This window comes from Phyllobacterium phragmitis, assembly GCF_002980495.1.
GTDB classification, from domain to species: Bacteria; Pseudomonadota; Alphaproteobacteria; order Rhizobiales; family Rhizobiaceae; genus Paramesorhizobium; species Paramesorhizobium phragmitis.
Genome location: NZ_PVBR01000031.1, coordinates 1 through 48,416 on the forward strand (window position 1 = coordinate 1; position 48,416 = coordinate 48,416).

General features: G+C 64.2%; 16 protein-coding genes and 1 pseudogene. 2 read left to right on the forward strand and 15 right to left on the reverse strand.

Features of this window, described 5'->3' with window-relative positions:
- Positions 1–310 (forward strand): invasion associated locus B family protein (locus tag C5748_RS25105; protein ID WP_199194898.1); only part of this gene is annotated, 310 nt, incomplete at its 5' end.
- A gap of 18 nt (positions 311–328) precedes the next feature.
- Here C5748_RS25105 and C5748_RS29080 read toward each other — a convergent pair.
- From C5748_RS29080 to C5748_RS25135, 6 genes and pseudogenes are all read right to left on the reverse strand, one after another.
- Positions 329–655, reverse strand: a pseudogene (locus C5748_RS29080) (TraB/TrbI/VirB10 family type IV secretion system protein); the annotation flags it as partial.
- Between the two features lie 94 nt (positions 656–749).
- Positions 750–1,499 (reverse strand): amino acid ABC transporter ATP-binding protein, encoded by a 750-nt coding sequence (locus tag C5748_RS25115; RefSeq protein WP_158259930.1) that lies wholly within the window; start codon positions 1,497–1,499, stop codon positions 750–752.
- 57 nt (positions 1,500–1,556) lie between these two features.
- On the reverse strand, positions 1,557–2,189 hold the full coding sequence (locus C5748_RS25120; RefSeq protein WP_146119621.1) for a protein-tyrosine phosphatase family protein: 633 nt from the start codon (positions 2,187–2,189) through the stop codon (positions 1,557–1,559).
- A 74-nt stretch (positions 2,190–2,263) separates the two neighbouring features.
- Positions 2,264–3,310 carry a type 2 periplasmic-binding domain-containing protein gene (locus C5748_RS25125; RefSeq protein WP_105745471.1) on the reverse strand — a complete coding sequence of 349 codons (1,047 nt, stop codon included), beginning with the start codon at positions 3,308–3,310 and terminating at the stop codon, positions 2,264–2,266.
- A gap of 150 nt (positions 3,311–3,460) precedes the next feature.
- Positions 3,461–4,543 (reverse strand): amino acid ABC transporter permease, encoded by a 1,083-nt coding sequence (locus C5748_RS25130; protein WP_105745472.1) that lies wholly within the window; start codon positions 4,541–4,543, stop codon positions 3,461–3,463.
- 4 nt (positions 4,544–4,547) lie between these two features.
- Complete coding sequence (locus C5748_RS25135) at positions 4,548–5,642, reverse strand: amino acid ABC transporter permease (RefSeq protein ID WP_158259926.1); 1,095 nt, start codon at positions 5,640–5,642, stop codon at positions 4,548–4,550.
- Positions 5,643–5,816: 174 nt separating this feature from the next.
- Here C5748_RS25135 and C5748_RS25140 point away from each other — a divergent pair, with 174 nt between their 5' ends.
- Positions 5,817–6,425 (forward strand): GntR family transcriptional regulator, encoded by a 609-nt coding sequence (locus tag C5748_RS25140; RefSeq protein ID WP_105745476.1) that lies wholly within the window; start codon positions 5,817–5,819, stop codon positions 6,423–6,425.
- Between the two features lie 13 nt (positions 6,426–6,438).
- On the opposite strand, the gene C5748_RS25145 is transcribed toward C5748_RS25140, so the two are convergent.
- The 9 genes from C5748_RS25145 to C5748_RS25180 form a co-directional block, all read right to left on the reverse strand.
- The gene (locus C5748_RS25145; protein ID WP_105745478.1) at positions 6,439–8,631 is read right to left on the reverse strand and encodes a type I secretion system permease/ATPase; all 2,193 of its coding nucleotides are present in this window, start codon (positions 8,629–8,631) and stop codon (positions 6,439–6,441) included.
- A gap of 1 nt (position 8,632) precedes the next feature.
- Positions 8,633–10,063, reverse strand: a complete 1,431-nt coding sequence (locus C5748_RS25150; protein WP_105745480.1) for an HlyD family type I secretion periplasmic adaptor subunit — start codon at positions 10,061–10,063, stop codon at positions 8,633–8,635.
- Position 10,064: 1 nt separating this feature from the next.
- On the reverse strand, positions 10,065–12,320 hold the full coding sequence (locus tag C5748_RS25155) for a peptidase domain-containing ABC transporter (RefSeq protein ID WP_158259927.1): 2,256 nt from the start codon (positions 12,318–12,320) through the stop codon (positions 10,065–10,067).
- 215 nt (positions 12,321–12,535) lie between these two features.
- Positions 12,536–28,888 carry a calcium-binding protein gene (locus C5748_RS25160; RefSeq protein WP_105745484.1) on the reverse strand — a complete coding sequence of 5,451 codons (16,353 nt, stop codon included), beginning with the start codon at positions 28,886–28,888 and terminating at the stop codon, positions 12,536–12,538.
- Positions 28,836–29,252 carry a hypothetical protein gene (locus C5748_RS25165; RefSeq protein ID WP_105745486.1) on the reverse strand — a complete coding sequence of 139 codons (417 nt, stop codon included), beginning with the start codon at positions 29,250–29,252 and terminating at the stop codon, positions 28,836–28,838. Before C5748_RS25165 ends, C5748_RS25160 begins: the two co-directional genes overlap by 53 nt.
- 81 nt (positions 29,253–29,333) lie before the next feature.
- Positions 29,334–30,365, reverse strand: coding sequence for a transporter substrate-binding domain-containing protein (locus C5748_RS25170; RefSeq protein ID WP_158259928.1), 1,032 nt, complete (start codon positions 30,363–30,365; stop codon positions 29,334–29,336).
- Between the two features lie 181 nt (positions 30,366–30,546).
- Positions 30,547–31,638, reverse strand: a complete 1,092-nt coding sequence (locus C5748_RS28350) for an ABC transporter transmembrane domain-containing protein (protein WP_158259929.1) — start codon at positions 31,636–31,638, stop codon at positions 30,547–30,549.
- A 116-nt stretch (positions 31,639–31,754) separates the two neighbouring features.
- On the reverse strand, positions 31,755–48,026 hold the full coding sequence (locus C5748_RS25175) for a calcium-binding protein (protein WP_105745490.1): 16,272 nt from the start codon (positions 48,024–48,026) through the stop codon (positions 31,755–31,757).
- Complete coding sequence (locus tag C5748_RS25180) at positions 48,023–48,412, reverse strand: invasion associated locus B family protein (protein ID WP_280953504.1); 390 nt, start codon at positions 48,410–48,412, stop codon at positions 48,023–48,025. The genes C5748_RS25175 and C5748_RS25180 overlap by 4 nt, the downstream gene beginning before the upstream one ends.
- Positions 48,413–48,416: the final 4 nt, after the last annotated feature.

The window sequence follows — 48,416 nt, forward strand, 5'->3', positions numbered from 1 at the left end:
CGAACTGAGCGCACCTGCCGGCAACACCGTCACCGGCACGCTCATTATGCCCTTCGGCCTCGCGCTCGATGCCGGCGTGACCTTCCAGATCGACGACAAGCCTGCGATGCAGCCTGTCCGGTTCAGAACCTGCTTGCCGGGCGGCTGCCTGGTCAATGTCAGCTTCGACGACGCGACGCTCGTGGCGCTGCGTGCGGGCGCGGCGCTTAAACTCACGGCAACCGCCGATGGCGGCGCCGCCATGCCATTCACGATCTCGCTTCAGGGCTTCGGCACCGCCCTCGACCGGGTGGCTGCGCTGTCGCGTTGAGATCGGTTGGAACTCTCGCTATCCTTTCCAGGGCGAGAGTACGAGATCGCGGCCTACAATGATCCTGACCGGGGAGCCGGGGCGAATGGTGAGGGTGGGCTGGATGTTAGCCGACCGCTGGACCACCTGCTGACCCGCCTGATTGATGCTGTCCGCAGCCCCGGTGCGTAACGCCTCAAGCAACGAGTTTTCATCGCTTGATGACCCCATCTGGGTCCCTACGGAGAGAAGCGTCGAGAGCGCCGCGGCCTTGAACAATTCGCCCCAATGATAGTCGACCTGGTCCTCGAGGCCGGAGAACCCGGCTGCGTCCGCCCCAGACAAGCGCTCGAGCACGATGGCGTTCCGGACAAGACCAAATCTGATGGGGGAATCAATTCGCCGCACCACACTTGCGGGTAACTGGAAGGCGGTGTTCCGCGTGGCCGGCGCGCGTACCTCAGTGGCCGAGGATCTGTCTGAGGAACAGCTTGGTGCGCTCGTGCTGCGGGTTGTTGAAGAATTCCTTCGGCTCGTTCTGCTCAACGATCTGGCCCTGGTCCATGAAGATCACCCGGTTGGCCACCGCCTGCGCGAAGCCCATCTCGTGGGTGACGCAGAGCATCGTCATGCCCTCCTCGGCCAGTTCCACCATGGTGTCGAGCACCTCCTTGATCATCTCCGGATCAAGCGCCGAGGTCGGTTCGTCGAACAGCATGATGCGCGGGCGCATGCACAGCGATCGCGCGATCGCCACGCGCTGCTGCTGGCCGCCCGAAAGCTGGCCGGGGTACTTGTTCGCCTGCTCCGGGATCTTCACCTTTTCGAGGAAATGCATCGCCGTTTCCTCGGCCTCCCTGCGCGGCATCTTGCGCACCCAGATCGGCGCCAGCGTGCAGTTCTCGAGGATCGTCAGGTGCGGGAACAGGTTGAAGTGCTGGAACACCATGCCGACCTCGGAACGGATCTTGTCGATGTTCTTCAGATCCGAGCTGAGTTCGGTATCGTCCACCAGGATGGTGCCGGACTGATGCTCCTCCAGCCGGTTGATGCAGCGGATCAGCGTCGATTTGCCTGAGCCCGAGGGTCCCGCAATCACGACCCGCTCCCCCCGGTAGATGGAAAGGTTGATATCCCGCAGCACGTGGAACGCGCCGAACCACTTGTTCATGTGCGAAATCTGGATCGCGATCTTGTCGGACACCTGCATCGGACCCGGCGAAGGCTGAATCCGGGTGGCGTGCTTGGTCATGGCGGTCTCCAGCGCTCAGTCCGGGAAAACGTGGCGCGCCATCGCCGTAGCGCGGGCGCCGCTCAGGGCCGCGTGCTTGTCGGCCAGCCATGCCAGTTGCACATCGCTCTCGATCGACTCGGGGAATTGCTCGCGCACCGCGAGGATCGCCTCGCTCAGCGGCAGACCCTGCTCCAGCAACAGCCCCGCCGCGATCATCCCCGATCGCCCGGCGCCATAGTGGCAGGACAACGCCAGCGTTCCGCCGGACTGCAGGATATCATCGATCCGGCCGGCGACTGTCTCCCAGCCGGCAGCGAACCTGTCGCCGGGCACCTGATAATCTGCGATCGGCAGGTGCAGCACGCTGATATCCCTGTCGGCGCAAAGATCCTGCAGGACCTCCATCGCCCCCGGGGGCAATTCCTCGGGCTCGACCAGAACGATCAGCACATCACAGCGTTCGAGCGCGGGATGGACGAGTGTCGCGCGCATGCGTTCAGGATCGATATAGGCATCACCGGTCACTGCGAAGGCCAGCCCGGGAAAGCCCATCGTCACGATCCCCCCCCCTTTCGGGACAGCGATCTGCGCACGAATGCTGGTTTCGAGATCCATGAGTTGCTCGCGCAATTCCGGTGAATACTTCTGCGACTCCCTAGTACGCATCTATTGCTAACCTTTTTTGGGGATTTGGAGAATTGCCGCGTGGACTTCCAGTGTCCGCGCGGCAGCGGATCCGCTCAGCGGATCGGGTAGGCATACATCAAGCCGCCATCGCTGGTCGCGGCATTGACGGTTTCCGCGCGCACCAGCTTGAACGCGGTGTCGGGGCCGAGGTTGCGGTCGAACACCTCGGAATAGGAACCGACCTGCCGGATCACCTGATAGGCCCAGTCGGCGGGCAGACCCAGCTTTGCGGCCATGTCGACGGTGGCGCCATCTTCGGCGAACAGGCGCTGAACCGCCTGCGGCTGGCTGTCCAGATCGCCGACGATATCATCGACATTGGCAGAGGTGATCCCGTATTCGTCGGCGTTCAGCATGACCTGGAACGCCCAGAAGACACTGCTCTCCAGGTCCTGATCGGGCTGGGTCACAAGCGTCAGCGGCTCGTTCGAGATCACTTCCGGCAGAATTACATACTCCTCTGGGGTCCCCGCAAGCTGCCGGTCGGAGCTCAGAGCAGTCACGTCCGAGGCATAGACATCGCATTTGCCCGAAAAGAAGGCTTCGAGCCGCGCAGTCTTGTCGGCGATGTTCTCCACCCGGTAGTTCATGCCACGGTCGGAAAACCAGTCAGCCAGCGTGAGCAGCGTGGTAGAGCCGTCCTCGGCGCAGACGGTGGCGCCTTCAAGCTCCCGCGCGCTCTGCACGCCCAGCGATTTCGGCACCATGAAACCCTGGCCATCGTAGAAGGTGGTGACGACGAAAGCCATCCCGGGATCGGCATCGCGGGTCCCGGTGACGGTGATCGAGCGCGACGCCATATGCCCACCTTTGGCCACCAGGGTCTTCATGGAATCGGAGAAGCCGACACCGCGAATATCGGCCTTCCCGGCATCCCCGAGAATGGCGGCGGCGGCCATGCGGCAGAAGTCGGTGTTGAAGCCCTGGAAGACGCCATTGCTGTCGGGGGCGGAAAAGCCCGGCGATTGCGGGTTCACGAGACAGACGAGTTTATCGTTCGATTTGATTTCGTCCATGACCTGCCCGGCCTGAACGGATGTGGTGCTCATCGTGGCGGCGACTGCCGCGGAGAGGATGAGCGAAGCAACCAGGGATTTCATCGTGAATGTCCTTTTGTCTGACGAGGTCTGAGGTTGCGGTATCAGCGATCTCTCGCATAGCACATGTATACAGGTATATTTAAACAGTTTTGCGACAACGATCCCACTTTTCCGGCCTCGGGAACATTTTTCCCCACCTTTGCCTGTATTTCAGGCAGCGACGCGGCCGGAACGGTGGCGAGGGAGGGCACGGCCGGTGGCCGACAGGAAGGCGCAGGAGACGAAAAACCACAGCCCGACGATGAAATACGCCTCCAGCGTGTATTCGCGCCAACCGGGGTCAGAGGACGCCATGCGCGCGGTCGCGGTCAGGTCGTGGATGCCCAGCACCACCACCAGCGACGTATCCTTGTAGGCGCCGATGGTGCTGTTGACGATCGACGGCAGCGCGCTACGGATCGCCTGCGGCAGCAGCACCCGGATCATCAGCGCCGGATACGCCAGCCCCAGGGCCCGCGCGGCCTCGGCCTGCCCTGTGGGAAGCGCGCGCAATCCGCCCCGCACGTCTTCGGCAAAATACGCCGCGTGGAACAGGATCAGCGCCACCAGCGTCGCCCCCACGGGCGAGATGCGGGTACCCGGCGGCAGCATCATTGGCAACACGAAGACGCCGACAAAGAGAAAGGTCAGCATCGGCACGCCCCGCGCGATCTCGATATACGACGTCGCGAAGCGCGACAGCACCCGGTAGCCCGTCTGTTCCCGCGCCAGCGCCAGCAGCACCCCCAGCGGGAAGGCCAGCGCGATCGCCACGACAGATAGGATCAGCAGCACCGGCAGCCCATTCCAGCGCACACTGTCGACCGGCGGCAGGCCGCCAACACCACCCGCCATCAGCACGAAGGTGACGATCAGCGCCACCACCCAGATCAGAACCGCCTGGCGCACCGACAGCCGCAGCCCGCGCCCGGTCATCTGCAGGCCGGTCTGCACCGTCAGCGCGCAGAGCATCGCCGAGGCCGTGGCCGGCCGCCAGATCTGGTCGTGCGGATAGGTGCCGAACAGGATGAACTGCAGCTTTTCGACGATGAATGGCCAGCAGATCCCGGTTTTCCGGCCACATATCTCCACCGGCTGCCATGGCCAGACGGCGCCGATCAGCAACCAGTTCAGCGCCATCCAGGCCATTGGTACGCCAATCGCCAGCGCCATCAGCGTCCAAAGTGCGGCGAGCGGGGTTCCGAATGCGTCTGTCAGGAACCTGCGTGTCCGGGAGATCAAGGCAACGGGCATCTGGCTATCGTCCTTCGGTGCGGCGCAACCGGTCGTTGATCCGGTTCAGCGCTGTGGTGACAAGAAGACAGATCGCCAGGTAGATCGCCATGGTCAGCGCCATCATCTCAAGCGGGCGAAAGGTCTGGTTGATGATCGTCCCGGCGACCGACATCAGGTCCGAATACCCCACGGCGATCGCGATAGAGGTGTTCTTGATCAGGTTGGCGTATTGATTGTTCATCGAGGGGATGACGATCCGGATCGCTTGCGGCAGCACGACAAACCGCATCACCTGCCGGGGCGACAGCCCCAGTGCGAGCGCCGATTCGATCTGGCCGCGCGAGACCGACTCGATTCCACCGCGAACCACCTCACCGATCTGCGCCCCATGGTAGAGCCCCAACGTGGCCGCGATCACCATGAACTGTAGCGAGACCCTGCCGCCGCCCTGATAATCGAACCCCGCCAGTTGCGGCGTCGACCAGACCAGCGGAACCTGGAACAACACCGCCACACCCACCGGCAAACCAACGACAAGCGCCAGGGCAAAGGGCCAGAAGGCGGGCGCGTTGCCGTTCGCCTCGCGCATCCGGGTCAGTGTGCGGTGTTGCAGGACGCTCAGGGCCAACCCCAGCAGGACCGCCGCGATCAGCATCCACTGACGCCCGTTCCAGACCGGCAGCGGAAAGTAGATCGAGCGATTGGAAAGATGCACCGGCCCGAGCGAAATCGCCTGACGCACATGCGGTAGGCCATTGACGGCGGCAACGAACAGAACCAGCAGGATCAGCAGCTTGGGAAGGTTCCGGAACAGCTCGACATACCACAGCGCCAGCCTGCGCCCGACCGGGCTGGGCCCGACGCTCATCAGGCCGATCAGGAGCCCCACCAGCGTGGCGAGAATCAGGCTGACCACGGACAGAAACAATGTGTTGAGCACGCCGGCAAGGATCACCCGGGCGTAGGAATCCTCCGGTGCATAAGCAATCAGCGCCTCGCTGACATCGAAGCCCGCGGTCTGGCTCAGAAAGCCGAAGCCCGGCCTGATCCCGGCCCTTTCCATATTGGCCAGAACGTTCAGGACCAGCAGCGCCGCGAGTGCGGCCACGATCGCCACCGCGGCGATATCCCATAACGGGAGCTTCCGCGGCAGCGGAGGGGGAGGACTTGGCGAGATCATGAAAAGCCTTTAGTGTTCCGAGCTAATTGCACCTGTATACAGGAATATCATAACTCTAGAAAGGCCGCCGGAGCACAAAATCGAAACAAGGCGGAAGAAAAGCGAAGACCCATGCACAAAGCGACCCAGGCCGAGACCACGCTCGATGCGATCCGCAGGACAATCTGCATCAACGGCTACGAGGGCGATACCGTTCTCTACGAAACCGAACTGGCGACCCAGTTCGGCATGTCCCGCACGCCGATCCGGCAGATCCTGCAGCGCCTCGCCTACGAGCGGCTCGTGTTCACGAAATCCGGCGTCGGAACGGTGGTGACCCCGCTGGTGCCCGAGGACAAGGCGCGGGATCTGACGACGCTGAGCGGGCTTGTCGGGGCAATCCTCTTGCACGATCTGCCGGCACTGAGCGTCTCGCAGCATTCCGACGTGGTTGCTCTGCACGGGTTCGCCCGGGCACTGGAGCCGCAGGACGCGGAGACTCACTATGAACTGCTGTCGCGCCTGCATGCTTGCCTGACCGGCCTTATCCCCGACCCGATCCTGCGCGACGCGTTTTCCGCCGGGCTCTGGCGCGCGATCCGCTGGTACATGCGCGATCTCTCGTGCGCGCCGGAACGGACGGCGACGTTCCTGCGCGACCTGACCGTCGACACCGCGCAATATCAGGAGCGCTCGGCTTCCGACCTGTTTCAGCGCCTGCGCCAGCATATCGCCCCCTGAAGCCGCGGCCCGCTCAGCCATTCTGCATCCGCCATAGCTGCGCATAGCGCCCGCCCTGCCCTAGCAGCGCCGCATGCGGGCCCTGCTCCACAATCTCGCCCTTTTCCAGAACGATGATCCGGTCGCACTGGCGCATGGCGTTCAGCCGGTGGGCGATCATGATCGCCGTGCGCCCTTCGAGGATCTGTGGCAGGTTCTGCAGGATCGCCGCCTCGGATTCATAATCGAGCGCCGACGTCGCCTCGTCGAAAATCACGATGGCCGGATCGGCCAGCAGCGCGCGGGCAATGGCGATCCGCTGCCGCTGCCCGCCCGAGAGAGCGCCGCCGCGCTCGCCCACCTGGGCCTCGTACCCGCCGGGAAGCGCGGTGATGAACCCATGCGCCCCAGCCCGCCGCGCCACCTCCTCGATCCGCGCCTGCCCTGCGCCGGGATCGCCGAGGGCGATGTTCTCGCGCACCGATCCGTTGAACAGAAAGCTCTCTTGCAGCACGACCCCCATCTGCCGGCGCAGCATCGCTGGATCCGCCAGCGCGAGGTCCACCCCGTCGACCAGCACCTGCCCGCTTTGCGGCACATAGAGCCGCTGGATCAGCTTGGTGATCGTGCTCTTGCCCGACCCGCTGAGCCCGGTGACGCCGATCTTCTCGCCCGGCCGGACATGCAGGCTGAGCCGGCGCAGAACCTCGGCGCCATCCACGCTGTAGCGAAAGGTCACCTTGCGCAGCTCGACCTCGCCCACGATCTTTCCCAGCGAACTGCGCCCCGGCGCCGCCAGCGGTTCGGCGGGATGGTTCAGGATATCGCCGATCCGGCGGATCGACACGCCGACGTGCTGGAAATCCTGCCAGATCTGCGCCATCCGCAGGATCGGCATGGTGACATGGCCCGCCAGCATGTTGAACGCCACCAACTGACCGATGCTCAGATCCCCGGCCATCACCATCCGCACCCCGAACCACAGCAGCAACGCGCTCAGCACCCGCTGCACCAGCCCGATCGCCCCGCCGCCCCAGTTGCCCATCATGGAGGTACGAAACGAGGCGCGCAGATAGGCGGCCAGCCGGTCTTCCCACTCGCGCCGGAACCGGTCGCCCACCGCCAGAGATTTCACCGTCTCGATTCCTGTCACCGCCTCGGTCAGGAAGGCGGTATTGTCGGCATTCCGCTCAAAGCTCGTCTCGACCCGTCGTCGCAGCGCCGGAGCGATCACCGTCCAGATCAGCAGATAGACCGCCAGCGACGCCACCACCAGCCAGGTCAGCTGCGCCGCATAGCGGAACATCACCGCAAGAAACACCCCGACGAAGGCCAGATCCAGCACCAGCATCAGCGCCGATCCGGTGAGAAAATTGCGGATCCCGTCCAGTTCGCGCACCCGGGCGATGATGTCTCCGGTCTGCCGGGTCCGGAAATATGACAACGGAAGCGAGACGAGATGGCGATAGACCCGCGCCGACAGCTCTGAATTCACGCCGCTGGCGAGGTGGCTGAACACCAGATTGCGGAAATAACTCATCAGCGGATCGAAGACCGCGATCGCCAGCATGCCGATCACCAGCACATCGAGGCTCTGAAGCTGGCGGCTTACCAGCACGCGATCGATCACCAGTTGCGACAGAACCGGCGACACCAGCGCGAACAGCTGCAGACAAAGCGCCGCGATGATCACCCGCCGGAACCGCGCCGCGTGTTTCAGGATCGAGGGCAGGAACCACGCAAACCCGAAGCCGCCATCCGCGGCCAGCGTCCCGGGCGCCCGCGCCAGCAGGATCGCCTGCGGGGCAAAGCGCCGTTTCACCTCCTGCGGCGGAACATGCGCCTCCTCTCCGGTGAGCGGATCGCGGATTGTCAGCCCACCGGCCCCCGCAGAGACCACCACCGTGAAGGCACCGGCATCGCCCTTAGCACCGGTATCCCGCGCGCGCAGCAGCATCGGCGTGGGCAGCCGGTCCAGCCGCTCCGCCCGCAGCGCCATCACATCGGCGCGCAGGCCGATCCGTCGCGCCGCGCGCAGGATGTCGATGGTCTCGAAGGCGCCCGTCGTCTTGCCGTGGAAATGCCAGATCTGCATCGCGTCGCAGGGCAGGTCCAGCAGGGCCGCCGCAGCCACCAGCCCCTGCAGGCCGCTGTCCAGCCGCGGGGTTGCGGGCGTGCCATCGTTCTCGCGGGCGATATCAAAGAGATATTCGGCGGTAAGGCTCATCTCATCGCTCCCGCAGCGCCATCGACTGGTACTCCTGCAGCGGGCTCAGCAGATAGTCGATCACCCGGCGCTCGTCGGTCCGGATCTCGGCGGTCAGCTCCATACCGGCCGAAAGAGGAATCGCGCCATCATCGGTGCTGAAGCTCAGCCGGTCCAGCCGCACCCGCGCCGGGTAGACGAGGCCGAGCGTCTCGTCGGAAACCGAATCCCTGGAGACCTGCAGCACCTCGCCGGTGATCGTGCCGTACTTGGTGTAGGGGAAGCTCTCTACCTTCACCTGCACCGGCTGGCCACGACGGACGAACCCCGCATCCCGGTTCAGGATGTTGACCTCCGCCTCCAGATCGTCGGTTTCCGGCACCACCATCATCAGCGCCTGTCCGGCCTGCACCACGCCGCCGATGGTATGCACCGCAAGCTGCTGCACGACGCCATCGACCGGCGCTGCAATGGTCTGCATCCGGGCGGTCTCCTGCGCCTTGATCAGCTCCTGCCCGAGCGCGCCGAGATCGGCGCGGCTCTGTTCCAGACGCTGCAGCACGCTTTGGCGCCATTCGGCCTCCTGGCGGGCATTCTCGGAAACCAGCGTTTCCTGCTGCACCTGCAGCACCGCCAGCGTGTCCGTCTGCTCGGCAAGAGTGCGGCGCTGTTCGACCACCTGCTTCTGAAGGGTCAGCAGATCCATCCGCGCGTAGATGCCCTTTTCCGCCAGTGGCTTCATCGAGTCGTGGCGATCCTGCGCGATCCGAAGTAACGTCTCGGATTCCGCTACGGAATGCGCCGAGGCCAGTTGCTGTGCCGCGATTTGCCGGAGTTGCGACAGATAGGTCTCGCGCGCGGCGGTGCGGGCGAGCCATTCCCCCTCCAGATAGGTCAGTGCCTGCGCCTTCTGATCCGCTGCCAGATCGCCCCGCGCGGCAAACTCCGCAACCGGATCGTCCGACAGCAGGGCCTCAAAGCGGGCAACGCTGGCGGCGTTGCTCTCCACCTGCCGTCTCAGCCGGTCGAGATCGGCGCGCGCGGAGGTCGGGTTCAGTTCAACCAGCACCTCACCGGCCCGCACCGTCTGGCCATCGCGCACGCGAATATCCGTCACCACCCCGCCCGCCGCCGCCTGCACCGTCTTGGAATATTGCCCGACGATGACACGCCCCGGCGCGGTCGCGATCACATCCAGCCGGCCGCGCACTGACCAGATCAGCGCCCCGGCGCAGAGCAGCATGATCGCCAGCCCCAGTAGCCGCCCGACCCGCGAGGGCGGGCGTTCGAGGATCTCCAGATAGGCTGGCAGAAACTCCAGCTCCAGCCGCCGCCGCGAGGGGCCCTTCGCCTCCCCACGCTGCCCGCGCCAGGCGGCCAACAGTGCGCGCAGATGCCTGCGGCGCCCCCTCTGCTCGCCATGCGCCGCCTGCCCTGTCGCCCTGCGCGCCATCTCAGCCCTCCGCCCTTCCAATTGCCGCCGACATGCGTCCCAGCGTCAGCGTCTGTCGTGGCGCGGCGCTGGACGTGTCCCGCGCGCGCCCGGTTTCGCCGGTCTGCAACCGACAGAGCCGTGCATAGGCCCCGCCATGTGCCAGCAGCGCGCGGGGGCTGCCCGCCTCCACGATCCGCCCATTGTCCAGAACGAAGATCCGGTCGCAGTCCCGCACCGTCGACAGCCGGTGCGCGATCATGATCACCGTGCGCCCGGCCCGGATTCGCTCCAGCCCCTGTTTCACCCGCTCCTGGGACTCGTCGTCGAGCGCGCTTGTGGCCTCGTCGAGGATCAGCACTGCGGGATCGTTCAGCACCGCGCGGGCAATGGCGATCCGCTGCCGCTGCCCGCCCGAAAGCGACGCCCCCCCTTCCGCCAACACGGTGTCGTAGCCGTCCTTCAGCTCCAGTATGAACTCATGCGCACCGGCCAGCCGCGCCGCCCCGATCACCTGGTCCAGCAGCGCCGCCGGGTCGCGGAGGGCGATGTTTTCCCGCACCGAGCGGTTGAACAGGTAATTCTCCTGCAGCACCACGCTCATGCGCTTGCGCAGCGCCACCGCGTCGACGCCGGCCAGATCTATTCCATCAAGCCGGATGCGCCCCGCCGAGGGCAGGTAGAGCTTCTGTATCAGCCGCGCCACGGTGCTCTTGCCCGACCCCGAGGCCCCGACGAAGGCCACCATGGACCCGGCCGGGATATCGAGGCTGAAATCCTCCAGCACCGGCGGCCGATGCGGCGCATAGGCAAAGCGCACCGCCTCGAAGGTGATACCCCCGCCGAGCTTTTCCGGCAGGCCGGGCTGGGTATCCGAACGCTCGGCGGGGGTATCCAGCACATCCCCCAGCCGGTCGATCGACACCCGCGCCTGCACGTAATCGCGCCACAGCTCTGCCAGCCGGGTGATCGGCTCGCTGACATGGGCGGCCATCATGTTGAAGGCGATCAACTGGCCGATCGACAGCTCCAGCCCGATCACCATGCGGGCGCCGACCCACAGCACCAACACAAGGGTAATGCGCTGGATCGCGGCGACGAGGCTGCCTGAAACCTGCATCAGCCTTTGCACGAGAAAGTTCGAGGTGACGAAATTCTGCGTCTGCGACTCCCAGCGTCGGATCAACTGCGGTTCCAGCGCCAGCGCCTTGACGGTCTCGACGCCGGTCAGGGTCTCGGTGAGGAAGGCATTGTTGATCGCGCCGTCGCGAAACATCTCTTCGATCCGGCGTTGCAAACGCGGCGTCGTGAGATAGGCCAGCGTGAAATAGCAGGGCACCGAAGCCGCCACGATCGCCGTCAACAGCGGCGAATACAGGTACATCACTGCGAAGAAGATCAGCGTGAAGCCAAGGTCGATCAGCAGTGTGTTGGCCGCCCCGGAGAGGAATTCGCGGATCGTGTCCAGCTCGCGCAGCCGCATCACCGTCATGCCGGTGCTGCGCGACTGAAAGTAGGAGATCGGCAGATCCATCAGCCTGTCGAACAACCGCGCGCCCAGCCGGGCATCGATCCGCGTCGTGGTCTGGCTGGCAATGTACTGACGGACGCATTTCAGCAGCACCTCCAGCACCGCGACCAACACCAGCACCGTCACCAGCACATCCAGCGTCGAGCCCGCCTGGTAAAAGATGACCTTGTCCATCACCACCTGAAAGAAAAGCGGCATCAAAAGGGCCATCAGCTCCAGCATCGCCGAGGCCGCCATTACCTCGATCGCAAGGCCCCGGTAGCGCAGGAATTCGGGGATGAACCAGGTGATGTCGAACGGGCGCAAGGCCTGCCGGGTGGTACCGCTGCCCCGGACCTCCAGCACCTCGCCGGACCAGATCCCGGCAAGCTCCGCCGGCGACAGCGCGACCGGGCTCTGCTCTCCCGGGGCGAGCACGAGCGCATGCTCCTCCGTCAGCCGGGCCAGAACCCGCCAGCCTCCGTCCCCGGTGCGAAACGCCAGCGGCAGTCGCTCTGGATCAAGCCGTGCCAGTGGCAGCCGCCGGAAGACGGCCCTGAGCCCGAGCGCCCTCGCATAGGCCTTGCCGGCGCTCTTGGCCGGGTGCTCCAGCAGCGGCACCGCCGCCTCCTGCGCCGCCGCCTGATCCTCCACCACCCGCTGCAGACTGGCGAGGATCAGAATGCATCCGAGCAGCAGTGGCGTCCCGGCCGGGCCGGCGCACTGCACCGGGTCTGCCGTATCGAACTGCCGAGGCTGTTGCGTCATCCGCTGTGTCCTTGCCGGGCTGCCGGGTGCCGTCGATACCTGCCGGGCGATTCCGGCCTCACCATTCATGTATACAGGTATTTTTTAAGTTTTACGACAGTCCGTTCCTGGTCGGAAACATCGCCGGTCAGGCGCTTGCGCCGCGATGTATGCCCGGCACCGCGGCGCAAACGGGCCACGGGCTGGCCTCTCGACTGGCCCTGTCAGCCGCGCCATCACGCGGCCGCCAATTGCCATGTCTGCGCCGCAAGCGATTTTACCGACAGGTTGTGACCGCCCGCGCGGTCCCATTCGAACGGATCGTACCACTGCATCGCCGAGACCAGCGCATCAACCCCCGCAGCGCTGATATAGTTGATATTGTCCACGGTGATCTTTTCGAGCTTGAACTTGTCGCTGCCGCCCGCGAACCAGCCCTCGATGGTGACCTTGGTCGTGCCGGGATCGTCGCTCTCTCGCTTGTAGGTAATCAGCAGGTCTTCACCTTCCTTGTCAAACCAGATCCGGTCCCAGGCGCCTTCGGTGTCTATTCTGTCGCCGCTGGTGCTGAGGTTCAGCACATCGCTCCCCTGCGCATCGAGGATATGCACATGGCTGTAATCCTTCGACGTATCCGGCGACCTCCCGACGATATTATAGGTGTCATCTCCGCCGCCGCCGACAAGATATTCGTCGCGCCCGTTGGAGTTCAGCACATCCGCCCTGTCCAGCGAGGTATCGCCATAATCCACAGACAGCACCGATCCGCCCCGCTGGACGGCAGAGATGTCGATGATCTGATCGCCAAAGAACATGTCCGCGCCGCCGGCACCGTCGCCGCGCAGCCCGGAGTGGATGGTGTCCTTGCCGGCACCGCCCGCCACCACGATGGCGCGGCTCTCGCCCGCAGCATAGATCTCGTCGTTGCCGGCACCGCCATCGACCATCTGATAGGCATCCAGCGTATAGAGGATGTCGTTGTAGCGGCTGCCGATCACGCCTTCGACATTGTTGACCGCCGACGCCGTGTAATCCGTCATCTGCGAGGCGACCGGCGCTTCGTTCATCAGCCGGACGCCGGCATTGGCGCCCGCTGTGTTATGCCCGGCTTCGATCCGGTCAAAGCTCAGAATGTCGAAGCCGGCACCGCCATCATAGCTGTCGTTGCCGGACGAGACGAACAGCACATCGTTGCCGGCGCCGCCGTTCAGGGTGTCGTCTCCGGTGCCGCCATCCAGAGTGTCAGCGCCATCGTCGCCGTACAGCGTATCGGCGCCGGAGCCGCCATCCAGCGTGTCATCCCCGGCACCACCCGAAAGGACATCGTCGTCGAGCTGGCCCGAAAGCCTGTCGGCACCGTCCCCGCCATTGAGGGTGTCGTTGCCATGGCCGCCGTCCAGCACATCGTCGCCGCCGAGCCCGTTGAGGATGTCATCGCTTTCGAAGCTGCTGCCGGCATAATTGTTGTCGCCCTGGAGGTAGTTGTCACGGGCATTGCCGGTCAGCACATCGTTGCCGTCCTGCCCGTAAAGCGCCACCATATGGGCGTCGGCCACGATGCGGTCGTCCTTCCAGCCGTGACCCCAGAACTCCTCGATCCCTTGCAGGCTCAGCGTGTCGCCGCGGGCATTCAGCCTGACAGCGCCACCCTGACTGAAATCGGCGTCGACAGCATAGGACGTGGTCGCAAGGAACGAGACCCGATCGTAACCCGATCCGCCGACGATGACGTCATGTGTGGTTTCCTCGGCGCCGTAGGGGATCGAGCCAAGCACAAACGCGTCATCGCCGCTGCCCCCGTCCAGATAGTGATCGCCGAAGGCGTCGCGCAGGGTATCGTCGCCGCCACGCCCGTAGATCGTGTAGACGCTGCTGATCTCGTTGGCATAGGTTCCGCCGGCATTCAGCTTTTCGCCGCGGTTCGATCCCTCCACGGCCTCGATCGAACTCCAGTTGCTCCGGCCATAGAGCGAGAATTCGCTACCGGGGGTAAAGTTCAGCCGCACCGTATCGAAGCCGGCGCCGCCTTCGACGATGGTCTTGCCGCCACTGATCACAAACAGATCGTCGCCTGCCTCGCCCCGGAGCACGTCCGCCTTGTTGACCGGGCTGATGAGTGTGTCGTTGCCCTTTCCGCCGGAAAGGGTCTTGATCCATGTCGACCCGGAAGACAGGCTGTCGTCGTAGTCTGTCCCCCTGGCGATCTCGATCCCCCAGACCTCCGAGAAGCCATAGCTCCCGTTGGCCCGGGTCGAAAAGGCCGCCACGTCTGCGAAATCGAAATACACCCCGCCGTCGAGTTTCTCGAAGCTGAGCACATCGCCGCCGCCGGCCTCGCCGTCGACATAGTCCACCCCGGTGCTGACATAGACAATGTCATTGCCATCGCCACCATCGATGCTGTCATCGCCGGCGCTGCCGGTGATCGTATCGTTTCCGTCCCCGGCATGGATCGACGTCACACCGCCGCCGCCGGTGATTTCATCCCCGGCGATGGTGCCGAGCACGATTTCGATACCAGAAATTCCCTGCAGCCCGAGCACTCCTTCCGTGGCCGGTGCCACAGCAGAGAATTCCTGTGTCGAGAAGTCGAGTTTCACCCCGCTGGTGAACGCGGCGAAATCGGCGGTATCCTCGCCCGCGCCGCCTTCGAAGATATCCGCACCCTGCCCGGCGTAGAACAGGTCATTGCCCGCGCCGCCTTCCAGCACAGTGCCAACCGGGTTGCCATCCCCGTCAGTCGCAAGCGTGGGCGCCGCGTGGAGGATATCGTCACCGTTCCCGGCCTCGATCCGCCCGAAGCCCGCCCCCGCATGTACCGTGTCGGCGGTATCGGTGAGCCGCAACACCTCGATCCCGCTCAACCCGGCGACGGTCAGATCGAAGGGCAGCAGCCCGGAGATTAGGTCGATCACCAGCCCGGTGTCAGCGCGCGTTCCATCGGCGGCAAGCTCAAGGCTCAGTGTGTCCTCGCCCTCGCCGCCGATCAGCGTGTCGCCACCCGCGGTGGCGATCAGAACGTCGTCGCCATCGCCCCCGTCGAGCCGGTCGGTGCCGGCGGTGCCCATCAGGGCGTCGTCACCGTCGCGCCCCTCCAGCTCCGTCAGCCCGTCATGGCCGACGATCTCGTCGTTGAAATTCGTACCGACGACCTTCTCGATCCCGCTGACGCTGGTGAATTCGAACGGGCCGTAGCGCAGCGCATCCGCGATCTCCAGCAGGCCGCCGGGCTGATCGAACAGGATCGCCTCCGTCGCCTTGATGAAACTGAGCGTGTCGTGCCCGGCGCCGCCGTCGATGCTGTCGCGCCCGCTTGAGGCATGGATGACATCGTTGCCCAGGCCGCCGTCAATCCGGTCATACCCGAGGCCGCCATCCAGTTCATCGGCGCCGCCACCGCCGACAAGGATATCGTCTCCCGCGCCGCCTTCCATCACATCCGCGCCCGCGCCGCCGGTCAGGATGTCGTCGCCGGAGCCGCCCAGCAGCGTGGCCGCGCCGCTGCCGGCGGCAAGCGTATCGTTGCCCGCGCCACCGTCCAGCCATCCGCCGCCGGTAAGCGCATCGTGGCCCGCCCCGCCGGTCAGCCGGGTCATGGCATCGTCGGCGCTGAGGGTATCGTTCCCCTCCCCGCCGAGGATCTCGCGGCGCGCGGTGGTGTCGGCCCCGGAGGCATCGGACAGGTAGATGATCGTGTCATCCCCCCGCCCCGCATCAAAGGACTGCCGGACCGTTCCCGCCTGATCCGTGACGGTGCGGAAATTCGCCGCGCCGATGGTCAGCGAGTCATCCGCTGCGCTGGCGGCATAGACACCGTTCAGCTTGTCCTGAATGTCCGGTGCACGGATCACGATAAGCGCCGCGCCGTCGCCCGCGTCGGGATCGGTATAGCCCAGTTCGATACGCCGCACCGCCGCATCGTCGAAATACCCCTCCAGCACCACCGCCAGAAACGGCTGGGTCGCGCCGTCGTCATAGGCCACGATCACCAGATCGCTGCCGTCCTGCTCCATCGTGGTGTTTTGCGACAGCGGGTCGAACGCCACCTGAAGCCGGGTGATCTCGCCCTCGGCGGTCGTCGCGGTGATCCATTTGATCCCCGTCGCCGCGCGCAGGTCGATCACGTCAGACCCCCCGCCGGTGATCACCGCATCGGTACCGCCATAGAGCCTGATCGTGTCGTCCCCTGCCCCGGCATCCAGCAGATCGTCGCCATTCGACCCTGTCAGCAGATCGTTCCCGGCGAGCCCGTAGAGCGCGTTGCTCTCCTCGCCGTCGCCGCCGGCATCGCCGTAATAGGCGTGCAGCTCGTCGTCGCCCGCCGTCCCGGTCAGCAGATCGTTGCCGCCCGCCCCGGACAGCGTGAAGGTTCTGTCTCCGGCGGTCAGATTGTCGTCGCCCTCCGAGCCGATCGCCTCCTCGAAATTGTAGAATGTCGCCTTGCCCTGGTCGTCGACGCCGATCCAGTCGCCACTGACGCTGCGCGCGCGGAAATCCGCTGTCACCGCCGCGTCGACGTATTCGAACGACAGGATGTCCCAGCCCTCCTGCCCCCTCAGTTCGTCGCCGCCCGGCGAGGCATAGACGATGTCGTTGTTGCCGTGCGCGTAAATGACGTCGTGGCCATCGCCGCCGTTGATGTAGTCAATCCCGTGGCTCCCGGTCAGGATGTCGTCGCCGCCATAACCCTGCAGGTAATTGATATCAAAGGTGCTTCCCCATCCGGCGATGATATTGTCACTGCCGTTGCTGCCCGAGATCCTGTCCGATCCGGCCCCGCCGTCAAGCGTGCCCGCCCCCTCCAGTACGTCGTTGCCGGCCCCGCCCAGAAGCGTGTTCATCCCCGAGAGGTCTTCGAGATAATCGTCCCCCTCGCCGCCGACGAGCAGATCGTCGCCGTCTTCGCCGAGTAGGATGTCATCTCCGGCCTCGCCGAAGATCTCGTCGCGGCCCTCGCGGCCGAATACCTGATCCGAACCCGCACCGGCGTAGATCCTGTGCACGATGCCATCCTGCTGATCGGTGAAATCGTCCACCACGATGTCGTGGCCATCGCCGGAGGAGAAGCTGCGGACCGCCGCGCTGACGGAGGTGAGCATCTCGGGCGTCAGGAAAAGCACATCGTCGCTGCTGCTCGCCTTCGCCGTCGCCGCCTTCTGCCAGAGACCCGCAGCCGTGACCAACGCTGTTGCCGCCGCCGGATCGAGCGCCCGGGTGTCCGTCTCCGCCGCCAGTGCGCCGTGATATTCCAGCTGCACCGCGCGTTTCGCCCCGGCCCCGAAATACTCCGCCAGCAGCAGCACCATCTCCTGCTCAGCGTCGCTGCCCGCCGGCGTGAAGAAGGCGTCGATCAGCAGGTGACCCCCGTAGCGATAGAACGTCACCGTATCGGCAGTCGGATCGAACGGCAGGATCACCCGATTGAGGTCGGTGACGATCCCTGCCGCGTCCACCCGGCTTGCGGTGTCGATCAGCTTGTAGCCGCCGGTACTCTTCGACAGGTCGATGATATCGTTGCCGAACCCCGTCGCCAGCAGATCCTCCGCGTCGAAGCTCACCAGCAGGTCGTCGCCCACGTCGCCGAACAGCTGCGAATCCACCTCGCCGCCGATCAGGGTGTCGTTGCCCTCGCCGCCATCGAGGATATCGCCGCCAAGGACGTTTCCGCTGGCATCGCTGTATCCGAGCACTCGCATGATGTCGTCGCCGCCCAGACCCTGGATATAGGCCGAGCGCTGCGGCGCCAGAATATCGTCGTCGCCGCTGGCGGTGTCGTCGGCGTCGGTGCCCTGGCCGATGCCCAGCCCGAACATCGGCTGGCCGTCGCTGTCCAGTTCGATCGACCATTGGGTTCCGTCGTCGTCCTGTACCGAGATGTGGCGGTACGCTTCTCCCTTCATGAAATCCTTCAGCCGTATCACCCGCGCGGCCTCCTCGTCCGGCGCGTAGCTCAGCAGCAGATCATCCGGCGCAGCCTCGTCGATGCTCAGAAGCATCTCGTGGTTGGGCAGGTTGGTGACGATCACGTCGCCGTAGTAGACCTGCGAGGTCTCGCCGCTGTCCTCGTCTGTCAGCTCCTCGCGCACGGCCACGTTAAGGATCACCACCTCGCCCGCGTCGGTGTGCTTGTGGGTCGCATATTTGTCATAGCCGCTTTCCTGCGCCTCGGCGGTGTCGAAGAAGACGACGTAGCTATCCTCCCCCTCTCCGCCCTGCAGGGTGTCGTTCCCGGTCTTGCCCGAAAGGATATCGCGGCCATTGGTTCCGATCAGGGTGTCGCGATAACTGGTGCCTTCGGGAAGCAGGATGAACCGCTCCGGCAGCGTCACCCTGCGCAGCAGCCTGCCCGGCGCGTGGCCCTGATGCAGCGGCAGGATCGTATCCTCGTAGACCTCGACAAGTCCGGTGGCGGCATTGATCGTGACATACGCGCTGTCGAGCACCCGCGCGCTGTGATAGTAATCGTTCGCCGCCAGTTCGATTGAGATGTCTGCCTCCACGCTGTAGCGCACCACGAACCGGCCATCGAAGGCCGCCTGGTGCAGCGCCGGAACATCGGCACCGGGATCGGCGTCATCGTCGTTCAGCGAGACGGGAAACTGCGGGATCAACGCGAAACCGTCCGTCGTCTGGAACACGAAATGCTTGCTCTGGAAGTTGCCCTCGGCGTCGTACATGTCCTTCAGCACCAGCGTCGTCGCGGTGCCACTGCCGGTGCTCAGCGTGATCTGGATATCGTAGGAGACAACCGTGCTGCTGTTGCGCGCATAGACCGGCACCAGCACCGCCTCCGAGATTTCCGCAAGGCTGTGTTCAAGCGAGATCGCGTTGATGTCTTCCTCAGAGGCGGCTTCGGAGATCTCGATCCGCCCGGAGGTCGGCTTTCCGTCGCCATCCACGCCACGGCTGATCACATAGGCATCCATGCCCTCGCCGCCATCGGCGATATCGCCCTGATGGACGATCAGCATGTCATCGCCGCCCTCGCCGTGCAGCTCGTCGTTGCCGCCCAGCCCGTTGATCACGTTGTCGTCGCTGCCGCCCCAGACCTCGTCGGTGACGCCTGCCAGACCGGAGAAATTCTCGATCTCCGTCACCATGTAGGACGCATATTTCGTCGAGGAGCCGGTATAGGCCCCGGCCTCTCCCGAATTCAGGTGGATGACGTTCCGGTCGCCCGCGCCCAGCAGCCCCGCGTCATCTACCAGCACCAGCGTATCCTGATCGCTGTCGTCTTCGGTCTCGCCGCCGACAAGGGCTTTTTGCACCACCTTGCCTTCATCCCCGGCTTCGATATTGACGATGAAGCGGTCGTCCTTTTCGCCGCCGATGGCGATCTGGTTGCCGAAATAGATGTTGAACCAGTTGGCCTCGTCGCTGCGCCCGTACATGGTGTCGGTCTGGCCGTCCTCCGCGCCGCCCAGTTGCCACAGGACATAGTCGTTTTCGATGTCGTAGTCCTTGCGCGCGATAACCCGGACGGATCCGTAGACTTTCCCCAAGTCGAAGCCGCTCAATACGGATTCGCCGTATCGGCCGTAGTAGATCTGCAGATTGCCGCGGATGTCGTATTCCTGCAGCAGATCGCCGCCGGCAGTCTGGAAATCGCGGGCCTCATCGGCGGAAATGCCCTGGTAGTTGAGGTCGTCCCAGTCCGCCCCGGAGGCGACAGGCGTCTCGCCCAGCTGGCGGCGGGCCTGCATCTGCTGAAAGCTCTCGTCCTCAGACCAGATGTGGTGATCGTACCCCTCGTGAAACGAGTAGGCCGAGTTCCAGTGGCCAAAGACGACATTGTCCGCGCCGTAGAGGGTGCTGAGCCGCTGCTTCTCCAGCGCTAGCAACTCCTGTGCGGTCTTCTTGCTGACCGACAGATCTCCTAGAAATTCGATCTGGTTATGCGCCCATTTGCCGGTTTCGGGATTCCGGCGGCTGTAGTAGATGAGGATCTTGAGCTTGTCCCTGGCCACGAACTGATCGTTGTTCTTGTCTCCGAGGCTGGTGACCACATGCGAGACGCGCGGCGTCACCTCCTGCGGGTTGTTGATGGCATAAACCTCGTCCTCGGCAAAGACCGAGAGCGCATCCGCCATCAGCCCGTTGTTCATGGTGCTTGTCGCCAGCTTGCGTTCGGCCTCGCGCTGCAGCCGTTCCCGGGTCTTGCCCGACACGCCCAGCCCGATGAAGGCGCGGAAGCCCTCGCGCAGCTTCTCACCCGTGTGGAGGGTCACACCATAGGTATGCTGCAGCTGCTTCACCGCGTGAACCGCGCTGTAGATCATCGCGCTCACCGCCACCACGGCACCGGCGATCCCGAAGGCGGCGGCGGCGGCGCTGGCCACCGCCCCGCTCATCAGCAGCGACACCCCCATTGCCAGGTTCAGCGCGCCGCTGACCACCGAAAGCCCGCCGTTCACCCGCAAGAGCCGGGTGGTACTGTCGTCAAGTTCGCCATTGCGGCGAACCTCCATGAACGAGGCCGCGGCGCTGTAGACATCGAATCCCACTGACAGAAAAGCCAGAGACGAGGCACCGGATTTCAGCGCATTGCCGGCCCGCCGCGAGATCCAGCCGAACCGCGATTTGCTCTGCGTCAGTCTGGTTTTCAGCAGGCTGTCGCCCCAGGCGCCCATCGTGGTCTGGATCTTGCCACCACCAAGGTCCAGCCCGACGCCGACGCCGGCAATGCGCCCCATCCGCTCCTCTTCCGTGGACAGCGCCGCACCGGCCTGCTTGCGCCGGACGAAGGCGCCAAGGCCGATGACCCCCTGCAGCATCCCGACATGGCCGACCACATTGTCCAGCCGGTTGCCCAGCCGCCCGACGACGCTGTTCGGTGTCGTCAGCAGGCTGTCGCCGGTGATCGGGTCGGCCAGCCGGTTCCAGACATTGCCGATCGTGCCACTGTCGGAGACATTGGCCTCGATGCTGCCGAGCATGTTCTGTGCGGTTATGAAATTCGCGGAGGTCGCGTCGTAGTTCAGTACCGCAGTGCCCCCCACCGCACCGATCCGGTTGCGCAACGCGCGCACCACTGCCCGCGCCTCGGTGGCGCCGATCGCATCCATGCTGCCGTTGAGCGCCGAGGCCGGGGCCGGCGTCCGCCAGCCCAGCATCGTGAGGACGCCGTTCAGCCCGGAATTCGGATTCAGCATCTTGTTGGCGCTGGTGTCGAGATAGGATTTCAGGATGTCGGCGTCGAAGACGATGCTGTCCCGGGCCTGCTGCGTGCTCAGGTCGGTGCTTGCGCTGATCCGTTCGCCGGCCAGCATCGCGCCCATGTCGTATAGCGTCCTGAGCTTCAGCGTCTGGCCGTTCAGTTCAACGGTCTGGTTGGCGTCAAAGCGGTCGCGGTCCAGCACATAGCCCGTCTGCACGTTCTGGGCCGTCAGCGCGGGCTGTCCGTCGGCGGGCTGATCGGCACCGTTCAGCAGCCGGAACAGGCTTTTCGCCCCGTCCGAGGCCTTCACCGTATCGAGCGTATAGGCCCGCACGCTCAGCGCATCCGCGTCGATCCCGTAGAGATCCTTCATCGCCATTGCGGCGCCGTCCTGCGTGGTCTTGCCGCTCGCCTCGTTCAGATAGCCGCGCACCATCCCGCTCACCGCGGCGCGAAACTTTGCCTGCTGCGCCGCGGAGCCACCGCCGTTGAGGACCGCGTCCACATAGCTGCCCGACAGCACCACCTCGTTCACCAGCGGGTCAAAGAGGTAAAGCTCCTTCTTGCCGGCCGCGTTCACCCGCGTGCCGATAGACAGCGCACCGTTGGTGCCGTCGATCTGCATCGCCACACTGTTGCCGCCGCCGCCGGCGGCGAGGATCGCGTCGGCCAGCGCATCGGCGCCCATCCGCTGCGCCGGCCCGGTCGCCGCGGAGCCATCCAGCGCGAACAGCGCCGTCCTGAACGCCTCCAGCCGCAGCAGTTCCGCCGTCGAGGCCTTGCCCCCAGCCTGCAGGGTCCGGATCAGGCTGGAGGTCGTCAGCGCTTCGCTCAGCGACACCGGAGACTCCCCCGCCTGCAGCAGCGCATTGGCCAGATGCAGCGCATCGGTCTGCGCGCGGGTGGCGGTGAAGAAATCCACAAGTCCGTTCTGCTGCCGGGTCGATGTCAGGCTGTAGCCGCCGCCAAGCGCCTGCGCCTGTTTCGCCAGCGTCGCTGCATGGCTTTCGCCTAGCCTGCGCCGCGCCGCCTCTGAAACCTCCAGATTCTTCATAACCTCGTTGGCCGGAACGTCGCCAAGCGCGTTCACGTCGAAGCTAGCGTTGCGCAGCGCCTCCACCTTGTTCCGGAAAGCCTCCAGCGCCGCGGGGGACTCGACCACCTTTTGCAGGGCGGCCCGGTTCACGTTCTGCCCGCTCTCGTCGGTGCCGAAGAATTCCATCAGGATGTACCGCTCCGCCGGCGTCGGATCGATGCCGTAGCGGGTGTAGTTCTCGACGATGCTGAGGATCTCCAGGCTCCGGCGGTCCACCTGCGCCACAGCCAGCGCTCGCTCGGTGGCGCGTTCGGGCCGGGCCGCCTGCCCCGCCTCCAGCCGGGCCAGATCCGCCTCAGAGAACAGCTTGTCGTTTTTCAGCACGATATGCCCGGTCTCATAACCGTGCATCGCTGCCAGCAGTTCCTGCCCCTGATCGGCCACCACCCGGCGCAGCAGATCGGCGGGCACCCTGGTGTAGGTCAGGGTGCCGTTGCCGTCGGCCGCGCGCTTGATATAGTAAAGCTCGCCCCCCACTACATAGAGTTGTCCGCCCGCGGCGGCGCCGATCCCGCTGAGGATCGCCAAATCGCTGGGCCAGCGATTGTCCAGAACCGCCTCCGCCAGAGAGGCGTTGTAATCGCCGGCCACCGATCGCAGCATGGCCGAGGTGTCGGCGTCATCGCTCAGGCCGAGCTCTTGCAGCAGCCCGTCCACCGCCTCAACGGAAATCCGCGCCCGCGTGCCGGTCTCGAGGAAGTCCAGGATCAGCCCCTGCCGCCGGTTGCGCTCCACATCGCTGATCCCGGTGGTTTGCTGGTTCAGATCCGACAACGTTGTGATCGCCTCCAGGAACGGCGTAAGCGTGTCCCGGCTCTCCATCTCCAGCAGCACCAGTTGCCGGCGCATCTGGTCGCGCTCGGTCCGCAACTCGGCGGCGGTGGCGGCATAGCCCCTGCCTACCTTCGAGATCACATCCTGCCCGGCGGTGGCGTTGTAGCTAGTCAAATCGTCCGAGGCGCGCGTCAGCGTCATCCGGCCCCAGTTCAGCAGCTCGCCGCTGCCCGAGACATAGCGCAGCCCCGCGCCGGTTTCGCTGAACGTCAGCGAGGCAAGTGCCTTCGTCGTCGAGGCCGAGGCGCTCGAGTTGTATTCCGCCCACAGCGCGATGCCGACTTTGGTCCCGGTCTCGCTGGTCTCGTTGGCCGAGATCCCGCGCAGCCGCACCTCGGTCGGGTCCGCGACCATCAGCTTGATCCGGTCCTGCAGCGACAGCGTCGCGGCCTCGCCGGTGGGCGTGTTCAGCGCGCGGATCTGGTCCGCGTCCAACCCCATGGAGATGCTGACAGAGGCGCCGTTGTCGGGCCGCCAGCGGTCGGCGTTCAGGTTCTCGTCGACGATCTGCGCCACCAGATCGCTCAGCCCCGGCGTGCTCTCGCCGATCCGGCGAAGCTCCCGCTCGAACAGGGCCTTTTCCTCGGCCATGGTGAAATCCGACATCCTCTTCAGCATCTGCACCTGCGCCGAAAGTTTCGGCGCCCTGCTGGCGATCTCGTTGAGGCGGCTGGCGATTTCGGCCCGGTTGGCCTCGGTGGTGAAGCTGACGAGGTTGGTCAGGTCGCGGCGCAGCGCATCGGCCTGCGGCTTCGGCAGCGTGTTCAGCAGCGCCCTTATGCGCTGGACGTTGAAAATGTTGCCATCGCGGGCAAAGGACACCGAATAGCTGACATCGGTCAGCACCTCGACCCCATCCACCTTGCGGTAGCTCATGGTGTAGCCGTTGGTGCTGTTGAGGGTGTAATTGTAAAGCCCCGGATCACTGGCGGCGTCATAGCTGGTGCCGTTCAGGCTCAGCGAGCCGAGCACCGGCTCGATCGGCATCCCCAGCCGGCCGATGTTCTCGCCGTCGGCGTCGTATTTGCGCCCCTGCACCCGCAACCGCTGGTACAGGATCAGCGAGGCATCCCAGCCGTGCGACTTGAAATATTCCGTCCTGGCCTTGGTGGTCAGCGCATACTGCCCGCCGCTGCTCGACGAGGTCGAACCGGTGGTGCTGGAATAACTGAGAACGTCCCAGGCGTATTCGGTGTTTGGCCCGTAGATCATGTTCTGATAATAGAACACCTGCTTCTGGTAGACGCCGTCGATATCTTTCGAGGTGATGAATTCGTCCGGGCTGCCCAGATCGTCCTGGTTCTGGCCGACAAGCAGCGTGTTGCCCACCGAGGCCGAAACCTTGGCCTTGAGCGTGGTCGCGTGGCTGGCGCTGGCACCGTCTGACATCGCCAGCAGCTCCTGGTTCGACATCGTGTTGTCGAACAGTCCCGAAAGCACCTTTTGTAGCCTGGTATCGTCTTCGCCGCTGAACGTGAAGGTGGCATCGGATTGCCACGCCTTGCCCGCCTCCAGCCCGACCGAGAAATCGAAATCCAGATCGAATTCGAAGGTACCGGATTCGCCCCCCCAGGGCCGCGCCTTCAGGGTACCGGCCCAGTCCACCTCACCGCCGAGCGACAGCTTGATGCCGCCGTCTTCCAGCTTGATGATCTTGATGCTGTAGTCACGGGTCTGCTTCAGCCCGGCATAGATCGTCGCGCCGGTATAGGCCCCCGGCAGCAGGTGCATGGCGCGAAAGGCGGGACGGAAGCTGTTCTTCCAGGTCGAGCCGATCTTCAGCGATTCCCCCGCCTCTAGCCCCTCGAACATCGAGATCAGCTTCTGCGTGCGGTTCTCGGTCAGCTTGCCGCCGAACTCCGCCACCGTGGCCACGCGGTGGTTTTTCACGTTCAGATTGTTGCGGATATGCGAAAACGCCTTCATCGCCAGCGTCGCATCGACATAAGAGGCATGGGCGGTCTTGCCCAGCCGGGTGACTTCGCTGGTGTCCATCGCCGTATAGGCGTTCGTCACGGCCTCGCTCACCAGCACGTTAAGCTCTTCGATCCCGATATCGGTGGCGTAGATGCGCTGCATCTCATCCAGCACTGTGTTCAGCACGCCCTGCTGTTCCAGCAACTGGCCGGCATAGAGGCTGTAGCCGCCGGAGGTTCCGGCGCTGACGAACACCCCTTTGGCCTTCATGTCGTTCAGCCGCTGCAGCAGCGCGTCGTTCGCCGCCTCCGCGCCCAGCAGCGCCGTGCGCGCGCCGATCAGCACGTCGATGACGTTGGTCCGCCCGACGGTGTTGCGCCACTTCGCCATGTTCTTTTTGGTGGCGGAACGGACCCAGTCGTCGCGGTTGGAGCCGATCTGTTCCTCCAGCCGATCCAGCGTCAGCCCCATCCGCGCGTCGATATCGTCCAGCAGGTTCACATCCATCCCGCCCACCGCCACAGTGAGCGTCCGGATATCGGTCAGCGGAGCGGGATCGTAGCTGCCCGCGGCCGCGCCGGATATAATCAGCTGTTGCAGCAGCGCCTTGTGCCGCGCCTGTGCCCTGCTTCTGTCGGCGATCGCATCGCTGACGTTTCCGCGCGAGAACAGGTTCGCCCGGATCTGCGCCAGCCGCGCCCCCACGCCGGACAGGAAATTCATCGTTCCCGTGCGTGGGTGGCCCACCCAACTGCCGAAATTCCCCCCCCAGTTGTAGACCCGGTTGCCAATCGGGCGGAAAATACCGTTATAAAGCGCCTCGCCGATGCTCATCGAGCTGCGCGCATAAAGCCCCGCCGTCACCGCAGCGGCGGTCTGCTCGGCCTCGCTCAGCATCCGCTTCGCCACAGAGGTACTGATCCCCGAGCGCAGGATGTTGGAATCGAAGTTGAACGCAGCCGAATGCGCCGTGCTGCGCTGAAGCAGGTTGTCGAGCGTGGTCGCCTGGGTGATCCGGTCGACCCGGCTCCAGCTGCGGTTGGCGGCATCCGCCTGCGTATACGAGAAACCGCCGGCATCTGTCACCATGACCGCGCCCGCCGGATCCAGATCCAGCCCGCGCACGGTCAGGTCTGCGGGCGTGATGTCGACCCACCTCAGATTGCCGTTGCCGGCATCCTCTGCCCTCACCAGCAGCCCATGCGGCGTGATGCCGTAATAGGTGCCGCTGCGGTCGATGACGATATTTGCCATCGGCTGGCCCTGCGGGATCCCCGGTGCGGTCCCGAACCGGAGCTGGCGCAACTCGCCCTCGGCGTTGGCGCGGAAATAGACCGCCTCGCCCGCCGCATCCGTCGCCTGGACGACCGGCACGCCGTTGCCGTCGAGCCGGATATTGACGGTGGCGGTCTCGATGTCGAGCGGCAGCGCCCATTGCGCCCAGGTGCGGACGTTGAAGCGGTTGCCGTTGCCATCGAGCACCGCCGTCACCCTGCCGAACAGCACCAGCCCGCCATCCGCCAGCACCAGCCGGTCGCCCGTCGCTGTCTCCACCGCCTGCTTGACGGTGAACTGTTGCTCACCGTGGAACCTGATCCACGCCGGGATCGCGGGGTCGGCAAAGCGGTCGTTCGCGGCGAAGAACGGGTCGACCATATTGTCGTCCGCGTAATCGGGCGGCAGGCCCTGCGCCGTCAGCCCGATGTTGTCCTCGCTCAGATCGGAATAGAAATAGCCGTTGGCGTTCTCGTCCGCCGCCACCCTTACGGTGCGGTTGTTGTCGAACAGCGCGATGATCGCGCCGCTGGCATCGACGGTGAAATCCCGCACCCCGGCCTCGAAGGAATAGCCGCGCACGGTCAGGTCATAGGTGCTCAGATCGCCGCCCAGCTCCAGATAGGCCCGGCCCAGACCGTCCAGCGGCACCACGGTCCTGCCGTTGGACAGGCCATAGAGCCGCCCGTCGGCGCCGGTCCTCAGGCTGTCGAGCCTCAGCCCGGTGCCGACCCACTGGCCGGTCGTGCCGTCGAAATAATGCAGTTCCCCCGGCCCCTCGCCGCTGGTGATCAGGGTGAACATCTCGCCGGTGTTGGGGATGCGGATATCGCTGTGCGACACCATCAGCGGCAGACCGATGCTGCCGCCCTGCAACGCCCGGGTGACGGTATCGAGCGCGCCGGTTTCGGGATTGTAGCCGGCGATGAAATCCCGATCGCCGATGGCGGCGGCGGAATTGATGCCGCGCAGCACGATCCCGCCGTCCGCCGCCTTTTCGACCCCGCTGAACCGGATCGTCGCGGCATCGCCATAGTCGGTGCTCAGCGTCGCGTCGGAGAAGGCCGCCTCGATGCGGCCATCGGCGATCGCCTCCGCCTGCTCACCCAGATTGAGTTCCATCAGCCGGCCGTGGGTTGTCACCGCGACGATCTTGTAAGGAAAGGCTCCGTCCGCCCCCGGTTCGCCGACCTCGATCCGCTGCACCGCGATATCCGCGATCAGCGCCGCGGACTGCACGCCATCGGCATAGATCATCGGATCGAGGGTGAGGGTCTGCGCAACGCCGCCCTCCGGCAGGAGGGTGACGTGTATCGTGCCCGCGGTATCGAGCACGAAGCGCGTCCAGCTTGTCGGCCCGGTCCCGGCATCGGCCGAGGCCACATAATCCGCCGATTGTATCGTCACGTCCTGCCCGGCCAGATAGGCGGCGGTAAAATCCTCAAGCTGTGTCGCCACCACGCGGGCGGCCGCCAGATCGGTGTCGTCGGCCAGGAACATCAGCCGCTGCCCGGCCTCGATGAAGATCACCCCGCCGTCGACACGCCGCAGCCCGCTGACCTCGCTGTAGCCGGAAATCGCCTGCCAGCCGTCGTTGCCGGAAAACACCAGCCGCCCGTTCGACACCGCGACCCTGTGCCTGTCATCCCCGGCGCCGAACGACAGCGTGCCGTCGCGCACCTCGGTGATCGCGTCCAGCCGTGCCAGATCGACCTCCCCGCCGGTGACGGTCGTCTCGACATTGCCCCCGGTCAGGGTTGCCGCGGTGCCGCCAAGCGTCAGCACGCGGCTGGCCGGGTCCTGCGACAGTGCCAGCGGCCGGGTGTTGCGGAAGGACGTGCCGCTCAGGTCGAACACCGGCTCGGCGCTGCGGGTGACGGTGACGATGCCGTCTTCGGTGCCGACGCTGTGCACGTAGCCCTGCACATCCACCAGCACCATGCGGCCGTCGATAACCTCCATCGCGACCAACCGGCCCGATCCGTGCTGGACGTAGCGGCTCAGCACCAGGCTCGCCTCGACCGAGATCGCCAGAGACTCCGGATCGTGCACCGCGATCGAGACCTCGCCGTTGCGGCTCAGCGTCCAGACCAGAACGGAATCGCCGCCGTCGAGCACCTTCAGATCACGGATCGGGCTGCTGCTGCTCAGGATCGGCGCGCTGAGCGTGCGCTCGTTGCCCTCCGCGTCGAGCCGGTAGAGGTCGTATGTCTTCACCCCGGTCAGCAGGTCGTCGGCGGCGACCTGATAGCTGATGTCACCGATGTCGAGCGTTTCGGCGGGCATGACGACAAGCGGCGTATCGGGCATGACGGACTCCCAGTGGTTGAGTCGAGGTGAATAGCTGTAAATATCTATTAAAGTCGACCTGTAAGCCCGGCTCGTAACGGTTTCGGGTCGAGGCGCGTATTGCGCCGCCCTCGGGCAGCTCCTCGAGTTCCACGAGCACCACCAGGAGGCTGCATTGCTTGAGCGAGGGATGGGACAGGGTGGAGCGCATCCGTTCCGGGTCGATATACATCTCGCCGGTGACGCCAAAGGCGAGACCGGGGAAGCCCATGGTCACGATCCGTCCGCCGTTCAGGGCCACGATCTCGGAGCGGATGCTGGTCTCCAGTTCCATCAGTCTGGCGCGCTGCTCCGGTGAGTATTTCCCCTGCTCCATCATATGCATTATTTATTAACCTTTTAATTTGGCTTCGCCAGCGGCTGCCGCGCGGGCAGGCGGAATAAGACCGCGCGGCAGCGACGCGTCTCAGCGGATCGGGTAGGCGTACATCAGGCCGCCGTCGTCGAAGGAGGCATTGATGGTCTTCGCGCGATCCAGTTTAAAGGGGGTTTCCTGGCCAAGATGACGGTCGAACACCTCAGAATAGGCGCCGACCTGCTTGATCACACGATAGGCCCAGTCGGCAGGCAGGCCAAGCTTGGTGGCCATCTCGGCGGCTGCGCCGTCCGCAGCGAACAGGCGGTTCACCGCCTTCGGCTGATTGCCGATGTCGGCCATGATCTCATCGACGTTCTTCGAGGTCACGCCGTATTTATCAGCGTTCAGCATCACCTGGAACGCCCAGAAGACCGCGCTTTCCAGTTCTTGGTCGGGCTGAGTCACGAGGGCCAGCGGCTCGTTCGAGATTATCTCCGGCAGGATCACGTAGTCGTCAGGCTTGTCGGACAGCAGCCGGTCGGAGTTCAGCGCGGTCACATCGGAAGCATAGACGTCGCATTTGCCAGAGAAGAAGGCTTCGAGCCGCGCAGTCTTGTCCGCAATATTCTCAACGCGATAGGACATGCCGCGGTCGGAGAACCAGTCCGCCAGGGTGAGCAAGGTGGTGGAACCGTCCTCGGCGCAGACGGTCGCGCCTTTCAGTTCCTTCGCGCTGGAAACGCCGAGGGACTTCGGCACCATGAACCCCTGCCCGTCATAGAAGGTGGTCGCGACGAAGGCGAGGGCCGGATCCGCGTCGCGGGTGCCGGTCTCGGTGATGGAGCGCGAAGCCACATGCGCGCCGCGTGCCACCAGGGTCTTCAGGGAGTCGGAAAAGCCGACGCCCCGGATGTCGACCTTTTCGGCGTCGCCGAGGATGCCGGCGGCGGCCATGCGGCAGAAATCAGTGTTGAAGCCCTGGAAGACGCCCTGGCTGTCTGGAATGGAGAAGCCGGGAGAATTTGGGTTCACGAGACATACAAGCTTGTCGCTGGCCTTGATGTCATCCATCACCGTGCCGGCATGCGCGGTGGTCGCGACGACAACGGTGACGAGAAAAGAGGGAAGCAGGGTCTTCATGGCGGATGTCCTTTTCATGCCGGATCGCCCATCGATCCTTCGCACACCTGTATACAGGTGTATTATAACTGTTTTGCAACAAAACAAGGACTTTTTGTTTTGCTTCAAGACCCCCGCCAGGGAGCGGCGGCGGGCCCGGCCTTTCACCTGCCCGGCGCCTGACGATGCAATGCGCGGCCGATCATCGACATGAAGGCGCCAGAGCCTTCACCGTCTCCATCCCGGCCAGCGTTTCTGTCAGGAAGGCGTTGTTGATCGCCCCATCGCGGAACATCGCCTCGATCCGGCGCTGCAGGAGCGGCGTGGTCACGAATGCCAGGATGAAGTAGCAGGGAATGGAAGCCGCCACGATGCCCGCCAGGACCGGCGAGTAGACATACATCACCGCGAAGAAGACGCCGGTGAAGACCAGATCGACGATGAGCGTGTTCGCCGCGCCCGAGAGGAACTCGCGGATCGAATCCAGTTCCCTTAGCCGCATGACCGTCAAGCCGACGCTGCGCGACTGGAAATAAGAAATCGGCAGTTCCATCAGCTTGTCGAACAGCCTGGCCCCCAGGCGGGCGTCGATCCGCGTGGAGGTTTGCGTGGCGACATATTTCCGCAGGCATTTCAGCAGCGCCTCGAGAACCGCCACCACGAGCAGCGCCGTGACCAGCACGTCCAACGTCTTCATCGACTGGTGGACGATCACCTTGTCCATGACGACCTGCAAGAAGAGCGGCGTCAGCAGCGCCATCATCTCGATGAAGACCGAAGCCCCCAGCACCTCCAGGGCCAGCGAACGGTAGCGCAGGAATTCGGGGATGAACCAGGTGACGTTGAAAGGGCGCAGCGCCTGCCGGCTGCGCCGCCTTCCCCGAACGTACACGACATCGCCGGACCAGAATTCGGACAGGACCTCCGGCGTGAATACCGAGGGGCTCTGCCGCCCCGGCGAATGGACGAGCGCATGTTCGTCCGTCAGCCTGGCCAGTACCCGCCAATCCCCGTCCCTTGTCCGAAATGCCAGCGGCAGGCGGCCCGCATCGAGATCCACCAGGGACACGGTGTGGAACACGGCCTTGAGGTTCAGCCCCCGGGCGAAGGCAGTGGCAGCCGGCCTGGCCGGCCTGTCGATCAGGCCGGCTGCCAGAGCCTCTGCGGCTTTCTGATCCTCGATGACACGATGGACGGCGGCGACGACCATGATGCAGCCGAGCAGCGACGCCGTCGGCGGCGGTACCTGGTCCGCCGGGTTTTCGAGCCTTTCCGCCACCATAGTGTCAGCCATTGTCGACATGGTTCGTCGACCACCTTCCTTGATGAGCAATACCTGCCAGAGGGACCTGTCGTTCCGAAAGGCGGATCGCCGCGGCACACGACCGGGGTGCCACCGCGATTCCCCCTTTACGCGGCGGCGAGCTTCCATTGTTCGGACGCGAGGGCGGTCACGGTGAGATTGTGGCCAGCCGCCTTGTTCCATTCGAAAGGATCGTACCACTGCATGGCCGAGACCAGGGCGTCGACGCCGGCCGCATCGATGTAATTGATCTCGTCCACGGTGATCTTCTCCAGTTTGAAGTCCCCGCTCCCCGCGGAGAACCAGCCTTCGACCGTCACCTTGGTCTGGCCGGCGTCGTGAGATTCCCGGTTGTAGAGGATAAGGAGATCTTCCCCCTCCCTGTCGAACCAGACACGGTTCCATGCCCCTGCGGTGTTCGTCGTGTCCTTGTTCGTCGCGAGATTCAGGGCGTCGTTTCCGCCGGCGTCCAGAATGTGGACGTGGCCGAAGTCCTTGCCGGTACTGGAGGACGCCCCGGTGACGTTGTAGACGTCGTCACCGCCGCCGCCGACGAGAAATTCGTCCCGCCCCCACGAATAGAAGATGTCCGCCTTGTCCTGGCTCATGTCGCCATAGCGAAGCGACCGGACGGAATTACCTTTTTGAACCTCGGTGATATCGATGATCCCATCGCCGAAATAGATGTCGGACCCGCCGGCCTTGTCGCCGTTCTTCCCGATGGCAATTATGTCCTTGCCCGCGCCGCCGGCGACCACGATCGGCTTGACCGAGCCTTCGGCGTAGATGTAGTCGTCTCCGGCCCCGGCATTGACCCATTCATAGGCCGCGCCAAGGACGAGCTTGTCGCTGTAGGCGCTACCGATCAGCCCCTCGACGCCCGAGATGCTGGCGATCTCGTAATCCGTCATGATACTTTCGTCCGGGCGCTCGCCGTTGAACACCGCGCCGTTGAAGGTGCCGGCCGCGGTGGTGACGTATCCCTTCCCGATCTCGGCGAAGCTGAGGATGTCGAAACCGTCCCCGCCGGAAATCACGTCACGCCCCTTCGACACGAAGAGGACGTCGTTGCCCGCTTCGCCGTAGAGCGCGTCCGTGCCGGTGCCGCCACGCAGGACGTCCTCACCCGCGCCGCCGAAGAGCGTGTCGTCCCCTTCGTCGCCCCAGAGCTGGTCCCTGCCCGCGTCGCCGTAGAGGACGTCGTTGTCGATCTGGCCGTAGATCAGGTCGTCGCCGTCGCCGCCATGCAGTTCGTCCTGCCCGTGACCGCCCTGTATCCTGTCGTTGCCGCCCTCGCCCCAGATCTCGTCGTCGCTGGAAAAGCTGCTGCTGGCGTAATTGGTGTCACCGATCAGCAGATTGTCCCGGGCATTGCCCTTCAGATAGTCGTCCCCCTCGTTGCCGCGCAGTACGACCATGTGATCGTCGGCGATGATGCGGTCGTTGCGCAGGGCCTCGCCCCAGACTTCCTCGATCCCCTGGACGATCACCTTGTCGCCCAGACTGTTCCAGACCACGGCGCCGCCCTGGCTGAAATCGACATCCAGGGACGTGTTGTAGGTCGTCGAGACGTAAAGGATGTCGTAGCCCGATCCCCCGATGACCGTGTCGACCACCCCGTCCTCACCCGCGCTGGACCGGAGATAGAGGTGGTCGTTCCCGCTGCCGCCATCCAGATAGTCGCTGGAGGTCGTACCCTTGAGCCTGTCGTTGCCGCCACGCCCATGGATCGTGTGCACGCTGCTGACCTCGCTGGCGTAGGCCCCGGACCCATTCAGATATTCGTCACCGTCGGAGCCTTCCACGGCCTCGATCGAGGTCCAATTCGTCATCTCGTAGAACGAGAACTCGCCGCTCGGTGTGAAGGCCAGCCGAACCGTGTCGAAGCCGTCGCCGCCGTCGATCACGTCCTCCCTGCCGATGATGACGAAGGTATCGTCGCCGTCCTCGCCATAGAGATAGTCCACTTTCGTTGTGCCACTGGTCAGCGTGTCGTCGCCCGCGCCGCCGCGAAGCGTCCTGGACCATTGGGTGCCGGTCGACAGGATATCCGCGTAGTCGGTGCCGATGGCGATCTCGAAGCTGCCGACATCCGCGAGTGCATAGCTTCCCGTAGCACTGGTCAGAAAGGTCTGGGACGCTTCGAACTCGAAGTTCACGCCGCCGTCTAGTCGCTCGAAACTGAGGACATCATTGTCGCCGGCATTACCGTAGAGCGTGTCTGTGCCGGCGCTGACATAGACGTAGTCATCGCCGTCGTCGCCCAGGATGGTCTCGTCCGCGTCGCTGCCGGACAGGACGTCGTTCCCGCCCAGCCCCTCGATCCGGGTGACGCCCGCGCCCGCGACGATCGTATCGCCGGCGGCAGAGCCGAGAACCATCTCGATACCAGAGACACCCTGCAAGCCGAGGGCGCCATCCACCACCTCGTCCAGGGCGGCGAAGATCTGGGTGGCGAAATTCGCCGACACGCCGCCCGAATAGGTCCCGAAATCGACCCGGTCCTGGCCCGCGGCGCCGATGAAGATGTCGCCGCCCGCACCGGCCAGGAAAACATCGTCGCCGTCGTCGCCGTCGAGTATCGTCCCGCCGGCGATGGAACCGTGGAGGATGTCGTTACCCGCCCCCGCCTCGATCCGCTCGAAGCCCGTGCCGCCATATACCGTGTCGGCAAAACGGGTGAGGCACAGCACCTCCACCCCGTCGATCGCGACCAGGGAGACGCCATAGGGCAGAAGGCCGGTCTTCAGGTCGAAAATGGCCCCTTCCTCCATCCGCTCGAAGGTGAGCGTATCCTCGCCTTCGCCGCCGATCAGGGTGTCGCCGCCGCCGGTCGCGATCAGCAGATCGTCCCCCGTGCCGCCATCGAGCATATCGGCCGCGTCCGTGCCGAGCAGGGTGTCGTCGCCGGCTCCGCCCTCGAGGTGATGCAGGCCTTCATGCCCCACGATCTCGTCGTCATGGGCGGACCCGATCACCCGCTCGATGCCGGTGATGCTGGTGAAGTCCATCGGACCGTAGCGCCGCTCGCTCTCGATGTCCAGGACGCCCCCCGGCATGTCGAACAGGATGCCTTCATCGGCCCGCTCGAAGCTGAGCGTATCCTCGCCCGCGCCGCCGTCGACGACGTCGAGTCCGCTGGAAGCGTGGATCAGGTCATCGCCATCGCCGCCGCGCACGATGTCGTGACCTTCGCCGCCGTCCAGCGTATCGTCGCCCGCGCCGCCGTCCAGCACGTCATCGCCCCGACCGCCGATCAGGGTGCCCGAACCGGCCCCACCGGTCAGCGTGTCGTTGCCGGCGCCGCCGTCCAGCAGCCCTTCGCCGCCGATCACATCGTTGCCGTCCTCGCCGAAGACCCCAGTGCCCGCATCCGTGCTGAGGATGACGTCGTCACCCACGCCGCCAAAGACATGGGTGACGCCCGCGCCCGACGTGATGGCGTCCGCGCCCCGGCCACCGTCGATCTCGCGCCGAACCAGCGTCCTCTGCTCGGGCGCCTCGCCCGGCTGATAGAGGATCGTGTCGTCGCCGTCGCCGGCATCGAAACTGGCATGGAGCCCACCGTCCGGATTCTGCAGGACGATGAAGTCCGAATTCGTGAGAACCAGATCGTCGTCCCCATCCGTGGCGAAGAGGCGTCCCTCCACCTTCGCCAGGAGAATTTCCGTCGGAACGAGGAGGGGTGGTGTGTCCTCGCCCGCCGCCGGATCCCAGAACTCCAGAGCGATCCGCTCATGGGCGACATCTTCGAAATAGCCGGCCAGAACGAGCATCAGATAGGGATCCGCCGCGCCCTCGGCATAGGCAGAGATCACCATGTCGCCGTCCGCCCGCTCGACCAGGACGCTCGGGAACATCGGATTGAACCCGAGCAGGAGGCGGTCGATCTCACCCTCCTCCGCCGTGGTCGTGATCACCTTGAGCCCGCTCGCCGCGCGCAGATCGACCACGTCGGCGCCCGCGCCCGTCAGAACCCAATCGACCCCGCCGAGGAGGCGAATGGTGTCGTTGCCCGTCCCGGCGTCGAGCATGTCATCGCCGCTCGATCCGGTCAGGACGTCGTCGCCGCCCTTGCCCTCCAGCCAGTTGCTCTCGTAACCGTCACCGCCCGCGTCGGCGTAATAGGCATGGAGTTGATCGTTGCCCTCGGTCCCGATCAGATGGTCACTGCCGCCCGCGCCCGAGAGGATGAGTGTCTCGCCACCCGCCGTCAGGTCGTCGTCGACGTCGGAACCGATCGCTTCCTCGAAGCTGGAGATCTTGGCCCTGCCCACGCTGTCGATCGAGAACCATTGCCCGCTGAATTGCCGCGTCTCGAAATTGCCGGTCACCGCCTCGTCGACATATTCGAAGGACAGGACGTCGTGGCCGGCACTGCCCATCAGGATGTCCTTGCCGGGGGAAGCATAGATCACGTCGTCACCGGCCAGGCCGTTGACCGAATCCTTGCCCTCGCCGCCGTTCATGAAGTCCCTGCCGGCGCCGCCCGTGAGCTTGTCGTTGCCGCCGTAACCCTGCAGGTAGTTGACGTCCCCTTGCGCGTCATTGCCCGCGATCAGTTCGTCGTTGCCATCGCTGCCAAGGATCGTGTCCGAGCCGGCGCCACCATTGAGCTTGCCCGCGCCTTCAAGGACGTCGTTGCCAGCCTCGCCGTAAAGCTCGTTCCTGCCGATCATGTCCTCCAGATAGTCGTCGCCCGCGCCGCCCCGGAGGATGTCGTCGCCCTCTTCGCCGAGCAGAATGTCGTCTCCGTCGCCGCCGTAGATCACGTCGTTGCCGTCACGGCCGAAGATCTGGTCGGTGCCGCCGTCGCCGTGGATTTCATGGACGACGCCGGCGCCCTGCGCGGTGAAATCGTCGACCACGATGTCATGCCCCTCGCCAGCCGAGAAGCTCTTCACGGTGGAGCTCACCGTCGTTAGCATTTCGGGAGTGAGGAACAGCACGTCGTCGCTGCTGGTCGCGCCGGCATGGACCGCTTTCCGCCACAGGGCGTCCGCGGTCATGACCGAGGTGGCACCGGCGGAATCGAGAACGCCGTCATCCGGAACGCCCGTCAGATTTGCATGATATTCGAGCTGCACCGCGCGCTTGGCCCCGTCCGTAAAATAGTCGGACAGCACCAGCAGCATTTCGCGCTCGCCCGTCCCGTCGAGATCGAACATCGCGTAGATCACCAGGCTGCTCTCGTAGCGGATGAACCCAACCCCATCGGCGGCGATGTCAAAGGGCAGGATTACGCGATTCAGTTCGGTGGTGACGCCGGCCCCGTCCCTCGCGCTCGCCGTGTCGATGATCTTCGTACCGCCCTTGGTCCGCGACAGATCGACGATGTCGTTGCCGAAACCAGTCGCCAGCAGATCGTCAGCGTCGAAGCTGATCAGGACGTCGTCGCCCTCGTCGCCGAAGAGCTGGGACGCCGCCGCGCCGCCCACGAGCCTGTCGTTGCCCGCGCCCCCGTTCAGGATATCGCCGCCGAGCGCGTTCCCCACCTCGTCGAAATAGCTGCCGACGCGCAGCAGGTCATCTCCGCCGAGCCCCTCAATATAGACCGAACGCTCCGCCGCCGTGATGTCGTCCCTGCCGTTCAGCGCCGTATCGTCGCTGCCGGCCTCCCCTTCCAGGGGATCGGTTCCTTCGCCGATGCCGAAGCCGAAGACTGGCTCGCCACTAGCGTCCAGTTCGATCGACCAGATGGTCCCGTCGACATCCTGGACCGCGATGTGGCGATGTTCCTCACCCAGCATGAAGTTCTTCAGCCGGATGACCCGGGTGCTCGCCTCGTCCGGCGCGTAGTAGATCAGGACGTCGTCGGGGTTCGCCTCGTCGCGGCGCAGGCCCATGTCGTCGTTGCGCAGATTGGTCGCGATGACGTCGGTGTCGTATTGCGTCACCAGGTCGCCGTTCTCGTCCTCGACCTCGTGGCCTGGGGTCTCGTTGAGGATGACGACCTCGCCGGCCGAGGTAATGTGATAGGTTTCGTCGTGGAGCCCGGTGTCCGGATCCTCCTCCAGATTGAAAGTGACGGCGTAGACGTCCTGTCCGTCACCGCCCGACAGCTTGTCGTTGCCGGCTTTGCCATTCAGAATGTCGCCTCCGGCGGTACCGCGCAGATCGTCGCGGTAATCTGTGCCTTCGGTCAACAGAATGAAGCGGTCCGGCAGCGTGTAACTGCGCAGGATCCTACCTGGCGCCACCCCTCCGTTCAGCGCCAGAAGGGTTTCCTCCCGCACCTCGACGAGGCCCGTCTCCGCGTGCAGCGTGACGTAGGCGCCGTCCAGGACCTTGGCGCTGTAATAATAGTCGTTGGCCTGAAGCTCGACGCTCATATCCGCTTCGACGCTGTAACGCACAGCAAACCGACCGTCGAAAGCCTGGGCGTGCAGGGTCAACAGATCCGCCCCGCTCGCGGTCCCGGTCGCCCCGTCGCCCACGAGGTCCCGCGCAAACTGCGGAATAAGGGCGAAGCCGTCCTTGGTCTGGAGGACGAAGTTCTTGTCCTTGTAGAGGCCTTCCGCATCGAACAGGTCCTTCAGGACCAGCGTGGTGACCTGGCCGTTCCCGTTCTGCAGCCCGATCTCGACGTCGTAGCCAAGAACGGTGACGCCGTCCGCGGCGAAGACCGGCACCAGTACCGCCGCCGACACGTTCTCCAGCCTGTAGTCCAGCGAGATCGCGTTGACCTCCTCGATCGTGCTTTCTTCCGTGATCACGATCCGGCCGCTGGTTGGATTGCTGTCCGCATCCTTGGCGGGCTGAATCACATAGACGTCGCCGCCGGTGCCGCCGTCGCCGAGATCGCCCTGATAGAGGAAGATCGTGTCCGCGCCGGCGCCGCCGTGCAATTCGTCGTTGCCGCCGAGACCGTTGATGACGTTGTCGACCTCGCTACCCCAGACTTCATCGGTGGTGCCCTCGAGCCCTGAGAAATTCTCGATGGATTCCGCCCGGAACTGGCCGAACGGCGTCGTGGACAGCAGATTGCCGGTGGGATCCCCCTCGTCCGAAATTAGATAGACGATGCTGCGCTCACCGGAGGCCATTTTCCCGTCGCCCTCGACCAGCACCAGCATATCGGAGCCGCCATTGCCGACCAGAGTCTTGGAAACGGTCTTGCCCCGGTCCGCGTCCTGGAGCTGGAGGACGAAGCGGTCGTCATTCGCGCCGCCATACGCCCGCTGCTGTCCGTCATAGATGTTGAACCAGTTGGCCTCGTCGGCCCGGCCATACATGATGTCGACCTGGCCGTCGGCCGCCCCGCCCAACTGCCACAGCACATAATCGGTTTCAACGTTGTAGTCCTTGCGGGCAATGATCGCGTAATTGGCGGTCGAATAGATCTCCAACCGGCTCTTGATATCGTATTCCTGGATCAGGTCGCCACCGGCGCCGTAGAGACCCTTGACCTTGCTGTCCGAGAAATTGCTGTACGAAAAGGCATCCCAGTTCTTGCCGTTCGTATTGGGTGCGTCGCTGGTTTGCTTGCGTTCCGTCAGATATTGGAACTTGCTGTCGTCGCCGATGAAACGCGAACTCCAGCTTTCGTGGAAATTATGAGCTTCGTTGTAATGGGCGAAGACGACGTTTTCTTCGCCATAGATCGAGGCGATACGCTTTTTCTCCTCCTCGATCAGATCGATCATGACTTTGTTCGTCACCGACATCACCTCGGATTGGGAAATCTTGTTGTGTTCCCATTTCCCGGTTTCCGGATTCTTCAAACTGTAATAAATCCTGTACCTTACCTTGTGATAGGCTTCGAACTGGTCGTTGTTCTTATCGCCGTAGCTCATCACCACATGCGAAACCCTGGCCGCCGTCTCCAGCGGATTGTTCAGGGCGTAGAGTTCGTCCTCGGCGAAGACGCGGATCGCGTCGACCTCCAGCCCCAGATTGAAGTTCTTCGTAGCCAGATTGCGTTCCGCTTCCCTCTGGAGCCGAGCCTTCGTCTTGCTGCTGACGCCCAGGCCGATGAAGGCGCGGAAACCCTCGCGCGCCTTCTCGGCACGGGTTAATGTAACCCCATAGGTTTCCTTGAGCTGCTTGACCGACTTCACCGCATTGTAGATCATCGTGCTGACCGCGACCACGGCCCCGGCGATGCCGAACGCCGCCGCCGCCGCCGTGGCGACCGCGCCGCCGACCGCGAGCGAAATCCCCATTGCGACGTTTAACGCGCCACTCAGGATCGAGAGGCCGCCATTGACGCGCAGAAAACGCGCCGTGTCCGCATCGAGATCGTTGTTCCGGACTTCCTTGAAGGAAGCCGCCGCGCTGTAGGCGTCGAATCCGACCGAGACGAAGGCCAGGGTCGACGCACCGGACTTCATGGCGTTGCCGACCCTGCGGGTGAGCCAGCCGACCTTGGTCGACGTCGCATAGCTCGACTTCAAGATGGATCTGCCGGCCGACGCCATGCCGAGTTCGAGCTTGCCGCTACCGAGATCGAGGCCGAGGCCCACGCCGGCGATGCGGCCCATGGTCTTTTCCTCCTTGGACAATTCGCCCTCGACATTCTTGCGGCGGACGAAGGCCCCGATGCCGATGAAGCCCTGCAGCAGGCCGACACGTCCCACGACGCCGTCGAGATAATTGCCCCAGCGGCCGACGACCGAGCCCGGCGTCGTCACCTTGACGTCGCCCGACAAGGGGTCGGCCAGACGGTCCCAGACATTGCCCATGCCGCCGCTTGCACTCACGTTGAACTCGATGCTGTTCAGCATATTCAGCGCGGTGATGTAATTGGCGGTGTTCGGGTCGTATTTGAGGACCGCGTAAGTGCCGACCTCGCCAATCCGGCTGCGTAGGGCGCGCATCACCGCCTTGGCCTCTTGGGCGGTCTTGGTGGTCGCGGATCCATTCAGCGGCGACGAAGGAACCGGCGCGGCAGTGCCCAGGAAATTCGAGAGGGCCGACATGCCGGCATTGGGATTGCGCATGGTATCGGCCGTACGCTTCAGATAGCTCGCCAGAACGTCAGGATCGAAGACGAGATTGCGCTTCGCCGCCTCGGAACTCAGATCGGTCGTGCTGTTGATCCGCTCACCGTGCAGCATCGCGCCCATGTCATAGAGTGTCTTGAGGCGGATTTCCTCGCCGTCGATCGTCACCTTCTGATCGTCGGTGAAGCGGTCGCGGTCCAGCACGAAGCCCTTGTGGATGTCCTGCCCGGACAGTTTGGGCTCGCCCGCCGCCGGCTGTTTCTCGCCGTTCAGAAATTCGAACAGATCCCCCGTCTCGTCAGCGCCACGAAGGGTCGCCAGATCATAGGCATATGTCTGGAGATGGGCCGGATCGATACCGTAATGCGCCGAGAGCTTGATCGGATTGCCCGCCTCGTCCACACGGCCGCTGCGCATGTCCAGATACTTGGCCAGCGTGTCCGAGATGGCGTAACTCAGCTTGTTCTTCTGAACGGCTGTTCCCTCGCCCCGCAACACCGCGTCCACGGCGTCACCCGAGATCACGATCTCATTGACGAGCGGATCGAACAGATAGAATTCGCGCTTTCCGTTCGCATCGACCCGCGTACCGATGGAGATGGAACCGTAGCCCCCCCGGATTTCGATCGCAAAGTTGCCACCCGGGGGCACACTGTCCAGCACATGGACGCCGAGACCCGTCAGGCCCATGTCGACGACATCGGTGAGCACGGCCGACGACGCCATGTCCATCATCTTTTCCCGGAAGGCTTCGAGGCGCTGGATCTCGCCGGAGGACGCCAGCCCGTTCGTCCTTAAGGTTTCGATCAGGCTGGCCGTGGTCAGAGCGTCGGTCAGCGACGTGGGAGAACCCGAGACGGCCAGCGCGATGTTCGCCCTGTTCATCGCGGCCGCCTGCCCGTTGGAGGTGGAGAAGAAATTGCCCTGGGCGTGTTTCTGGCGGTTCGAGGTGATGGTGTATCCCTTGCCCAGATCCATCGCGACCGCCTGCATGGTCATCGTGAAATCGCTGCCCAGCTTCTGGCGGGCCAGATCGGCGGCCTCGAACTGCTTGATGACCTCGAACGGCTTCTTGCCATCGAGATCGTTCACGTCTAGGGCGGCGGCGCGCAATTCCTCGACCTGCTGCTTGAAATTCGCCAGTGCATCAGGGCTTTTGATGACGGCGCGGAGCTCGTCGCGATCAACGTTCTGGCCCGTTTCGTCGGTGCCGAAGAATTCCATCAGGATGAATTTCTCGGCCGGCGTCGGGGCCATGCCACTCGTCGCGTAGCGCTCCGCGATGCTCACGATCTCGAGCTGGCGGTTCAGGTCGTTTGCGATGGCGAGCTGACGCTCGGTCGCGCGGGCCGGCGCGGCCGCGTCGCCAGCTTCCAGCCGCGCGATGTCCGCCGCAGAGAACAGTTTCCTGTCCGACAGCGTCACCAGGCCGGTCTCATAGCCGTGCATGGCAGCGAGGAGTTCCTGCCCCTGATCGGCGACGACCTTGCGCACGAGATCGGCCGGCAGCTTCGTATAGGTCAGATCGCCATTGTTCGCCGGGGTCTGCTTGATGTAGTAAACCTCGCCGCCGACGACGTAGATCTGGCCTGCCAGATTGTCCGCGTCCAGAATGATGACCGCGTTGACCGGATATCCGTTCGGATAGAGATCGTCCAGGCGCGCATTGGCCAGCGAGTCGTTGTAGTTCCCGACCACTTCCCGCAGGCTTTTGGCATCGTCCCCCGCCGCGTCGAGGCCGATGTCGGCGATAAACTGATCCAGTCGCTCGCGGGAAACGGCGGATTCCGTACCCTCCTTGCTGAAGGCCTCGATCACGACGATGCGGCGGGCCTTTTCCTCGTCGGAGATCGATCCGTCCGCCTGGGTGAGATCGAAGAGACGGTAGATGGCGTCCGCGTAACCCTGCAACGTGCCGTTCTTCTCCATGTCGAGAAGCACGATCTGCTTGCGGATGGCATCCCGTTCCGTCTGGAGGGCGGTCAGCGTGGTCGGATGGCCCGAGGCGAAGCGACTCATGGCGTCCTGCCCGGCCAGGGCATTGAAGCGGGTGAGATCGTCCGCCGCCCGCGTGAAGGCGAGGCGGGTCGAATCCAGGAGAATGCCGCTGCTCTTGGCCGCGTTGTAGCGCAGGCCCTTGGCGTCCTCGGTGAAGCTCAGGGTGGCGAGTGTCGTTCCTGTGGAGACGGAGGCATTGCCCTTGTATTCGGCGATGAGGCCGGCAGTGACGGTCTCGCTGATCGACAGGGTTTCGCTGGCCGAGATTTCCCGAAGCTGCACGTCACTCGATTGATTCACCATCATGGCGATGCGGTTCTGCAGCGGAATGCTGGCCTCCGCCGCCGTCGGATTGTTTAGGCGGTCGATCTGGTCCTGGCCCAAGCCCATGGAGATGCTGATCGTGGCGCCATTGTCGGGACGCCAGCGGTCCGAGTTCAAATTCTCGTCGACGATCTGGGCCACGATATCCGTCAGCTCGGGACTCTGGTCCACGATCCTGCGCAATTCGCGCTCGAACAGCGTCTTCTCTTCGGCACGGGTGAATTTCGCAATGCCAAGAAGCAATTGCACCTGCGCCGAAAGCTCGGGCTTGCGCAGCACGATTTGATGAAGCCGCTCCGCGACCTGGTTGCGGTTGGCCTCGGTGGTGAAGCTCACCATGTTGACCAGATCGCCACGCAGCTTTTCGGCCTGCGCCTTGGGCAGGGAATTCAGGAGGGTCTTGATGCGCTCAATGTTGAAGACATTTCCGTCCCGCGCGAAGGTAACCGAGTAACTGACGTCGCGCAGCACGTCCCGGCGGGTCCCCGTCTGCGCGTCGACCACCGGCGTATAGCTCATCTTGTAGCCGTTGTTCGAGACCAGCGCGTAATTGTAGAGCCCGGGATCGCCTGATTTGTCGTAGGTCGTACCGTTCAGGCTGAGCGAGCCGAGGACTGGCTCGATCGGCATGCCGAGGCGCTGGATCTCATCCCCGTCCGCGCCGTATTGCCGGCCCTGGACCCGCAGACGTTGATAGAAGATCAGCGACGTATCCCAGCCATGGGATTTGAAGTATTCCACCTTGGACTTGGTGGACAGCGCGTATTGCCCGGAATTATCGGCGCTGCTGGAATAGCCCGTGGTGCCCGTGTAATTGACGAGATCCCAAGTGTACTCCGGATTGGCGCCGTAGATCATGTTCTGGTAGTAGAACACCTGCTTATCGTAGACCGGGCCGTCGATGTTGTCGGACGAGATGAATTCATTGGGGGCGCCGAGGTCGCCTTGGTTCTGGCCATGCAGGAGCGTGTTGCCGATGGAGGCGTTTAACTTCGCCTTTGTGGTCGAGGAACGGCTCGCCTCGCCGGTATCGGCCAGCGCCAGAAGCTCCGTGTTGGACAGCTTGTTCTCGAACAGGCCCTCCAGAACCCTCCGCAGCTTGTCCTTCTCCCCGTTCTCGAAGGTGAAGGTCGCGATGGAATCCCAGGATTTGCCGGCTTCGAGCCCGACGGCGAAATCGAAATCCACGTCGAAATTGAATGTGCCCGCCTCGCCGGCCCAGGGCCGAGCCTTCAGGATGCCGGCCCAGTCGACTTCGCTGCCGATCGAGAGCTTCAACCCGTTGGCGGTCTTGACGATCTTGATGTTGTAGTCGGTTGTTTTCCGCAGGCCGGCGTAGATCGTCGCGCCGGTATAGCCGGCCTCGAACAGGCGCATCGCCCGGAAGGCCGGGCGGAACGTGTTCTTCCAGTTCGAATCAAGCTTTATGTAACCGCCAGTGTCCATGCCCTCGAACATGGAGATTAGTTTCTCGGTGCGGTTCTCGGTCAGCTTTCCATCGAAGGTCCCAACGGTCGCGACACGGTGATGCTCGACCTGGAGATTGTTGCGGATGTGGGAGAAGGCCTTCATCCCCATCGCCGCATTGGTATAGTCGCTGTGCCCGGTCTTGCCGAACAGGGTGACCGGGCTTGCGTCATAGAGCCGACGGGCACTTTCCGCCGCAGCCTTGGCTGCGGCATCCTTGTCGGCGATGGTGGCGTCCTCGGCGATATTCTGCAGTCCAGTCAGCATCTTGTTCAGGACTTGCTGCTGCTCGAGGAGTTGTCCCGCGAAGAGGCTGTAGGAACCATAGACGTCGGAGGCGGCGATGAAGATGCCCTTTGCCTTCATGGCATCAAGATGGGTGAGAACGTCGTCGGCCACGCCCTCGCCCACGATCTTTTTCCGGGCGTCGATCAGCACGTCGATCAGATTGGTCTCGATCTTTCCCGTCCACCAATGGTTCATCGACTTGTAGGTGGCGGATTTCCCCCAATCGTCGCGATTGGACCCAAGCGCCTGCTCGAGCCGATACAGTGTCTCGTCCATATCGGTGGACATCAAATCGAACAGGGACTGTTGCTGGCCGCCGGACGTCACCGTGACTCCCCGGAGAGTTGCCAGGGTCCCGGCCGGGATCTCGCGTCGGCTGGCGATGAAATCCCTGTTCCTCTGCAACTCCTTGGCGTGCCAGAATTTCGCCAGTGCGAGATCGGAGGCCGCGTCCGCGACATTCCCGCGCGAGAAGACATTGGCGTAGATCTTCTGCAGCCGCTCGATCACCGCCGCGCCGAAATTCTTCGTGCCCGTGACGGGATGGCTCAGCCAACTCGCGAAATTCGCCCCCCAGTTCCAGATCCGGCGTCCGCCGGGATAGAAGATCTTGGTCGCCAGCGCCTCGGGAATCGTCCTGTAGGCGCGCTCCTTCAAACCGGCGATCACCACCTCGGCCGACTGTTCGGCCTCTGCCAGGATCTGCCGTTTGACGGCCGTGCTGATGTCCGACCGCAGGATGTTGGCGTCGAAGTTGAACGCCTTCGAATCCGCTGTGCTGCGCTTGAACAGATTGTCCGTGGTCGCCGCATGGGCCGTCCGGTCCACCTGTTTCCAGGTCTGGGCGGCGGCATCGTCCACTTCATAGGCGAAACCGTCCTTGGCAGCCACGAGGATCGCTCCGGCGGGATCGAGGTCGAGATCGGTGATCGTCATGTCCGGGGGCTGAATGTTGGCCCAGGTCAGGCGGCCATTGCCGTCAGCTTCGGATTTGTAGAGGTTCCCGGCCTCGGAGAGGCCGTAATAGACGCCGTTCTTGTCCACGACGATGCGGGACATCGGGACGATGCCCCCGGTAGCCCCGCCATTTCCCGGCAAGCCGGTGGACGTGGGGAATGCCAGTTCACGGACGAGCCCTTGGGCATTGCCGCGAACATAGACGACCTCGCCGCCTTGCGCCCGCCGCGCCTGGATGATCGGCTCGCCGTTGCCATCGACGAAGAGTTCGACCGACTGCGGGTCGATGGACGCCGGCAGATTCCACCGGGTCCAGGTGTAGGTTGTCTGACCGTCGTCGGCATCACCAATCTGCGTGGTCGTCCCGAACCAGACCTGCCCCATGTCCGTCAGGACGAGACGCGCTCCATCCGCGGCCTGCAGCGCCTTGTCCGCGGTATGGAGATATTCCTCCCCCAACTCCAGAGGCGTCTGGCCATTCGTGAAGAGGTCGCTTTCGCCGAAGAACGGAACGATGACGTCCTGCGTATCGTTGTAGATATAGTCGGGCGGAAACGTCCCCGATGCCAGACCGAGTTCCGCTTCCGGAAGCTTCGAGAAGAAGTAGTTGTTGGGCGTACTCTTCGCCTCGACCCGCACGCTGCTGCCATCCTCGAACAGCGCGACGACATTGCCGTTGCCGTCAACTGCGAAATCCCGCAACGGCGCCTCGAACGAATAGCCTCGGACAGTGATGTCGGCCAGGCTGTTGCTCCGCCCGAGTTCCAGATAGGTGCGGCCCAGTTCGTCGAGCGGGACGACCACGCTCCTGCCGTAGAGGCCATAGAGCTTACCGTCCGCCCCGATCTTGAGATCGTCCAGACGAAGGCCTGTGCCTTCGAACGCGCCGGTCAGGGCGTTGAAGTAGTGCACCTCGCCATCGATCACGGTGAACATCTCGCCGGAATTCGGAATGCGGATGTCGCCCTGGGCGATCTGCAAGGGCATGCCGATGCTACCGCCCTGGAGCGCGCGCGTCACGTCGCTCAGGACGCCGGTGCCGGTGTCGTAGGCTGCGACAAAATCCCGGCTGCCGATCGTCGCCTTGGCGTTGGTCCCGCTGAGGACGATCGTCCCATCCGACGCGCTTTCGATCGCATGAAACCGGATGCCGTCCGAGGTCCCGTAACCCGAAACGAAATTGGCGGTGGTAAAGCGCAGTTCCCGCGTCCCGGCCTCCTGCTGAGGTGCCTGATCCGCGAGGCTGGCCTCGACCAGGGAGCCGTCCGAAGCGACGCCGATGATCTTGTAGGGAAACGCGGAACCGGCACCCGGCTCTCCTGCCGGGATCCGCTTGACGATGACATCCGTCAGCACAGCGCCGGATTGGACGTCGCCGGCGAAAATCTTTGGGTTAACGTCCAGCACCAGCATGGTCTCGCCATCGTCCGCCCGGACGACCATGCGGATCATGCCGAGGGAATCCAGGACCAGCATCACCGTGCCGTCAAAATCGGAGGCCTGGATGGTGTAGCCGGCGTCACTGAAATAGGCGTTGGCGGTGACGTCGAGCAGCAGCGCCGTCTCGACGTTGGCGGCGGCGAGATCGGTGTCGTCGGCCAGGAAACGGAGTTGCCGGCCCGCCTCGACGAAGGTGACGCCGCCCTCGACCCGTTGAAGTTGCGAGACCTCGCCAAAGCCGGAGATGGCCTTCCATTCCGTGCCGTTGGAATAGAGCAGCCGCCCGTTGGACACTGCGATTTTCACGCCCGAGGCGTCGCCTCCGAACGGCACGGTTCCATCGCGCACGTCCGAGATCCGGTTCAGCCGGTCGAGGTCGACCGGCTTGCTCTCGATCTCGGCCATCGGGCCGGTGCCCCTGGACCCGGTCGCTCCGCGAAGAACCAGAGTGGGGGCGCCGGAAGCATCTGCGCCCAAGAATATCTCCAGCGCCTGCGTTTTGTCGAAATTAACGCTGCTCGGGTCGAAGACCTTCTCCGCGCTGCGGGTCAGGGTACCGAGGCCGTTCTCGTATTTGAAGGTGTGGACGTAACCCTGTGCGTCCACCATCACCATCTTGCCGTCGATCTCGCTGATCGCGACGAACTTGCCGGCCCCATGCGCGATATAGGCGGACAAGGCCCGGGTGGCCTCGATCGAGACGGACAGATTGTTCGGATCGTGCGCAGTCACCGTCACTTCGCCATTCTGGCTCAGTGCCCAGACCAGAACGGAATCTCCGCCGTCCAGGATCTGCACGTCGCGTATCGGGCTGCTGCTCGCCAAGACAGGTACGTTGAGGCTACGCGTGCTCCCGTCCGCCGCCGTCACGGTAATCTGGTAGGAGGTCGCCGGGTTGCCCTCGGCTACAACGACGATTTCGTATTCAACCTGGCCAATGACAAGCGTCTTCGTGATCATGCTGGGGCCCCCGGGCAGCAAAGCCGAACTCCATACCTGTATACAGGAACATCTGTTTTTCGGTAACACCTAATCGAAGGATGCGCCCACCCAGAGGCTGTCCGCGCCGCGTAATGCCTTTGCTTCCCAGCGGTGAAGGAAAGGGCGAGCGCGAACGCGCCCGGAAGAAGGTGACGGAAAGGCAAAGCAGGACTCCTTGGATGCAATTGTTCGGGAACTGCGTCGAAGCTGACATTGACCAGGCAGCCGCCCGGCAAGCAGGTTCTGAACCGGACAGGCTGCATCGCCGGCTTGTCGTCGATCTCAAAGGTCACGCCGGCATCGAGCGCGAGGCCGAAGGGCATGATGAGCGTGCCGGTGACGGTGTTGCCGGCAGGTGCGCTCATTTCA

What these genes read in the sequence shown, in the direction of transcription:
- C5748_RS25115 (WP_158259930.1), bottom strand. Translation starts at nt 1,499, where the DNA reads ATGCAGGTGTCCGACAAGATCGCGATCCAGATTTCGCACATGAACAAG.
- C5748_RS25120 (WP_146119621.1), bottom strand. Translation starts at nt 2,189, where the DNA reads ATGCGTACTAGGGAGTCGCAGAAGTATTCACCGGAATTGCGCGAGCAA.
- C5748_RS25125 (WP_105745471.1), bottom strand. Translation starts at nt 3,310, where the DNA reads ATGAAATCCCTGGTTGCTTCGCTCATCCTCTCCGCGGCAGTCGCCGCC.
- C5748_RS25130 (WP_105745472.1), bottom strand. Translation starts at nt 4,543, where the DNA reads ATGCCCGTTGCCTTGATCTCCCGGACACGCAGGTTCCTGACAGACGCA.
- C5748_RS25140 (WP_105745476.1), top strand. Translation starts at nt 5,817, where the DNA reads ATGCACAAAGCGACCCAGGCCGAGACCACGCTCGATGCGATCCGCAGG.
- C5748_RS25145 (WP_105745478.1), bottom strand. Translation starts at nt 8,631, where the DNA reads ATGAGCCTTACCGCCGAATATCTCTTTGATATCGCCCGCGAGAACGAT.
- C5748_RS25150 (WP_105745480.1), bottom strand. Translation starts at nt 10,063, where the DNA reads ATGGCGCGCAGGGCGACAGGGCAGGCGGCGCATGGCGAGCAGAGGGGG.
- C5748_RS25155 (WP_158259927.1), bottom strand. Translation starts at nt 12,320, where the DNA reads ATGACGCAACAGCCTCGGCAGTTCGATACGGCAGACCCGGTGCAGTGC.
- C5748_RS25160 (WP_105745484.1), bottom strand. Translation starts at nt 28,888, where the DNA reads ATGCCCGATACGCCGCTTGTCGTCATGCCCGCCGAAACGCTCGACATC.
- C5748_RS25165 (WP_105745486.1), bottom strand. Translation starts at nt 29,252, where the DNA reads ATGCATATGATGGAGCAGGGGAAATACTCACCGGAGCAGCGCGCCAGA.
- C5748_RS25170 (WP_158259928.1), bottom strand. Translation starts at nt 30,365, where the DNA reads ATGAAGACCCTGCTTCCCTCTTTTCTCGTCACCGTTGTCGTCGCGACC.
- C5748_RS28350 (WP_158259929.1), bottom strand. Translation starts at nt 31,638, where the DNA reads ATGGCTGACACTATGGTGGCGGAAAGGCTCGAAAACCCGGCGGACCAG.
- C5748_RS25175 (WP_105745490.1), bottom strand. Translation starts at nt 48,026, where the DNA reads ATGATCACGAAGACGCTTGTCATTGGCCAGGTTGAATACGAAATCGTC.
- C5748_RS25180 (WP_280953504.1), bottom strand. Translation starts at nt 48,412, where the DNA reads ATGAGCGCACCTGCCGGCAACACCGTCACCGGCACGCTCATCATGCCC.